This window comes from Microvirga sp. GN3 (genome assembly GCF_055792825.1).
Window position 1 is genome coordinate 1 of record NZ_JBVVAK010000072.1, and the last position, 42,552, is coordinate 42,552.

At 59.4% G+C, this 42,552-nt stretch carries 55 protein-coding genes, 1 tRNA gene and 3 pseudogenes; 25 read left to right on the top strand and 34 right to left on the bottom strand.

Annotated features, from left to right (window positions below; translation table 11 throughout):
* Positions 1-125: 125 nt before the first annotated feature.
* The 12 genes and pseudogenes from ACS5Q1_RS27810 to ACS5Q1_RS27865 form a co-directional block, all read right to left on the bottom strand.
* A complete protein-coding gene (locus tag ACS5Q1_RS27810; RefSeq protein WP_473101217.1) occupies positions 126-686 on the bottom strand; it encodes a hypothetical protein in 561 nt (186 codons plus the stop codon).
* Positions 687-757: 71 nt separating this feature from the next.
* Entirely contained in the window at positions 758-1,309 is a 552-nt protein-coding gene (locus ACS5Q1_RS27815; protein WP_473101218.1) for a hypothetical protein, read from the bottom strand.
* Positions 1,310-1,385: 76 nt separating this feature from the next.
* The gene (locus tag ACS5Q1_RS27820; RefSeq protein ID WP_473101219.1) at positions 1,386-1,724 is read right to left on the bottom strand and encodes a hypothetical protein; all 339 of its coding nucleotides are present in this window, start codon (positions 1,722-1,724) and stop codon (positions 1,386-1,388) included.
* Positions 1,725-2,000: 276 nt separating this feature from the next.
* On the bottom strand, positions 2,001-3,017 hold the full coding sequence (locus tag ACS5Q1_RS27825; protein WP_473101220.1) for a phosphatase PAP2 family protein: 1,017 nt from the start codon (positions 3,015-3,017) through the stop codon (positions 2,001-2,003).
* 103 nt (positions 3,018-3,120) lie between these two features.
* Entirely contained in the window at positions 3,121-3,378 is a 258-nt protein-coding gene (locus ACS5Q1_RS27830) for a DUF2312 domain-containing protein (protein ID WP_473101221.1), read from the bottom strand.
* 106 nt (positions 3,379-3,484) lie between these two features.
* Positions 3,485-3,757, bottom strand: coding sequence for a hypothetical protein (locus ACS5Q1_RS27835; RefSeq protein ID WP_473101223.1), 273 nt, complete (start codon positions 3,755-3,757; stop codon positions 3,485-3,487).
* Between the two features lie 246 nt (positions 3,758-4,003).
* Positions 4,004-4,225: pseudogene (locus ACS5Q1_RS27840) on the bottom strand (helix-turn-helix transcriptional regulator); the annotation flags it as partial.
* An 85-nt stretch (positions 4,226-4,310) separates the two neighbouring features.
* Positions 4,311-5,465 (bottom strand): plasmid replication protein RepC, encoded by a 1,155-nt coding sequence (gene repC, locus ACS5Q1_RS27845; protein ID WP_473101224.1) that lies wholly within the window; start codon positions 5,463-5,465, stop codon positions 4,311-4,313.
* A gap of 175 nt (positions 5,466-5,640) precedes the next feature.
* The gene (locus ACS5Q1_RS27850; RefSeq protein WP_473101225.1) at positions 5,641-5,853 is read right to left on the bottom strand and encodes a hypothetical protein; all 213 of its coding nucleotides are present in this window, start codon (positions 5,851-5,853) and stop codon (positions 5,641-5,643) included.
* A gap of 331 nt (positions 5,854-6,184) precedes the next feature.
* Positions 6,185-7,057, bottom strand: coding sequence for a Mom family adenine methylcarbamoylation protein (locus tag ACS5Q1_RS27855; protein ID WP_473101226.1), 873 nt, complete (start codon positions 7,055-7,057; stop codon positions 6,185-6,187).
* 185 nt (positions 7,058-7,242) lie between these two features.
* The gene (locus ACS5Q1_RS27860) at positions 7,243-7,728 is read right to left on the bottom strand and encodes a hypothetical protein (protein WP_473101227.1); all 486 of its coding nucleotides are present in this window, start codon (positions 7,726-7,728) and stop codon (positions 7,243-7,245) included.
* Positions 7,729-7,737: 9 nt separating this feature from the next.
* Complete coding sequence (locus ACS5Q1_RS27865) at positions 7,738-8,925, bottom strand: DNA methyltransferase (protein ID WP_473101228.1); 1,188 nt, start codon at positions 8,923-8,925, stop codon at positions 7,738-7,740.
* 258 nt (positions 8,926-9,183) lie between these two features.
* Between ACS5Q1_RS27865 and ACS5Q1_RS27870 the strand changes: the two genes are divergently transcribed.
* Both ACS5Q1_RS27870 and ACS5Q1_RS27875 read left to right on the top strand, forming a co-directional pair.
* Positions 9,184-9,759, top strand: a complete 576-nt coding sequence (locus tag ACS5Q1_RS27870) for a hypothetical protein (RefSeq protein WP_473101229.1) — start codon at positions 9,184-9,186, stop codon at positions 9,757-9,759.
* Between the two features lie 64 nt (positions 9,760-9,823).
* On the top strand, positions 9,824-10,363 hold the full coding sequence (locus ACS5Q1_RS27875) for an ATP-binding protein (protein ID WP_473101230.1): 540 nt from the start codon (positions 9,824-9,826) through the stop codon (positions 10,361-10,363).
* Positions 10,364-10,398: 35 nt separating this feature from the next.
* On the opposite strand, the gene ACS5Q1_RS27880 is transcribed toward ACS5Q1_RS27875, so the two are convergent.
* Positions 10,399-10,665, bottom strand: coding sequence for a DUF7696 family protein (locus ACS5Q1_RS27880; RefSeq protein ID WP_473101231.1), 267 nt, complete (start codon positions 10,663-10,665; stop codon positions 10,399-10,401).
* A gap of 51 nt (positions 10,666-10,716) precedes the next feature.
* Positions 10,717-11,058, bottom strand: coding sequence for a hypothetical protein (locus tag ACS5Q1_RS27885; RefSeq protein WP_473101232.1), 342 nt, complete (start codon positions 11,056-11,058; stop codon positions 10,717-10,719).
* Between the two features lie 115 nt (positions 11,059-11,173).
* On the opposite strand from ACS5Q1_RS27885, the gene ACS5Q1_RS27890 reads away from it, so the two are divergent.
* Together ACS5Q1_RS27890 and ACS5Q1_RS27895 are read left to right on the top strand one after the other, a co-directional pair.
* The gene (locus ACS5Q1_RS27890) at positions 11,174-11,443 is read left to right on the top strand and encodes a hypothetical protein (RefSeq protein ID WP_473101233.1); all 270 of its coding nucleotides are present in this window, start codon (positions 11,174-11,176) and stop codon (positions 11,441-11,443) included.
* Positions 11,444-11,587: 144 nt separating this feature from the next.
* The gene (locus tag ACS5Q1_RS27895; protein WP_473101234.1) at positions 11,588-11,860 is read left to right on the top strand and encodes an SWIB/MDM2 domain-containing protein; all 273 of its coding nucleotides are present in this window, start codon (positions 11,588-11,590) and stop codon (positions 11,858-11,860) included.
* Positions 11,861-12,057: 197 nt separating this feature from the next.
* On the opposite strand, the gene ACS5Q1_RS27900 is transcribed toward ACS5Q1_RS27895, so the two are convergent.
* The 3 genes from ACS5Q1_RS27900 to ACS5Q1_RS27910 all read right to left on the bottom strand — a co-directional run bounded on the left by ACS5Q1_RS27900 (position 12,058) and on the right by ACS5Q1_RS27910 (position 16,085).
* Positions 12,058-12,447: a cupin domain-containing protein gene (locus ACS5Q1_RS27900; RefSeq protein ID WP_473101235.1), complete on the bottom strand. Its 390-nt coding sequence runs from the start codon at positions 12,445-12,447 to the stop codon at positions 12,058-12,060.
* 177 nt (positions 12,448-12,624) lie between these two features.
* On the bottom strand, positions 12,625-13,167 hold the full coding sequence (locus tag ACS5Q1_RS27905; protein WP_473101236.1) for a hypothetical protein: 543 nt from the start codon (positions 13,165-13,167) through the stop codon (positions 12,625-12,627).
* A 35-nt stretch (positions 13,168-13,202) separates the two neighbouring features.
* Positions 13,203-16,085 carry a DEAD/DEAH box helicase gene (locus tag ACS5Q1_RS27910; RefSeq protein WP_473101237.1) on the bottom strand — a complete coding sequence of 961 codons (2,883 nt, stop codon included), beginning with the start codon at positions 16,083-16,085 and terminating at the stop codon, positions 13,203-13,205.
* A gap of 207 nt (positions 16,086-16,292) precedes the next feature.
* Here ACS5Q1_RS27910 and ACS5Q1_RS27915 point away from each other — a divergent pair.
* The 6 genes and pseudogenes from ACS5Q1_RS27915 to ACS5Q1_RS27940 all read left to right on the top strand — a co-directional run bounded on the left by ACS5Q1_RS27915 (position 16,293) and on the right by ACS5Q1_RS27940 (position 23,350).
* Positions 16,293-16,946 (top strand): annotated as a pseudogene (locus tag ACS5Q1_RS27915) (SOS response-associated peptidase).
* 544 nt (positions 16,947-17,490) lie between these two features.
* Entirely contained in the window at positions 17,491-19,443 is a 1,953-nt protein-coding gene (gene qatA, locus ACS5Q1_RS27920) for a Qat anti-phage system ATPase QatA (RefSeq protein ID WP_473101238.1), read from the top strand.
* 193 nt (positions 19,444-19,636) lie between these two features.
* Positions 19,637-20,341, top strand: a complete 705-nt coding sequence (qatB, locus tag ACS5Q1_RS27925; protein WP_473101239.1) for a Qat anti-phage system associated protein QatB — start codon at positions 19,637-19,639, stop codon at positions 20,339-20,341.
* On the top strand, positions 20,338-21,711 hold the full coding sequence (qatC, locus tag ACS5Q1_RS27930) for a Qat anti-phage system QueC-like protein QatC (protein WP_473101240.1): 1,374 nt from the start codon (positions 20,338-20,340) through the stop codon (positions 21,709-21,711). Before qatB ends, qatC begins: the two co-directional genes overlap by 4 nt.
* Positions 21,708-22,475: a Qat anti-phage system TatD family nuclease QatD gene (gene qatD / locus ACS5Q1_RS27935; protein ID WP_473101241.1), complete on the top strand. Its 768-nt coding sequence runs from the start codon at positions 21,708-21,710 to the stop codon at positions 22,473-22,475. The genes qatC and qatD overlap by 4 nt, the downstream gene beginning before the upstream one ends.
* 53 nt (positions 22,476-22,528) lie before the next feature.
* On the top strand, positions 22,529-23,350 hold the full coding sequence (locus tag ACS5Q1_RS27940) for a HEPN domain-containing protein (protein WP_473101242.1): 822 nt from the start codon (positions 22,529-22,531) through the stop codon (positions 23,348-23,350).
* A 479-nt stretch (positions 23,351-23,829) separates the two neighbouring features.
* Here the strand turns inward: ACS5Q1_RS27940 and ACS5Q1_RS27945 are convergent, their stop codons facing one another.
* Positions 23,830-24,132, bottom strand: coding sequence for a hypothetical protein (locus ACS5Q1_RS27945; RefSeq protein WP_473101243.1), 303 nt, complete (start codon positions 24,130-24,132; stop codon positions 23,830-23,832).
* 102 nt (positions 24,133-24,234) lie between these two features.
* On the opposite strand from ACS5Q1_RS27945, the gene ACS5Q1_RS27950 reads away from it, so the two are divergent.
* The 3 genes from ACS5Q1_RS27950 to ACS5Q1_RS27960 all read left to right on the top strand — a co-directional run bounded on the left by ACS5Q1_RS27950 (position 24,235) and on the right by ACS5Q1_RS27960 (position 25,618).
* A complete protein-coding gene (locus ACS5Q1_RS27950) occupies positions 24,235-24,540 on the top strand; it encodes a hypothetical protein (protein WP_473101244.1) in 306 nt (101 codons plus the stop codon).
* Between the two features lie 261 nt (positions 24,541-24,801).
* Positions 24,802-25,296, top strand: coding sequence for a c-type cytochrome (locus ACS5Q1_RS27955; protein WP_473101245.1), 495 nt, complete (start codon positions 24,802-24,804; stop codon positions 25,294-25,296).
* Positions 25,297-25,363: 67 nt separating this feature from the next.
* Positions 25,364-25,618, top strand: a complete 255-nt coding sequence (locus ACS5Q1_RS27960) for a hypothetical protein (protein ID WP_473101246.1) — start codon at positions 25,364-25,366, stop codon at positions 25,616-25,618.
* Positions 25,619-25,677: 59 nt separating this feature from the next.
* On the opposite strand, the gene ACS5Q1_RS27965 is transcribed toward ACS5Q1_RS27960, so the two are convergent.
* The 4 genes from ACS5Q1_RS27965 to ACS5Q1_RS27980 form a co-directional block, all read right to left on the bottom strand.
* Positions 25,678-25,896 (bottom strand): dodecin, encoded by a 219-nt coding sequence (locus ACS5Q1_RS27965; protein ID WP_473101247.1) that lies wholly within the window; start codon positions 25,894-25,896, stop codon positions 25,678-25,680.
* Positions 25,897-25,990: 94 nt separating this feature from the next.
* Positions 25,991-26,776 carry a Crp/Fnr family transcriptional regulator gene (locus tag ACS5Q1_RS27970; protein ID WP_473101248.1) on the bottom strand — a complete coding sequence of 262 codons (786 nt, stop codon included), beginning with the start codon at positions 26,774-26,776 and terminating at the stop codon, positions 25,991-25,993.
* A 248-nt stretch (positions 26,777-27,024) separates the two neighbouring features.
* Positions 27,025-27,279, bottom strand: coding sequence for a WGR domain-containing protein (locus tag ACS5Q1_RS27975; protein WP_473101249.1), 255 nt, complete (start codon positions 27,277-27,279; stop codon positions 27,025-27,027).
* 14 nt (positions 27,280-27,293) lie between these two features.
* On the bottom strand, positions 27,294-27,983 hold the full coding sequence (locus ACS5Q1_RS27980) for a hypothetical protein (RefSeq protein ID WP_473101250.1): 690 nt from the start codon (positions 27,981-27,983) through the stop codon (positions 27,294-27,296).
* Positions 27,984-28,709: 726 nt separating this feature from the next.
* Between ACS5Q1_RS27980 and ACS5Q1_RS27985 the strand changes: the two genes are divergently transcribed.
* Positions 28,710-28,886 carry a hypothetical protein gene (locus ACS5Q1_RS27985; RefSeq protein WP_473101251.1) on the top strand — a complete coding sequence of 59 codons (177 nt, stop codon included), beginning with the start codon at positions 28,710-28,712 and terminating at the stop codon, positions 28,884-28,886.
* A gap of 101 nt (positions 28,887-28,987) precedes the next feature.
* On the opposite strand, the gene ACS5Q1_RS27990 is transcribed toward ACS5Q1_RS27985, so the two are convergent.
* Positions 28,988-29,125, bottom strand: coding sequence for a DUF7696 family protein (locus ACS5Q1_RS27990; RefSeq protein WP_473101252.1), 138 nt, complete (start codon positions 29,123-29,125; stop codon positions 28,988-28,990).
* 505 nt (positions 29,126-29,630) lie between these two features.
* On the opposite strand from ACS5Q1_RS27990, the gene ACS5Q1_RS27995 reads away from it, so the two are divergent.
* Together ACS5Q1_RS27995 and ACS5Q1_RS28000 are read left to right on the top strand one after the other, a co-directional pair.
* Positions 29,631-29,900 carry a hypothetical protein gene (locus ACS5Q1_RS27995; protein ID WP_473101253.1) on the top strand — a complete coding sequence of 90 codons (270 nt, stop codon included), beginning with the start codon at positions 29,631-29,633 and terminating at the stop codon, positions 29,898-29,900.
* Between the two features lie 145 nt (positions 29,901-30,045).
* Entirely contained in the window at positions 30,046-30,318 is a 273-nt protein-coding gene (locus ACS5Q1_RS28000) for an SWIB/MDM2 domain-containing protein (RefSeq protein WP_473101254.1), read from the top strand.
* 83 nt (positions 30,319-30,401) lie between these two features.
* On the opposite strand, the gene ACS5Q1_RS28005 is transcribed toward ACS5Q1_RS28000, so the two are convergent.
* Entirely contained in the window at positions 30,402-30,872 is a 471-nt protein-coding gene (locus ACS5Q1_RS28005; RefSeq protein ID WP_473101256.1) for an HU family DNA-binding protein, read from the bottom strand.
* A gap of 535 nt (positions 30,873-31,407) precedes the next feature.
* Here ACS5Q1_RS28005 and ACS5Q1_RS28010 point away from each other — a divergent pair.
* Complete coding sequence (locus ACS5Q1_RS28010; RefSeq protein WP_473101257.1) at positions 31,408-31,749, top strand: hypothetical protein; 342 nt, start codon at positions 31,408-31,410, stop codon at positions 31,747-31,749.
* Between the two features lie 68 nt (positions 31,750-31,817).
* On the opposite strand, the gene ACS5Q1_RS28015 is transcribed toward ACS5Q1_RS28010, so the two are convergent.
* The 3 genes and pseudogenes from ACS5Q1_RS28015 to ACS5Q1_RS28025 all read right to left on the bottom strand — a co-directional run.
* Positions 31,818-32,030: a hypothetical protein gene (locus ACS5Q1_RS28015; RefSeq protein WP_473101258.1), complete on the bottom strand. Its 213-nt coding sequence runs from the start codon at positions 32,028-32,030 to the stop codon at positions 31,818-31,820.
* 255 nt (positions 32,031-32,285) lie between these two features.
* Positions 32,286-32,453, bottom strand: a complete 168-nt coding sequence (locus tag ACS5Q1_RS28020; RefSeq protein ID WP_473101272.1) for a PilZ domain-containing protein — start codon at positions 32,451-32,453, stop codon at positions 32,286-32,288.
* A gap of 228 nt (positions 32,454-32,681) precedes the next feature.
* Positions 32,682-32,795: pseudogene (locus ACS5Q1_RS28025) on the bottom strand (hypothetical protein); the annotation flags it as partial.
* An 809-nt stretch (positions 32,796-33,604) separates the two neighbouring features.
* On the opposite strand from ACS5Q1_RS28025, the gene ACS5Q1_RS28030 reads away from it, so the two are divergent.
* The 3 genes from ACS5Q1_RS28030 (at position 33,605) to ACS5Q1_RS28040 (ending at position 34,492) form a co-directional block, all read left to right on the top strand.
* Positions 33,605-33,883, top strand: coding sequence for a DUF6894 family protein (locus ACS5Q1_RS28030; RefSeq protein ID WP_473101259.1), 279 nt, complete (start codon positions 33,605-33,607; stop codon positions 33,881-33,883).
* Positions 33,883-34,158, top strand: coding sequence for a PilZ domain-containing protein (locus ACS5Q1_RS28035; RefSeq protein WP_473101273.1), 276 nt, complete (start codon positions 33,883-33,885; stop codon positions 34,156-34,158). Before ACS5Q1_RS28030 ends, ACS5Q1_RS28035 begins: the two co-directional genes overlap by 1 nt.
* Before the next feature lie 151 nt (positions 34,159-34,309).
* Complete coding sequence (locus ACS5Q1_RS28040) at positions 34,310-34,492, top strand: hypothetical protein (protein ID WP_473101260.1); 183 nt, start codon at positions 34,310-34,312, stop codon at positions 34,490-34,492.
* A 120-nt stretch (positions 34,493-34,612) separates the two neighbouring features.
* Here the strand turns inward: ACS5Q1_RS28040 and ACS5Q1_RS28045 are convergent, their stop codons facing one another.
* The 5 genes from ACS5Q1_RS28045 to ACS5Q1_RS28065 form a co-directional block, all read right to left on the bottom strand.
* Positions 34,613-34,795 (bottom strand): hypothetical protein, encoded by a 183-nt coding sequence (locus ACS5Q1_RS28045; protein ID WP_473101261.1) that lies wholly within the window; start codon positions 34,793-34,795, stop codon positions 34,613-34,615.
* Between the two features lie 489 nt (positions 34,796-35,284).
* Positions 35,285-35,509 carry a hypothetical protein gene (locus ACS5Q1_RS28050; protein WP_473101262.1) on the bottom strand — a complete coding sequence of 75 codons (225 nt, stop codon included), beginning with the start codon at positions 35,507-35,509 and terminating at the stop codon, positions 35,285-35,287.
* Positions 35,510-35,535: 26 nt separating this feature from the next.
* Positions 35,536-35,742, bottom strand: coding sequence for a hypothetical protein (locus ACS5Q1_RS28055; RefSeq protein ID WP_473101263.1), 207 nt, complete (start codon positions 35,740-35,742; stop codon positions 35,536-35,538).
* A 335-nt stretch (positions 35,743-36,077) separates the two neighbouring features.
* Positions 36,078-36,200, bottom strand: coding sequence for a hypothetical protein (locus ACS5Q1_RS28060; protein WP_473101264.1), 123 nt, complete (start codon positions 36,198-36,200; stop codon positions 36,078-36,080).
* 32 nt (positions 36,201-36,232) lie between these two features.
* Entirely contained in the window at positions 36,233-36,697 is a 465-nt protein-coding gene (locus ACS5Q1_RS28065) for an Lrp/AsnC family transcriptional regulator (RefSeq protein ID WP_473101265.1), read from the bottom strand.
* Between the two features lie 126 nt (positions 36,698-36,823).
* On the opposite strand from ACS5Q1_RS28065, the gene alr reads away from it, so the two are divergent.
* The 5 genes from alr to ACS5Q1_RS28090 all read left to right on the top strand — a co-directional run bounded on the left by alr (position 36,824) and on the right by ACS5Q1_RS28090 (position 41,466).
* Entirely contained in the window at positions 36,824-37,957 is a 1,134-nt protein-coding gene (alr, locus tag ACS5Q1_RS28070; protein WP_473101266.1) for an alanine racemase, read from the top strand.
* Positions 37,958-37,981: 24 nt separating this feature from the next.
* Entirely contained in the window at positions 37,982-39,232 is a 1,251-nt protein-coding gene (locus ACS5Q1_RS28075; protein ID WP_473101267.1) for a D-amino acid dehydrogenase, read from the top strand.
* Positions 39,233-39,270: 38 nt separating this feature from the next.
* Positions 39,271-39,651, top strand: coding sequence for a RidA family protein (locus ACS5Q1_RS28080; protein ID WP_473101268.1), 381 nt, complete (start codon positions 39,271-39,273; stop codon positions 39,649-39,651).
* Between the two features lie 189 nt (positions 39,652-39,840).
* Entirely contained in the window at positions 39,841-41,259 is a 1,419-nt protein-coding gene (locus ACS5Q1_RS28085; protein ID WP_473101274.1) for an NAD-dependent succinate-semialdehyde dehydrogenase, read from the top strand.
* Positions 41,260-41,268: 9 nt separating this feature from the next.
* Positions 41,269-41,466: a hypothetical protein gene (locus tag ACS5Q1_RS28090; protein ID WP_473101269.1), complete on the top strand. Its 198-nt coding sequence runs from the start codon at positions 41,269-41,271 to the stop codon at positions 41,464-41,466.
* Between the two features lie 117 nt (positions 41,467-41,583).
* On the opposite strand, the gene ACS5Q1_RS28095 is transcribed toward ACS5Q1_RS28090, so the two are convergent.
* Both ACS5Q1_RS28095 and ACS5Q1_RS28100 read right to left on the bottom strand, forming a co-directional pair.
* Complete coding sequence (locus ACS5Q1_RS28095; protein WP_473101270.1) at positions 41,584-41,730, bottom strand: hypothetical protein; 147 nt, start codon at positions 41,728-41,730, stop codon at positions 41,584-41,586.
* 245 nt (positions 41,731-41,975) lie between these two features.
* Positions 41,976-42,051 (bottom strand) — tRNA-Ile (locus ACS5Q1_RS28100).
* Positions 42,052-42,552 lie beyond the last annotated feature (501 nt).

Consider the following 42,552-nt stretch of genomic DNA (forward strand, 5'->3'; position numbering starts at 1 on the left):
GGATGGACAGCATCAGGTCCTCCTGCGGTGAGGAGCTCGGCGTCGCAGACCGTCAAAGCGCCAAGCATACTCCTCAATCGCGCAACGCACCTGATCCCAACAACGTTCCGCTACCAAACAACTACCTATTGGCCCGACCTTACCTCCTGACGGATGCTATCGGCGAGCCTTTCGGTCGGCTGAATGACTTCCGACATCCCTGAAACAATATTGATCACGACGATCTGCCCGCAGCGCAGGGCGTACGTGTGGACAGAACCCTCTCGTTTCAGTAGGCGCGGGAAGGCCCTCTCGAACCGGGTACCTATCGCGCTGGTCAGATGCGCGCCCTCAGGCAGGTCAGGTCCCTGTATGATCAGCGCAGGTTCGTGGGCCCAGCGCTCGAGCGTCCGGTAATCCTTGATCAAGGGCAGATACTCCCGCTCGGCATCGTATGTTGCAACGCATTCGAGTTCTTCGGCCGGGAAGGCAGCCATGGCGGTTGTCGGGTACTTCGTCACCAAGCGACCGGCTGCCCGCCGCAAACGCTCATAGAAGCTCTCAAGGTCTTTCGAGCCGATGGCGTTTCCCTCGTAGTAACAGAGGATCCGGCCATCCTGCTCCGCTTCTCCGACGATGGCGCTCCCCGCAAGGACGAGGCTGGCGGCGTAGGATCCGGGCTTCGGGATATAGACGTTCAGAATCATGGGGCAGCCTTTGTGATGGATGTCATGACAAAGGGCGGCCTGATTGCTCAGACCGCCCTTGGGCTGTTCGGCTATTGCCACTGGTGTTTGCGCTGGCTTTTCCGGCTGCGCTCGTTGCGCCGCGGAATATCCGACCAGTAGGTTGGAAGCTCGCGCTGTCTCCCAATGCGTCCGGGCGGGAACCCAGCCACGAGAAGGTCCTCCTGGTCGGCGTCGTGCCAGGTCATCGCCTGCTTTGTCCGTACAATCCGGATGGAGGAGCCGCGATGGCCGCGGGGCCGCCGGATGCCTGACCAAGCGCCGTTGCGGTAGGTGCCCTCCGGTGGGGCGGGCCGCGCCCTCAGCTTATGGGCGAGGTCGAGGACCTGATCCCGCGTGACGATATCGCCGAGAGCGGTTCGGACGATCAAGTGCCCGGTGGGGGTGTCGTGGCGGATGCCGTCAAGATCGACGCGGGTTTCGTACGAGAAGCGGTCGGCTAGGACGTCGGAGAGGAAGAAGCCTTGTTGAAGCGCCGCTTTGCTGAGGGCCAGAACAGCGTCTTCAAGGGTGTCGTAGGTCCAGACCTCCTGAGTACGATTGATGATGCGGTACTGAGGCTGGAACTGAGGAATGCTGTGCACGGGAATGCTCCGTTAGGGGTGAACCTAACGGAAGCCCGGCATGTGCTCGTGGCGGATGAAGCCCATGTTGCTCTCCTTATGCGGCAAGGGCGATCGGCGGGTCGATAAGATCGGCCTCGGCGAGAGCCTCGGCCGACCTGAACTCGGCAAGGACTGCTGACGCCTTGGCGCGGGGCACCTCAAAGGAGTTGGCGATCCGGAGGGCAAGGAGCGAAAGCACCTTCGGCGGCTCCTGTCCGTGAGCCGACAGAACGAAGCGTGCGTCCACGATGCCGAAGCAGATCAGCTCCTTTTCCTGATCCGTAATGAGAATGGTGTCGGCATCGGAGGCAGCGCGAGCAAGCGCGCTCTCAAGAGCGTCGATGGCTCCCAAGATATTGATGCCTGCAGTGACGAAGTCTCTGATGCTGAACATGGCTCGCTTAAAATCTTTCGGGGATTGCCTAGAATTGACCTTCGTAAAAAATGCACTCTTTGGTGATCGGAATGTTTAAATTGGATGACCGGATTTCAGGGATTTGTCTGATCTCCTGAGTCATGAAGCTTGTAGGAATCTGACGAAATTCTTCGTTCCTCCATGAGAGGCGGTTTTGTCGCGGACCTCATTTGTCGTGAGATGCAATGAGAGCGAATGCCCTCACCGGCACACAACGTAGAAACACCGGAGAAGTGCCACGCGTATGACTGATATTTATATCTCCGCCGGTCTGTGGATTCGGGGGACGGGTCCTGATTGCTGCCACAATCGCTGCAGGCTCGTCAGCAGAATCGATCCGGTGGCGATAGCAAAGGCCGCGTTCAGGGCTCCGGCCAAAACATCCACGAGGAAGTGGCTCCCGTGCAGGGGCGTGGCCAGAAGCATCAGGCCGTTCAGGATGAGACCTAGGTACCGGAGATAGGGGACATGCCAGAGCGCCCAGGCGAGCAGCACCGCGTTGGCGGCATGGAAGCTGGGAAAGGTGATCAGTCCTGTCGGGGCAAGGCGGGAGATGTTCAGAATTGAGCCATCCCGCATGCCCATAATCTCCGGCACATGGAGGCTTGCCACTCGGACCGCGATATTCGGATGCTGGGTGGGGTCGATCCCGTAGAACTCGTAAGTGCCGAGAGCCGGCAGGAGCCATGCGATTCCGTAGGTGAGGATGAGGGTCAGCAGGAGAGAAATCGTTGATACCTGCAGAGCTCGATACCGTCCGAGACCGGCAAGCAGGATTGGAGCCATGACGGATTGGAAGCCGGCCGACATATAGATCCCGTAGGCCAAAGCGGTCACGACGGGATGATCATTGGCCCATTGAAGCATTCCGACCCAGTCGAACCCGAGGGTTTCATCTCCCTTGGCGAGGAGATCGTCCCAGAAGGGCTGTGACCTGGAGAGATAGCTGACCACGTGGCCGAGATCGCCGAACGCCAAGGCCGAGAAGGGAGCTAGGGCGACCGTGAAGTACAATGAGGCCATACGGGGCCGGTGGTGGGTCGGGCGGCTGGGGATCATGGCGCCGACTGCGGGGATGAGACCAAGCCCCAGGAGCGCGACCTGGGATCCGGCGTGGAGTTCCAGGGCAGTTGCGGCCACGACAGCCAGTTTGAAGGCAACCACTGAGAGGCATAGGAACGCGCAGAGCAGCATTCCCGGAATGATTTCGTGGGGCTGTCCGCCCTCCCCTGCCCTGGAGGCAAGCTGCGTGGGCGCTCTCGTAAAGGACATGATGATCGGTCTCGATGGTGGCAGATGACGGATTGGCCGAAATAAAAAGGACGAGGCGGGATGCGCCTCGCCCAGGCCGAGCCGAATTGGTGACCGTCTTCGGCTAACTGAGGCCAAGAGCCTGCATGTAAAGCTCAAGAATAGCCTCTTGCTCCTGGCGCTCAGAGTGGTCCTGCTTGCGGATCTTCAAAAGTGCTTTTACGGCCTTTACATCAAAGCCTTGACCCTTGAGTTCGGCAAATACGTCCTTGATGTCACCCTGGATCCCGGTCTTCTCTTCCTCAAGCCGCTCTAGGCGTTCTATAAACGCTTTAAGCTGGTCGGCTGCTACAGATTCTGTGTTGAAAGCTGCATCGTCCATTTCACGAATCGTCCTGGTTTGTCGTGCCCGATGGACGAATTATAATGCAGAACTATAGCGAATTAAATCGAATGCCTTGGCCGCGCCGGAAATGTGAGCAGCGTCTTTAATAAGGGATCGGCCTGGTCGTCTTGGCAGAGGGAGGATACGGCATCGGCTTTACCGAACTGGTTCCAAACTGCTGGGAGACCAGGATATGGCTCCAGCGTGTCATCATCTGCACCTGATCGCGGTTCATCAGATCCGCAAGGGCAAGCCCCTCCGCGATGCCTTTCAGATAAGCCTCGTTGATCGGGTCGCCTCTCCCGGCAGCGCCCTTCCCGAGATCACCCACAAGACGAATGATTTTTCCGATCTGGTCGCTGTTCTTGTCGTTCACGCAGGCACTCTTGGGGAAGACTTCAAGACTCGACAGCTTGGGGCAGATCGAGCCTTACTCATCGGCGAAATTCCTTACCGTTCCGTTCTTCCGGCCCTTGCGCCCTGGAATGTCGAACGAAGGGATCGAATAAAGGTGAACGAAGGCTTGAAGCTGAAGTGCCTAAGCGGCCGCTCGGCTTTGTTCCATTTCGTCGAACTGCTCCTGATCTCCGATTGGCGCTTCGATCTGTTCAGGCAAAGAGTTCAAGAGCTTGGCGAAGGTCAGCAGATCCATCTCGGCGGCAGCGAGCAGCTTGGAGAGCGTTTCCGTCGATGGCCAACGCTCTCGCCCATCGGGACTTACCCGCTTGGACGGGTTGAGCGAAGTGGCATCCAACCCAGCTTTTCGAGCGAGGCCAGACGCCGAAAGCTCGCATCGCTCGGCCAGCAAATCGATGGCCTGCCATAGATCTTCATGAGCAAACATTGGTTCTATCCGTACGCAATTATCACCGAATCAACGATGGCTTGCGCCTATAGGGCCCGAAACTGGCCTGAAGGTTGCGCATCGGTCAGGACATGCGTCGCCTCCTCATCGCCAAGAGCTCGACGCCAAGGTCGATTTTCCCGGCTTTGATCATTCGGACGAGTGCGCGGAAGTAGCCTCCAGGGTTCTTGATCCGGCTCTCGCCTCCATTTTTGGCGAGGTCATCCTCGTAGATCTGCAGGACGTAGAGCACGGCAATCGCGGCCTTGACGGTGCCAACTCCCTCCACCGCTTCGCCCCAGGCGCTCTCATTGGCCCCAAGAGATGCCCGGAGGTATCGGCCGGCGGAGACGATGTCGGCCAGATCCCGCACGGGCTGTCCGTAGTCGCTGATGGTGGGGCACGCCTCAAGGATCAATTCCGGTGATAGGTGCTCCGGAGCCTGTTCGGTTGAACGAACCGCCTCAGCTTTCTTCGGAAAGCCTTTGTTACAAGCTTCGGTAGGAGATCCGTTGTTGTTATTAGTGTGACGGCAATCTTTGCCCCCATTGCCAGCATCAAAGAATGCTTTCTCGCAGAGTGTCCTTAGGTCTCTCCACTCGTCGAGAGCGCCCAGCGGCATGGTCTTCGTGCTGCGTACCGGCGTCCGGGCTTTCAGAGCTTTGAGGCGGTCTTCGAGAGCAGAGCGATCCAGATCCGGATAGTGCTCGGCCAATGCACTCACGGCTTCTTCGGCGGCTCGTCTTGCGATCGTGATATCGTCGAAGGCTCGTTTGCGGGCTTCCCGAACCTGCTTTTGCTCGATGAGACGCTCGGCCCACTCCCCTCGCCTGGCATAGACAGGGGTCAGATCGAAACCGAATGCATCGACGATCTCGCCTGCCAAGTCTTTGACGGCAAAGCGCTTCCCGTTGGGAGATTCCTTCGGGACGATCAGCTGAAGATCGATCAGAACCCTGAAGGCATATCGGACCGATCGCTCGGACAGGCCGGTGCGGCTCATCAGGTAGTCGTTCGACGGCCAGACAAGCAGCCGCTCCCACTCCTGCTCGCCCCAGCAGGCGACAAGCTCGGAGAGGACAGACCGGGGTCCGTTCCGCAATTCCAAGGCTTTGGCAGCGTCCCTGGCTGCCCGGGATAATTCTTTTCGCGTTACTGTGCGCCCGGTTTCGAGCGCAAGTTCTCTCGCGGCCAAAGCAGCATGTCTCAGCCGCCGGCCTCCTGACGATGCAAGCTGCATCGTACCCTCCTATGTGAGGGCAAAGCGGGAGCGTTCACCGTAACCGATGCTCTTGACATTCAGCTTGTCGGGATGGCATAAGGAGGTTGCAACACACTCTTTTACGCCGCCCCTTGCGGGTAGCTCCAAAGGCCCTCGAAGTTTCCAGCTTCGTGGGCCTTTTGCTTTGCCTGGTTTACGTCACTGTGTTTGGCTCCTTACCAACGAAGGCTGTCTCAAGCGCATGATTGATGGCGTCCTGACGGGTCTTAAAGCGGCCGCTCTCGACGGCACGGTCGATCGCTGCCCCGATAATCTGAGGGACCCAGACGTTCATCTCCCGATCACCCCGTTCGCGGCGTGACTTGCGGAAGCGTTGAACCCGCTCGATACCCTTTACGTCAGGCATGGCTCCCCATCCCATCGCACTCGTGACGTAACGAGAAATGACCGATTCCAGCGGGGCTGTGGAGTCGGCTAGCAAGAATCCATTCACAATAGATCGATTCAGCGGTGGGAAACTTCTTTGGGCTGAATCATTTAGCCCGAAAGGCGGAGTCAATTCGCATGTAAAAGCCCGGTTCCGGGTGATTCCAAGTTACACACTTGATTCAATGCTGCGTAGTATTCGGCCCGAGGTTGGACTCGCGATCCGGCATTATGATTCGGGCGTGGGGCTGGAACCATGGTTAAAGACTGTTAACGGAACCGTTCTGGCGCATGGATATTTGAACTAGATTCTAGGCCGTCATCGGCAGGTCCGTTTTGGTCGGACGCGGCAGTCCTTTATCCATCCGCCGGCGGATCTCCTGGCGAGTGGAATGCGTCCCGCAGGGGAACACGTAGGCATGGTTTCCATTATGGCGCATCTTGCGGAATGGACCTGTCTGTAGGGCCCGGCGGATGTAGTCGGCCTCCTTCTCGCCAGGCGCGATGGCTGGCGCTCCATGGGCTCTGAGAAAGTCATAGGCGTAGGCAGCGCCTCGCTCGCCGTTTCGGAGCTTCGACAGAGCCCGGGGAGAGACGATTGACCCGTCGCGAGTAAGCCAGTGAACCCTAGCCGTCCCGCGCCCCAAATATATCGAGTTGCCAAAGGCTTGATAGATTCTTCCGACGTGGCCGACATGGAGGAGATTGCCGTCCGCTGTCGTTCTAGGGACAGGGTCGCTGTACGAAAGGCAGAGGTCGTAATGGGGTCTGCGATCGGGCCGCTGCTTGTCCTGGGCGAGCAGGCGCAGGGCTCTCGACAAAAGCCACGTCTCTCCATTGCCGCCGACGTGATCCTTCAGGACGAACCGCCCGAGCTCGCAGAATTTAGCGTCTGGGGCGGCGCCATACGCGGCAGCTGCTTTCGGCTGCATCGGAACTGAGAATACCGCCACACCAACCAGATCCTGCTGGAACGGGGCGATCCTTTCAAACAGTCCATAGGCGGCGATCGCGGCTGGGTAGGATCCCGAATAGTGGTGTTTGATGACGAATTCCCGAGCGACTGCATCTCCGATGGGCTCGACGGAGAACTGGCTGGGATCGATTGGCTCCTGGGAGGGCCGATATGACGCGCGGCGGCTGTTCCACCGCATCGACAGGTCGAAGAGCGATAGCTGTGTCATTTCCGGAGATTTTAGAGGGAGGAAGCTTCGAGAGTTGGTCAGAGGCGGCGGCATACCGCGACGGCCGAAGCCGAAAACAGAAAACCCTGCGCAGCGGGGGCAACAGCTACGCAGGGTTCCCGGAGGAAAGGATCGGTTGGGTTGATCCTTGAGGTCAGAGGTAGGTGCCGCCCCTTAACAAAAGATTATCGTGCCACGGGATTCACAGGCAGGAGCCTGAAGGGCGTGATGGCAGTGTGTGGGATCGCTGCACTATACCGGACCTGGCCTGTGATCTTGAATACCGCAAACCAAGGGATCACACCGGTATCCCATTCGGCTAGCGTGTGCGCCTGAGCCAGGATGTCGTCGGCCATGGTTTGAGCTTCTTGATCCATATCAGGAAGAAGGAGCTCCTGGTCTATGACCGAGGTATCGATTGCAAGGATGATCCAATCAACGGGCCACTCTTCACCACGATTGCATTCCGCATAGTTGGTGGCGATCCCGATCTCGTCGGTCAGAAAGACAACCGGCACGTCCTTGCTTGAGTGCATACAAGGTGACAGACCGGAGCCCTTGATCTGGCCGTGTGTGGCAGGATCCCATACGCCGTGATTGTCCGTGGCTTGCGGGTCATACCGATAGAGTGGAGTAGCGTGGTAGAGGGTGCGGGGGAGATCAGCGGTCATTGGAAAATTCTATGCAGCGGCCGCGGACGGAAAGCGCATCTTACCTCCCTTGATGTATTCAAGCATGCACTCGGACGCGACCCAGCGGCGATCGAGTGCCTCAGCGACAGCCGCAGTGGTCAACGAGCCGCCAAAGGGCTCAAAGACGAGGTCCTTTGGACGCGTGAGAAAATTGATGAACATTTCCGGCAGGGCCGCTGGAAATCGAGCGGGATGGACCGGAAGACCGGCGGCTTTAACGTTCCTGATGTAGTCGGAATTGCTCTCAGTGTTCGCAGCGACAATGAGATTGCCGGGAATGGCTCCTCCATTGTCATTGCCGAACGCGCCGTCGGTCATCGTATAGCCTGCTGGCCGGCTGGCTGCTTCCTGCCCTCCCCTCTTCAAGACTGCCTTCATGCTGTCAGAATAGGGGACTAGGATCTGGCGATTGTGAGCGTATGGGTTCCCGGACGCCGAGAGCCAGAAGATGTTCTCGAGCGAGGGTTTTACCCGAACCCTACGCACAGTCACCCACTCTGCGGGAGCCGGCATCTTAGCAGGATTGTTCCACGCAAAGCGCTGGCAGAGTTTCGGCCCTAACTCGTCTTCTAGCTTGATCAGCAATCGTTCCTGATAGAGCGAAAGTGTCGGTTCGCCGCGGCGCCATGCATCGCCGAGGTTCAGGACAATAGAACCGTCTTTCGCCAGCTTCCTTGGCCATTGCTCGGCGATCCGCAGCATCCACTCAACGTACTGGCGTTCGTCCTCATTGCCGTATTCCTTTTTCCGGACCAAAGGGTACGGTGGGCTCGAAAAGATTAGCGCGCAGCTCTCGTCATCAATCAGCCCGACAGCATCCTCGCAGTGTCCCCAGAGGGCAGCGCCCTTGTCGGTCATGAAGATCGTGACAACGAGCCCAGGGGTTGCCTTGGTGAGAGCTGAATGCCCTTTGCCGGTGAGTGCCCATAGGCCCGCATCCGCAGGTCGCAAGAGCCCCTGGAGTTTTGCTCGCTGCTGGGCCCAACGCACCTCGCGCTCGAACGCATTATAGGAGTGTCCGGAGATCGTAATTCGGGCGGTGCGCTCGTTAGACGGCAGGTCGACTTTCTCGGCCACCAAGTCGTAGACATCACGTGCCTTCGCGGCCCCTCCCCTTTCCTCGATCGCATCGAGCAGCGGAAGGATGAGCTGCGATTGGCTGATCTTCTTTTTCATGGGGTTTGACCTCGTCTGATCCACTCCAGACAGGTCACTTCGATAGATAACGCTGAGCTGATTAAACGCCGGGTTGGTTCAGGACAGGCTTGGACAAGCTTGGCGAGATAGGTCAGGACTTTGTTGTTTCCGTAAGAACGTTATTGTCGCCGACCAAACTTTGTTGCCGCACGGCATGAAGAACACATTAGGAACAGGTTCGCAGCGACAGGTATATATTGTCGCAATCCGCAACTTAACCACAAATAATCCTTGCCTATGAAGCTCAGTCGATTCATTTCGGAATCGTTAATTCGGCGTTTGATTCCGAAGGCAAAAACAATAATGAATAGATCATGGTTGGGGCGCGACGACTGTCCAGTCGTTGCAGATGATATCGCGCGGGCTCGCTCAACTCTGCTCTCACTGAGAGCGAAGATTGATTCGAAGGGTCACGACAAAGTTTATGCATACGGACAAGCGATGCGCCACGTGGCTCAACTGATCGCAAGCGTAGTCCGTGTCAGTGAAACCGAAGCACTTAAGGCGCGTGGCCTACGCTCGGATGATCTTGATCTTATCTATCGGGATCTGTCTAGCAGCGCTCGTCGGTGTCGGGGATTCCTTCAGGAGGGAACACAAGCGTTCGAAATGGCGGACAATCTTGCGACAGCTTGTTCGGTACTGAAGAACCTTTATCGAATGCGCTTTCACGAGGAGAGAGCGTCAGGCGCCCAGCAGGTTGCTGCGGGAGATCTGGCAGAGCGTTTCATGACCTTGTCACAGGCTTTGTGTGAACTTGGGGCAAAGACCTCGCCTGTCGAAATGGAAGTGGAACTGCGCTTGGCGGCTTGATCGCTGGTCGTAGGCCTACGTCGATGCGCTTCCGAAAATTATTTGATGTGCTATAGACGAGCGCATGACCAGTCTTCAAGGTGAAGTTCTCATCCTGACCGGACCACCAGGGTCAGGGAAGACAACGACGGCACAGGCCCTCGCCCGAGAGGCCGGCTGTCCTAAGGTGCACCTTCACGCCGACGACTTCTGGCGTTATATCAAGAATGGCGCGGTTGCACCCTATCTGCCTGACGCCCACGCGCAGAACACAGTGGTTGTCGACGTCCTCGCCAAGGCGGCGGAGGGATATGCCAAGGGCGGTTATTTCGTTGTGGTGGATGGGATCATCGGTCCTTGGTTCCTGGAACCGTTCAAGGCGCTGCCTGCGCCCCTCCACTACATTATTCTTCGCCCCCTGCTCGATGTTGCTATCCGGCGGTGCCGCGAACGTGGCGGCGACACGCTGACTGATCCTGTGCCCATTACGGCGCTCTATCAGCAGCTTTCTTCACTCGGAGAGCTTGATCGGCATGTTCTTCGAACAGAGGGACTCAGTCCGCAGGATACGTTGAGCGAGGTAATCAGGGCCGTGCACAGTGGAGCGTTCCGCCTAGGGGCATGACGCCATTGCCCGGGTGTCGCCCACTAGCCCCTTACCTAGCGCTTGGTCGCGCGGGTATCCAAGATCTGCTGCATGAGCGATCTCAGATCCTCTGCTGCTTTAGCTCCACGAAGTGCTACAATCCCACGCTCAAGGAGCTTCCCGTTCTCGTCCTTCCTGCCATTGAAGAATTCCTCGCGCTGGACTTTTGACATTTTCAGGATGGCGCGAGCCTCGCACTCGCGTTGCCATTCTTCGGACCAGGTGTTGACCGGCTGGCCAGCAAGTTCCGAAATGGCAGTGGTTTCGCGGGAATAGGTCATTCGATTGATATCATACAAATCAATGGAAAAGGACTGCCGTCAGAAGTTGGGTCAGACGTCAGCAGGGGCAGGTAGCTTTTCTGCTTTTGGCTTCTTTGGTGCCGCTGAAATTATCAGTTTGGTCATGACCTCGTAAACCGTTTTTGGCCCGCATTCATTTCTCCGACTGGCACATTGTTCGAAGAAGCTCACATACTCCTCACATTGTGCTGAACGTTCCTGCTTCGTGGCCTCGGCACATCGCGTGAATGCCTGCCGCAGGTTCTGTGGCGGATCAAACGATTCAAAGACCTCCTGGGCAGGTGTCACGGTGAGTTTCTCGTGGGCGAGAATGATAGTGGCGGGGCCCAGGAGAACAGCGATTGCTATGAAGCCATGATGGATCTTTCGCATCCACGTACCTCGGACCTTTATGGTTAAGACGAAGTTAACCGCGGACTTGGCGATCTGGAAGCTGGTGCCTAGTTAGGTTGGGGAGTGACAGCGATCAACTGAAGGACGCAGAATTATGCCCAAAGGCCCGGAGCACGAGGACGAGCAACCTGAAACTAAGGGTCGGCCCAGCACGCCCCAGCTCGATCGCTTGGAGAAGCTGGCCAACGCGGCTGCTACCGCCGCGCAGGCGAAGCAGTGGCGGGCTCGCACGAACGGCATTGACCAGGAAGAGGAGCCGTCGGAGGTCCGCAACCTCAGCAACAATGCTGAAGCCAGAGCGCGGGCAGAGGAAGCGATGCGGCAGATGATGGCAAAGCCACAAAGCAAACGGCGCGGACGGTAGCGACTTTGCGCTTTCATTTCTAATGATCGTCCCCACATACGCACGGTCAGAGCGGGATTAAGGAAGTGTTCAGCCCTTGCTGGTCATGGTCCCGCGGCCTTTGCCCCTGCAGATGGCAGTGAGGCGTAGGTAAGGAGTTTCATAATGACCGAAGCCAAAGCAGCCAAGAAGCCGAATCCCGCCTTGGCGAAGCCGCTGCAGCCTTCGAACGAGCTCGCGGCCGTCGTCGGGTCGGCCCCGCTCCCGCGCACTGAGGTGGTTAGCAAGGTTTGGGAGTACATCAAGGCCAACAATCTGCAGAACCCTGCGAACAAGCGCGAGATCTTGGCGGACGACAAGCTTTGGGCCGTGTTTTCAGGCAAGGACAAGGTCAGCATGTTCGAGATGAACAAGCACTTTGCTCAGCATCTTTCCTAACGGGATATATGACCGGTCCAAGCTTAGTTAATGTGCACGAATTGTTAAGCTTGACCGTATCAACATGCAGATACCGGGCGCGTTGCGTATCTGCCCGAACAATCTCCATAGCCCCCAACGCTTGGAGCTAGCCCTGGCTGAGAGCCCTTACCCTCTCAGCTGGGGCTTTTTGGGCGCCTACAGTGTGCCCGGACGGACTACGCCGGCGGCAATTTGAGGCCGTTCGGTAGTGAGATCCAGATGACGGTTTGCGCCTCTGGGGAATGGCGTGACAGATGGCCCTTGCCGTGTGTGTCCTCCACTAACACGAAGCTACCCGCCGGAACGTGGCGCACTTCTCCGTCGCTCGTCTCGTATTCCACCGAACCATCCAGCCGGACCGTCAGGACCGGCTCTGGAACTGTATGCCAAGCCACCTCGCGCATGCCCGCCGGGATGTGGGTGATGCGGACGCGAGACGCCTGATAGCTGGCCGAAACCTCAAACGGCACCGCATCAGGGTGCACCAACCTCTTCGTCGTCGGCAATTCGACTTCGTCGAAATGCGACTCGCCATCCGGGGTAGCATAGATGCGCAGGCACTTCATTGCGGCGGGCTCCTTCTGGTTCACGATTCTTTGCCGTTAGCGGAAGAGATCCGGACCCCAAACACATTGGCGATGATTAGGAACGCGGTAGCATGCGTAACGATGCTTGCCACCATCCAGGCGCCTATCGATCGAGATCTCAGTCTCAGCGGCAATCTTCTGGCAGGAGCCATTCTTTTAACTGCGTTCAAGGTAGTCGACCAGGGCCGCTTTGTCGTTCGCCAGACCCAAGTAGGTCTGCAAGTCCTTCAAATCCTTGCAGACGATGAAGCTGTATTGGCTGGGAAACGTGCGGTGCCCACCCGGAGGTTCAGGTTCGTCCGCCGCCACAAGGGCCCAGAGGCCCTTGCGTTTCTGTGGCCCATAGTCGTCCCAGGCCGCCGAGCATGCACTTGGTCGGGCAGCCGCCACAAACTTGGACATCTCCTGCATTGTGATCTCGGTCAGAAGCTTCTTCGACTCCGGGCTCACTACCTCCCAAAGCGACGAACCAGGGTAGATCGACTTGATCGGATTGTACCGGAGCTTGTAGCCGCAGCGCTCTACCGCGAGTCTCAAATAGATGCCAAGTCGAGCCGTTTCGAGCTCACCGGCAGAGAGGGTTCTGCTGGTTTGGGCGGATACAACCCCTGCCATCATCGAGAAGGACAGTAGCGTCAGTGCGATCCGCCTGCAGAAGCCGTCTCTGATCTTGCCATGCGTACATCTCGTTGCGGCCACTGGATTTTCCATCGCGATTTGAAGAGTGTTGGCTGTTACGACGCCAGGGAGGACAGTTTCTGAGACCGCAAGTACGCATCCCGGTTCTTCTTGAATGTTGCAGCCTTCTCCAGATCCTTCAGAACCTTCTTCTGCGCCGGCACCTGTCGCTGCGCGTATCGGGCACACAGTCGAGGCAGCGAGAACGGGACCGCAATCTCGTTCCGGTTTTTGCCGATAGCATCCTGAATGAGCTCGACCTGCTCCCCTGGCAGCGGCATTCCACCTTCCTCCCCAAGGAGCAGCAAGAGGTTCATCACGGCAGAAGGAATTGCTCGGACGAGTTCCTTCCCTGGTTTTGCAGCGGCGAGCTCGAGATACTCGGTCCTTGCGAGTGTGATCGTCAGCGTCTGGTCCTTGCTCACGGGACCATCGGCAAGGTCGATGAGGTATTCCCGGAAACTCTGCTCCCGTGCACGGGCTGCATCGTCATGGCGGCCGAACCCTGCTTTTTGCCGGATCCACTGCTCGCTTGGACCTTTAGGGCCCACTGCGACGATAGAGGACTTGATCAGGCCCTCGGCGAGGCTCGGGCGGAGTTGCTCTTCCTTCTCCGGGTTGTCGATGATGAAGAATCGCACGTTTGTATTCGCCACGATGGCCTTGATCTCGGGCAACACGCTCAGGTCGAAGGTCGTGACTGAGAACGCCGTCGGCTTTCCTCCAAACGCATAGGGGTAAAGGTCGGCAAACCGCTGACGCAGCCGGCAGTAGGCAGCGAGGAGATCGCGCCGCTGTGGGGTGAGTTGATTGGGCCGATCGAGAACCACCGAGCGGAGGTCGGGCCGCAGGCTGTGAGCTCCGGTGGCCCGCTCGACCAGTCGGACGGCAGCCACGTTGAGTAACCGGGTTAGGAGCCCTGCCTTATCCTTGAGAAGGTCGATAGCGGCTGACATCTGGGTGGCGTTGGCGGGAGCCGCAAATCCTGTGAGCCACGGGAGGGCGAGAGGCCGCGCCTGCTGAAGGCTTGTGAGGAATTTGCGCTGCTTGTCGGTAGGACTGGCACTCTCATAGTCGCCGTCGTGTCGGATGCCAACGAAAGCCACGTACTTGCGGGCGACATCCTGGGTCTTGCAGAGGAAGGCCTGTTGCGCCCCTGTCCGTTCGTCGTGGGTGGCGACCAGCCAGCGAGGGAGATCCGGGGCTGCTTCCTCGTCGTAGAGACCAAACTCTTTGAGGTCGCAGAACAGCGCCACGCGACTCGAGAATTTCTTGGTCTCGGAATCGTACCGCCGCATTCCGGTCGCCATAAGACCAACGGCAAAGGGCTTCGGAACCGGTAGGGTGTCCTCGTCGCCGACTTCCATGGTGGAGTCGAGCGGATCGTCGTACTGCTCGCTGTCCCCCTCGCCCATCCGCAGCCGGATCTGACGCTGGCGCTCTTCAATCTGCTCGCGGAGGCTGGGATCCTTGTCGAACCAAGCCTCGAACTGCTCTCGGATCGGGGCAGCCAGCCCGCGCACTTGGCGGCGGCAGCGCTCTGGATCGTTCCGGCGCATGGCGTCGATGTCGCTGAAAATGCGCAGGATGGAATTACCGACATCGACGAAGACCTGGTGGGTCTTGCCAGAGGCCTTGTGAGCCCGTTCCCCTCGCCCGCTGATCTGCTTCACTGGGCCGATGGAGCGCTCCTGACAGGCCAGGATGTTGAGGTCGGTCTGGGGAACGTCCGTTCCAACGCCCAGAGCATTCACGTTGACCAGAATGTCGAAGCCGCCGGCACGGGCCGCATCCAGGAGATCGTCGCGCTTGATCTTGCGGCCGACCGGCTCGCTCTCCTTCAGCCCCTCCGCGGCGCCGTTGCGCCAGACGCGAATTTCGCCGGCCACGACAAAGGCTACGCGGGGCTTCTCCCCTTCCCTATCGTGACCGGGAGGGAGGGATTCTTGGGCGAGATAGCCGGAGAGCTCCTTGGCGAACTCGACGCTGTCGCAATGGATCATTGCCAGGGTAGCGCTGCCCGCGCGCTTGGCCCATATCCGAGTAACGGCTGCCACGATGAGAGCGGCAATCGCCTTGTCGCCCTCGCTCGCTCCTTCCTTGAAGAAGCGGGAGAACGCCTGCTGGGAGGCCTCGTCGACCGACTTGTTCTCGGCCAGCAGCGCAAGGAACGCGCTCTCAATGAGCCGGACGGCATCGGTGCCCAAATGGGCCTCGAATTCACCGGTGGCGATGTCGAACCTGGTGGAAACGGTTCTGCCAGTCGCCAGCACCTCGTCATAGGTGGCAACGTCGATCAGATCGTGCTCGATGCTGGCACCGAAGGCGTCCAGCGGGTCTTTGCCGTCGGTCCGGAACGGTGTGGCGGTCAGGACGATGCCGGAGCCGCCGGCGTGGGCGATGCGAGAGAGAACCCGGGCGAGTTCCTCGGCCGCTGCCTTGTGGCCTTCGTCGATGAGGACCACCCCTCCCCTTTTGCCGAAGCGGTCGAGGGAGCGTAGGAATTCTTCGTCATCGAGCTTGTTGACGAGGGACATGTTCGTGGCGGGGATCACATCCGCGTTGAGTGAGTTCCGGACCATCGGCTGTTCGCCGATGATCTCGTTCTTGGCGACGTAGAAGGCGGTCTGGGCACCTTTCACCGCGGGAACGCTTTGGAACTGGGCGTAGTTCTGGCGCAGCAGGGAAACGTCGGGGTGGAGCACGAGGATCGGCTTACCCAAATCGATGGCGTCCTCGGCGGCTCCAGCCGCTAGAAGACTCTTGCCGCTGCCAGTTGGAGCAAGCACCGCGCCAGAGCGGCCACGTCGAATAGCCTCGCGAACGGATGCAGCGATCCTAGCCTGATAGGGCTCGGCCTGCTTGTCTCCGATCCGTCGGCTGAGCTCCGAAACGGAGGTTTGAGGCAAGAGATCAGTAGGATTGGAGATTGGCCGCATCGGTCAAAGATCTGAAAGTCAAAGGGAAAAACGTGGGAAGGGGCGGACCAATCATGCGCCATGATTCGCAAATCAAAACGCGGTCTGCCGATTGCAGTGATTATACCCTGAAGGGTTGCATGGGGCAGCGCTTATTGTCACGTTGGGCGCAGACAAATGCGTCTGAACGAAACGAACGCCCGGATGCCAAGACGGAGGGTTCCACCCGTGTGTAATCTCTATAGTTCCTATGCGACACAGGCCGCGATGCGGCAGGCCTTCGACGTTACACGCGACAGCTCAAACAACCTGCCTCCCCTGCCAGCGATCTTTCCAGACCAGATGGCGCCGGTCGTCAGAAATCATGACGGCGAGCGCGAGTTGATCCAGATGCGCTGGGGCTTCCCTCCTCCGCCGAAAGTTGGCAATCATCCAGTGACAAACGTGCGCAATGTTGGCTCCTCGTTTTGGCGTGCCTGGCTCAAGCCGCAATACCGCGCCCTCGTTCCCCTGACATCCTTCTCAGAATACAAAGATACTCGTCCAAGAAAGACACCCGTTTGGTTTGCCCTCAATGAAGAGCGCCCCCTTACCGCCTTTGCTGGCATTTGGCGACCTTGGACCGGCGTACGTGGAACGAAGGCTGATCCTGTTGAAGGTGAACACCTGCTCTATTCATTTCTGACATCCGAGCCGAACGGTGTGGTGGGACCAATCCATCCGAAAGCGATGCCGGTGATCCTGACCACGCCCGAAGAATATGACGTTTGGCTGAATGCTCCGACTAAAGAGGCTCTGTAACTTCAGAGACCGCTTCCCGATGACATGCTGCAAATTGTTGAAGAGGGGGAAAGATCAGACCAAGCCAAAGCGCCGGTTTGAACGATCGCCGCCACAGTAGGATTGTACTGCGCTATCCCAAACCTCGAAAACGAGTTCGACGAACATGCTTGCGAGAACGTCTCAGAAATCGCAATTTGGTCAAGAAAGAGGCATTCTGAACTATGCGATCAACCCCGTGCAGTTCTCCTGCAATCGTGCATTAAAGATAAGCCTCCCTTTGTTAGATCTCAAGTTTGCGCAGCGCCGATAAGTATTCTTCAACCAATAAGCCGTACAGTCTTACTCGCTATCTATCCATTTCCTGGTGTAGCAGCAAAACTTAACGGCCGCTGGTAGCAGCGGCCGTTTTTCATATGACGGCGCTTACCGGGAGGGCCCTTTCAATAGGAGAGCTTTCATCCGCTTTGCGAGCTAGCAACCCCGTGCTTAGCCTCATGTATAGTCGTCGTAGAATCCATGTCATTCAAAGGAGTGACCGCGGTCACTCCTTGTTCTAGGGGACCAGCTTCGCTATACGGCTGAAAGGCCGCCGGGAATGGCAGCTGGTAAGCCAAGTGGCAAGAGACAGCCGGTGGGGGCATCGATGTTCTTGAACGACCAGGAGACCGCGACTGATCTCCTCTACTACGAAGCCATCGCCAAAACGGTTGTCAACCTCATCCGCAAGACGCCCGATGCGCCGGTGACGATCGGTGTCCACGGCGATTGGGGGGCGGGCAAATCGAGCGTTCTCAAGATGCTGGAAGGCGCTTTCGCAAACGACAACCGAGTCCTCTGCCTCTGGTTCAACGGCTGGACCTTCGAGGGCTTCGAGGATGCGAAAACCGTCGTCATTGAAACGATCGTCGACGAGTTGCGTCGTGCCCGGCCGAATTCGACGAAGGTGGCAGATGCCGCCAAGAAGGTTTTGAAGCGCGTCGACTGGTTGAAGCTCGCCCGCAAAGCCGGCGGTTTTGCTTTCACAGCCACGACAGGCATCCCCACTTTCGACCAGGTGAAGGGACTTTATGACCTCGCCTCCTCCTTCCTCGCAAAGCCTCAGGAGCACCTGTCCATTGAGGACCTGAAGGGGGTTGCTGAGAAGGCCGGGGAATTCCTCAAGGAAGCGCCGGAGGAAAGCGACAATCTCCCTGAACATATCCATGCCTTCCGTACGGAGTTCAAGGAACTGCTTGATGCGGCCGATATCGACCAGCTCGTCGTCGTCGTTGACGATCTTGACCGGTGCCTGCCGAAGACAGCGATTTCGACGCTCGAGGCTATCCGCCTCTTCCTTTTTGTCGAGCGAACCGCTTTCGTGATCGGGGCGGACGAGCTGATGATCGAGTATGCGGTGCGCGAGCACTTCCCGGATCTGCCACCCAGCTCCGGCCCCGTCAGCTACGCCCGCAACTACCTTGAGAAGCTGATCCAGGTGCCCTTCCGTATCCCTGCGCTCGGTCTGGCCGAAACGCGGGTTTACGTAACGCTGCTCCTTGCCGAGAACGCTCTTACCTCGAGCGACGAGCGCTTCGCGCGCCTGCTCACTGCCGCCCGCGAGGATATGAAGCGGCCGTGGAAGAGCCGCGGGCTCGATCGCCGGACCGTCGAAACGGCCATGCAAGGGCCAGTACCGTCCGAAGTCGACCAGGCTCTCATCATCAGCGCCCATGTCACCAAGATCCTGAGCGAGGGGACGCGCGGCAATCCGCGCCAGATCAAGCGCTTCCTCAACTCGATGATGCTGCGCCACGCCATTGCAGAGGAGCGCGGCTTTGGCACGGATATCCAACGGCCGATGCTCGCAAAGATCATGCTCGCCGAGCGCTTCTACCCAGACTTTTACGAGCAGATCGCGCGGCTTGCCGCCAACCACCCGGACGGCAAGCCCGAGGCGCTCAGGCGGTTCGAAGAGCATGTGCGAACGCCAGCTGTGACTGACGACGAGGAGGAGAAGCCGACCAAGGGGACGCGCAAGGCTGTACGATCGGCGCCCCCTGCTCTTCCGCCTGAAGCCGCTGAATGGGACAGGAATGAATGGGCGAAGAGTTGGGCTGCCATCGATCCCGCACTCGCAGGCGTGGATCTGCGCCCTTACGTCTTCGTCACCCGCGACAAGCGCAGCTCGCTCGGCGGACTTGCCGCCGCCAGCCATCTCGAAGGTCTGGTTGAGAAGCTGATGGGCCCGCAACTCATGGTGCGGGGGGCCGCAGCGGAGATTGCCAAACTGACCGGGCCCGAGCCCGAGGAAGTGTTTGAGGCGATCCGCGGGCGCATCCTGCAGGACGACAAGTACACCTCAAAGCCAAAGGGGGTCGATGGCCTCGTGCGGCTCGTGGAGGCCCACCCTGCTCTCCAACGCCGCCTCCTGGATTTCATCCGCGAGTTGCCTGCCAACAAGCTCGGGACCTGGGCAGCCTCGAGCTGGGGCTCCTGCTTCAACGATACGGGAATAGCCTCCGAGTTCAAAACCGTTCTGGGCGGGTGGGCCGAGCAAACTGAGAATCCGATCCTGCAAAGCACCGCCCAGCAGATCGCCAAGATGCAGCGAGGCTGAGGCTATGGGGACATCAAAAGGATATGGTGGACCTGGCAGCGGTCTTGTGCCGTCCTGGGTCGACGCACCGGCTCCGGCCGCCCTCCCTCAGCAAGCCCCGGCCCTGCCAGCCGCGCCGGGGGTACCCGGGGACACAGGGATCGTTGCACCCCCGCCGGTGCAAGCTCCTGCGCCTGCCCCTCCCTCCCCTCGAATGCCGCCCCAGCCGGACACCAGCGGTGCTGGCGAATTCAGTGGCGCCCGCCGCAATTTTTCGCGCTTTGCCCGTACCGGCGGCCGCAACGCGCTTGGAAGCGCGCTGTCCAGCTATGTCCGCAATGGGACTGGGGGTACTCGACGCGCGGCACGCCGGATGGGATCGTCCCGTGCGACCGCGAGAGGGCTTCTCGGCGTCGTTCGCAGCTTCCAGCAGCTTGGCCCGGCGGAAACACTCCGCCAGCTTAATCTTCCCGGGCTGGCCGGTCAGCCGGCAACCGACGTCTTCTTGGCGATCATGGAGTTCGTCTGTCCGCCAGGCGGCGCGGTCGATGAAGCCATTGCACGGCAAGCGATGCTAGAGACGATCGGCGATATGGCGGAAGCAGGTGTCGGCAATTTCGATGCGCTCACGCTGGCGCAGATGCAGGATTTCTTTCTCGATTTCATTGCGCGATCGATTGAGGGGCGGGTGATGGCCGACCTCGGCGGTCGTGGCATCACGCTGTCCGACGACATCGCAGCCGTAGAGAGTGCCCAGACGCAACTTCATGACTTTATTACCGGCGCCACTCGCGGTCAGCTCTCCGGCCGTCTGGGCGGCGTCGAGCGCCTGTCAGACCGCGACACCGACGTCGTTGTAAATCAGATTTACGAGGCCGCGTTCGAGCTGATAGCCATTGCTGGGGAGGCCGCAGCATGAGACATCACAGCATCATCGGCCGGCTTGGGCCCGCTGACACCGTAGCGGTCACACCAACCCGTTCCGACACACATGCGACGGAAATCAGCTTCGTCGACGGCGACCAGCGGCTCGGCTTCGGACTCGGCCAAGCAATCGACCAGCTGCGCGAATTCGGCTTGCGCCCCTCCGAGACAGCCGTCGACCTTGCGGTGCTCGCCGCAGCGGTTACGGCCGCTGACACCCGCATCTCCCGCGCGGCCGACGCCCAGGACGCGTGGACACGCGAAATTGAGCTCCATCTGCCGGTCCAGGCCCCCGCGCTCTGGACGGGCCTTGCCCCCCTTCTTGTGACCATCCTGAATTTTCTGACCGGTGACCGCTGGGGCATGCATTTCCGTCCGCGAGGCGCCGGGATGCCCGAGCTTGCAGTAGCGCCGACGAGACTGCGCACGGCGAATCCCACCACGGTCTGCTTGTTCTCGGGCGGTCTCGACAGCTTCATCGGCGCCATTGACCTCCTCGCCGCCGGAGAGGAGCCCATGCTGGTCAGCCACTACTGGGATGGCATCACCAGCACGCATCAGACCTTTTGTGCCGAAGCCTTGAAGCGTCGCTTCCAAGGCTCCCCCATTCGTCACATCCGGGCTCGGGTGGGCTTCCCGACTGACACCATCGACACGAGTGCCGTCGAGGACACGCTGCGCGGCCGTTCATTTCTCTTCTTCGCCCTTGCTGCGATGGCGGCTGATGCAATCGGCGGCGACATGGTCGTGCACGTACCAGAAAACGGGCTTATCTCACTCAACGTGCCGCTTGACCCTCTGCGGCTCGGCGCGCTGAGCACGCGCACGACCCATCCCTACTACATGGCCCGCTTCGGCGACCTGCTCCGCGGGCTCGGGCTTAGGGTCCGTCTTGAGAATCCGTACGCTTTCCAGACGAAGGGTCAGATGGCAAAGGCATGCTCCGACCTCACGTTCCTCCGTGACAGGGCGCGACATACCATGTCCTGCTCGTCGCCAGGCAGTCGGCGCTATGATCCGGACCCGAGTCAGCGCGACCCCAAGCATTGTGGCCGTTGCGTACCCTGTCTCATCCGGCGCGCCGCAATCCTGGAGGCTTGGGGTGTGGATGACACGCCATACCGCATTGCCGACCTCCGCGCGCAAGTTCTCGACACCAATAAGGCTGAGGGTGAGCATGTGCGCTCCTTCCAGCTCGCGCTCTCCCGGCTTTCCGGGAAGCCCGGCCGCGCTCGGTTCGACATCCACCGGCCTGGGCCGCTGATCGATCACTCCGACCGACTATCCGACTATGAGGCGGTCTTTGTGGCCGGTCTGCAGGAGGTTGGCCGACTGCTAGAGGGTGTTCAGGCGCGGCCGCTATGACAGAACAACCCCAACAGCCTCCGCGCTGGGTCGACTTCCACTGCCACCTTGATCTGTACAAGGATCATGCAGGGCTGATCGCGGAATGCGATCGCGAGCGTGTGGCAACACTTGCGGTCACCACCACGCCGAAGGCTTGGCCTCGAAACCGTGACTTGGCGGCTCGTTCGGCTCATGTTCGTGTTGCCCTCGGTCTTCACCCACAGCTGATTGCCGAACGCGAGGACGAGCTCCCGCTCTTCGAGTGTCATCTCGCCGAGGCGCGCTATGTTGGCGAAATCGGCCTCGACGCGGGGCCGCGATTCTATCGCAGCTTCCCCGCCCAGGAACGCGTCTTCGAGCGGATCCTGCGCGCCTGTGCTGAGCAGGGTGATAAGATCCTGACCGTGCATAGCGTTCGCGCCGCGGGTAAGGTGCTTAGCCACATTGAGCAGGCGCTGCCGCCGGATCGCGGTCGGATCGTTCTGCACTGGTTCACCGGTACGCCTGCTGAGGCTCGGCGCGCGGTCGCACTCGGCTGCTATTTCTCTATCAACGGTGAAATGTTGAAATCACCAAAACATCGGCAGCTCGTGATTGGTCTGCCGTTAGACCGTTTGCTAACTGAGACCGACGGCCCATTCGTTGAGACGGAAGGTCGGCCAGTGCGACCATCCGACGTCATCCAGACAGTCGAGCAACTCGCGGCACTCCGCTCTATATCGACTGACGCCTTGGGGCGCACTGTTCTCGCGAACCTCAAGGCACTGCTGACTCCTGCTTAACAGATACCATGAGCATAACCGCTTCTAAGAACGATCTCGCGCGTGAGCTCTTTGTGCGAACTGCTGATGAGAACTATGTAGCCGCGCGCTGGTGTGCGATGAACGGGCTGAGTAGCGATTTCCTCTGGCTTTCGGTACACGCGCTCGAAAAGTATCTGAAGGCCGTACTTCTGGTGAATGGTCAGACGACGAAGGGATACGGCCATGACATTGTCCGCCTCTACGCCCAGGTTAAGGCGCTCGCAGGATCGCTCCTGCTCGACTGCCTTCGGAAGCCAGCAAATCTTGATATCCATCATTGGCGCGATCGGACGGCCGAGGCGTTCATGGAACATCTGCTGAACAATGGGAACGCCGACAACCGCTACGCCATCTATGGATACGTCACGAGCAGTGAGGATTTGCACATGCTCGACACAATGGTGTTCGCAATCCGACGGCTTGTCTGCCAGCTCGATGAGCGGATGTTTCCCGGCTGTGAAGGACAGTTCCCTCCCTTGACGTGGCGCGAGGTCCTGACCCGCCAGCCGGACTATTATGCCCGGATGGACCTGCCGCTTGATAAACTCGTCGCGTCATCGGAGGATACGCCGCTCCGGCAAGCAGCGCTGAACCTCAACCTTCCATTCGCGCCGACGGATTTCCTGCACACGCCGATCCGTTCAAGCAGTTCTGCCAGCAACCCGGTGATCATCCGCCGCATCCTCGATCCCGTCGCGAGTGACGATCCACATTGGGCGGCGGAAGGTGTGGAGATAGCGCGCTGGTTCCTCTCAAACGTTCAGGTGCCGATGGGCAGGGCTGAGAATCCTGGCGTCACGGAGCAGATCAAGCAAGCCATCGAATCTGCATGCATCAAGCATGGATTGCCATAGCATTAGGGTTCACTACGTCACGGGTATGGGTTAGGGGATCATCATCAAATCACGCGAACAATTTTCCGCACATTTCTACGGATCCCAATTAGTTACACCAGAGTCCAATATTTTACCGCAACGGTTTGTTGTGATGAAGGCATCATATGCCTAATTATCAGGTGACTTATAATAATAGCTAACATGCCAACCCCGCTTTAGAATGCCAATATGTCCATAACTAACTTTTACACAAGTTGAGCAGTCAACTATTTCATCAAGCTCTTCCTGTGACTTAATATGTCCATCGGCATAATAACGCGAGACTAGAGCGAAAATCTTCCACCTTACATTCTCTATGGCCGTTACGCTGTCAGTGATTGGCGGATCCACCTTGCAGGTGTTTTGAACCACAGCGGAGTACGAAGCATAAGCGATAACTGCCCCAACGATCACAGCCATTACTCTCATGTTGCCCGTTCCATAGCTGTCCTCCGAAATTACGCTTCCGGTTCAAGGGTGAGCAGCCTGTAGGTCACGAGCGTGATGGCACCAGACACAGCAATGGCGACTACCCCAACGAATCCCGCAAAGAAAGCTGGTGCATTATTCCCTTCGATGCCTTCGAACAGCGCGACATAGATCAGCGCAAGGACAGGCAAAGCCAGGATGAGCCCATAGATCCACCGGAAGCCCCATCGCCAGACCCGGTGAACAAGCTTCTTTCCCCCTAGACGCCAAGCCAGGATCAGAAGGATCGATGGACCTGCCAGAAATCCGAGGATGATGGCTATCGCTCGCATCCAAACTCGCGCTCTCCTCCAGGCTGCCGGAATTTGGACTGTTAGAGGCTCCAGTGCATTTCATAAATGGCGTATCGGAAATTCGCGGCTATTGTCTCAAGAATGCGTACGCACCCTGACATTAAGCAGCCCCGGACCGCTAGGCGAACTCTGAGCCAGATCAGCGTCATCGTCCTGAAGGTCGTGGCCGTGCTCATGGGAATGGGGGTATCTCTGTTCCTCAGCACCTTCCTGACCTGGGCGAACACCTATTTCTTCATTGATGGCTCAGAACCTGAGAACCCCGGCACTGATCTGGGCGCTGGTCTCGCCTTTGTGGTGCTTGCCTTCGTCCTTGCTTTCATCTCAGTGCCACTGGGCGGGGTCCTGACCTCCAGCCGCGTTTTTCGCCGGAAAAGCATTCCGTAAAGAGCATTACGCGCAATTCATCAAATCACGCGAATTTCGTTGAACATTTTTTATAGAACCTAAAGCCGCCAGCGGCTCCGGCCAAATCGCGTCACAATTCTATCAGGAAATCAATCCTGCATTGCCTCAGTAAATGCTCCGATGAGAGTCTTGACAGGAAGTTCACGGCTCCCGAAGTTGCCGATCTACGCCTTCTGCGCACTTCACTCCAGTGTGGCCTCTGGCATCTTGGCTGGGCTCAACCTCAGACAGAGAAGCTCCATGAGATCAGTCATCTGCGCCGCTTTGGCAGCCGGTAGCCTCCTCATGTCCGTCCCGTCGGCCTTCGCCCAGAGCCAAACGCAGCGCGGCGAGTACCTCGTGACCATCATGGATTGCACCGGCTGTCACACCCCCGGTACCTTTCTCGGCAAGCCCGACATGCAGCGGCCCCTGGCTGGATCGGAGGTCGGCTTCCAAATCCCGGGGCTCGGGATCTTCTATCCGCCCAACCTTACACCCGATCCTGAGACGGGGCTCGGTCGGTGGAGCGAGGCCGATATCATCAAGGCAGTGCGAACTGGTGTGAGACCCGACGGCCGTCAGCTTGTGCCGATCATGCCGTATCATTCCTACAGCAAGCTCACGGATGCTGATGCCAAGGCTCTTGCCAGCTATCTCAAGGGCTTGAAGCCGGTCAGGAACAAGGTGCCTGGTCCGGTCGGCTCGAACGAGAAGCCCTCAGCTCCCTACCTGACGGTTGTCATCCCCCAATAGCCTCTGGGAGCCGAGTGCCCAGTATCAGGGGCTGACGGTCCCGGGAAGCGCGCAGGAGACATCAGACATGTTGGATGCGGAATTGCAGCGGCTGCGCGACTACAACACGGCCATCGCGGATCTGCTGCATGAGCTGGAGAATGACCTTGCACTACCACTCCCGCTGGAGCCGCCTTTTCCAGTCATGTCGGATCTGACGGTCCTCCAGGATCGGGTGTATGACATGGCCCGCATGGTGGGAAGTATGAAGCGGGTGATCCGTGACAGGATCCTGCAACAGACGCTCGCGGCCGACCTCTCTCCACAAGAAGAAAAGACTTGAGAGCCCAAGGTTAGCTCCATAGCGCCTAAGGGCGGAATGGGTTCGCTGGCATCGCTTCGCTATGGGTATTCGCCCTCCAGCATGAAGCCCGCCTTGAGAACGACCTGATAGTGATGCACCTCACCGTTCTCCACGTGCCCGCGGGTTTGCACCACCTCAAACCAGCGCAGGTTTCGCAAGGTCTGGTCCGCACGCTTGATCGCCGTTTGGATCGCATCCTCGATGCTGCTCGTCGACGAGCCCACCAGTTCAACGACTTTGTAGACGTGATCGGACATCTTACGCTCCCTACTTCTGCCCAAGGTCACAGGTAGGGCAGACAACGTCGCCTGCGAGGCCTTCCAGATCTTAACAGGCAGTGCAACACGACGATCAAGAACATCGACGCTGCCGGCGGAGATCCGCCGTCGTGGTGTTCGCGTAGGTGTGAGGGAGCAGCCGCTCGAAGCTGCGGCGCACCATGCCATAGCACTCACAGGAGGTCTGCTCGAGGCCAGCTCGATTCGTCACGGTGATCACGCCGCGCCCTTGCCGGATGAAGCCGGCCTCCTGAAGCGCTCGCGTGATGCTGCTGACGGTAGAACGCTGCACGCCGAGCATATCCGCCAGGAACTCGTGCGTGAGCGGCATAGTGGCCCCATCCAGCCGGTCGTGCAGGCTGAGGATCCAGCGGCAGCACCGCTCCTCGACGCTGTGAACCGCGTTGCAGGCGACGTTCTGCAGCACCCGGGCCATCATGGCCTCAGAGAAGTTCAGCACCAGCTGGCGCACCTTCGGGCGGGTGCTGATCACCTCGTGGAGGCGCTCCAATTCGATCAGGGACGCAGTGCCGGTGGCTTGCACGACGTAACGCCCGAAGGACTGGCCGGCCATCAGGGCACTGACGAGGCCCAAGGCTCCCTCGCGGCCATAGACTGCCATCTCGGCTGAGCGGCCATCCTTCAGCACGGCGACCAGCGACACCACCGTGTCATGGGGAAAGGTGGCATGGCGTAGGGGATCGCCAGCCTCGTAGAGCACCTGATCCTGCCGCAGGTCGACCCCGTGCAGGTGCGGCTCCAGCGCTGCAAAGTCGTCGGATTCCAGCGCCGCCAGGAGCCGGTTCATCCGATGGTTGACACTTGAGAGCGGGGCGACGGCGTAGATGTGAGGTTTCATACCCCAACCTAAGCTCAGGACGACCTCCAACGGAAGGCAGAAAACAGGCGCAGCCGGTACAGACAGGCTCAGACGCTCGGGCTGATGATCCCAATGGGGTCCAAGCCTGTGCGATCTCAAGGTCTCGACGTTGCCATCAGAATGCCACTCGATGATCTCCCCTGCCCAAGGGCTTGCTCCAGAGTACGCAGCCTTCAATCGCTTTTGCGGAACGGGAATTCTGAAATCACAGGACCGCCTGAGTTGCTTCAGAGATCCGCGTAGCCCTTGTGCCGCTGGGATGTGGCCCACGTCTCTAGTGCCTGAGCGGCTTCGGCCTCATCGGAAAAGATCTCGACCTGCTCCTGGCCCTTGGAGCCAACGAAGCCCCAGTTGCGGACCAGCCGGATCGTTCCGAACAGGCCACGCTCGATCATCAGGCTGAAAAACCGCGCCCTGCCCTGCTCCGGGGCGCGCCGATAGAGCACCAAGTGGTGCCGTATGGGCAAACGGGCGTCAGGCATCCTGGGAGCGGCTCCTACTCGGGTTTGCCCTTCCGGAGCGTTCTCTCCATCTCGCGCATCATTGCCGCCTCGATCTCGGCGAGGTTGACCTTGACGGTTTCACCGCTGGTCTGCGCCTTGGCCCTGGTCACCGGCACCTGCTTGGCTTTGGGCCGGGTGATGCCCTTATGCGCCTGCGTGGGGAAGCGGCCTTCCAGAGTATCGATCAGGCTGTTGAGCGCCGCATCGGACAGCGGGATCTCCGGAGCCTCATCGAGCCCCCTCAGGGCGATGGACTGATTGGTGTAGCGGTCATCCGCTGTCACTTCAGGCCCAAACCATTCTAATGGACGGAACCCCCTCGCCTCCGCTTCAGAGGCGAATTCCACGGTGACGAGATGCAGGACACGGGGCCGGATGACCTCGTCGACCAGGGCATGACCTTCACCGATCGGCAGGGCGACTCGGGTGTAGTCGACCTCGCCGGCGCAGACATCGAGCAGCGCATCGGCATGGGCCATCGGGATTTCGGCCTGGTCCTCGACTTCACCGTGAGGGCCGACGGTCTTAAGGATCAGCAGGCCCCGCTCCTCTTCGAGGCGAACCCAGGAGGAGCGATCCCGCTGTTCGGGAAAGAAGCCTTCGACGTGGCGCTGCCCGCCCCTCTCGCGCCGGATCAGGCGGGCGAAAGATGGGGTGAGGAGAAAGCGGCGGCGAACAGTCATGAAACCCAGGAGTGCAAGGGATCGAGAAGCTTTTTATTCGTATATGGCAGAGGAAGAGGCAAGCAACCCTGAACCCCAGAATATGGTTTCTGCTCAGCCGCCCACCTTAAGCCTAAGACCTCTCCTCGCTGGCCTGCCGCTGGGATCAGGTAATCTCGATTTCGGAGAAACAGCCGATCAGCGCAGGCTCCCGAGTTCCACATTCAACGGCTGACCACGGTGCGAGATGTGCTCGACCCGCCATAGCCTGGGCCGAAGATACAAAGACGCCTTGGCAGAGATGCTGTCTTGAAATCCCGGCCAAGGCGTTGGTGGTTCAAGGGAGAGAAACTACACGACGAAAATAGGCTTCCCGCCGATGACAGCAAGGCGCTCACAAATGACAACGCCCTGACAGAGTTAGCCGTGCGGAGCTCACTGTCAGGGCGCTTTTGTGATGCCGGTTGCAACACCACGCCACCACAATGCGTCACGAACGCCGGAAGTGCAACCGAACGCTGTGCACAAGTATGAAACGCCCTGGCGAGAGGCTGAGCACCAGACCTCTCACCAGGGCGCGTGCGATGTGTTTCGGCATCGCACGATCCATGTAGATGCGCCCACGACTAACCGATGTGTGGCTACGCACACCATTAGTTCCGAACGAGAGCATCCGACCGCATCGCAGCCGGAATGTTAGTCGCTACAGCGGCAATCAACACCGATGTTGCCTTGAAGGCACGCGGAATGACGATCGATGAACTCGATCTTGTCTACAACGTACAGGACGGGACAGCGGCGTACGAGATGGCCGACAATTTTGCGATGGCCTGTTCCACCCAGAAGAACCTCTATTGGATGCGCTTTCATGAAGCGAAAGCTTCGAGTGCCCAGCAGAGGGAGGCCGGCGATCTGGCGGAGTGATTCATGATACTTTCTCAAGCACTCTGCCAGTTTGGAACTGAGGTATCGAGAGAAGGGTCCTCGATTGAGGAGCGGCTTGCTGCCTGAGTGCATGAGCCACCCTAGAACATATCTCGCACGGCCTTGGACATCTTTAGGATGGCCCGAGCTCGGCATTCGTGCTGCCATTCCTCCGACCAGGTGCTAACGGGTTCGTCAGTGATTTCCGATATTGGGCTGGCTTCCCGGGAGTAGGCCATTCTAACGGTATCGGACGCGTCAGTGGAAAGGGATTGCCACTGGATACACGGTTAGACGTCGGTTGGAATGGCAACTTGATCGTCTTTCGGCCTTTTTGGCGCTGCTGAGAGAATGAGCTTGGTGAGAACCTCGTAAACGGATTGCGGGCCGCACTCATTCTTCCGAGCAGCACATTGCTCGAAGAAGGTGACGTACTCGCCACACTGGTGTGAGCGTTGTGTCTTTGGGGTCTCGGCGCACCGTGTGTAGGCCTGCCGCACAATTGGTGGAGGATCGAACGACTCGAAGACCTCCTGGGCTGGCGATCGGGTGATTGTCTCATGGGCAAGGATAAGAGTGGCGGGGCCCAGGAGGACGGCGAGAGTGATAAAGCCGGGGTGTATCTTCCGCATCGGCGTACCTCGGACCTTTATGGTTAAGACGAAGTTAACCGATACCTCCCGAAATGGAAGCGCGTAACAGCCTATCGCAATTCGCGATTTCTGATCCTAAGGACGTAAAGAGATGGCAAAGCGCCCCGAGCAAGAGGACGAACAACCTACAACCCATGAGAAACCCAGCACGCCCCAGTTGGATCGACTGGAGAGGCTGGCCAATGCGGCTACCACCGCCGCGCAGGCGAAGCAGTGGCGGGCCCGCAAGAATGGCATGGATCAGCAAGAGGAGCCGTCCGAAGTCCGCAACCTCAGCAACGATGCAGAAGCCAGAGCTCGGGCTGAGGACGCGATGCGGCAGATGATGGCAAAGCCACAGACTAAACGGCGTGGATGGTGAGGATCGCGAGCACTTTCATTTGAAAGCACCATCCTGATATTGGCATGGTCAGAGCGGGATTAAGGAACTGTTCAGTCCTTGCTGGCCATGGTCCCGCCCCTTTGCCCCTGCAGATGGCAGTGAGGCGTAGTTTAGGAGTTTTACAATGACCGAAGCCAAAGCCGCCAAGAAGCCGAATCCAGCCCTGATGAAGCCGCTGCAGCCCTCGAACGAGCTCGCGGCTGTGGTCGGGTCGTCACCCTTGCCCCGCACTGAGGTGGTGAGCAAGGTGTGGGAGTACATCAAGGCTAACAATTTGCAGAACCCCGAGAACAAGCGCGAGATCCTGGCGGATGCAAAACTCCAGGCCGTCTTTGGTGGCAAGAGCAAGGTCAGCATGTTTGAGATGAACAAGCATTTCGCGCAGCATCTCTCCTGAGGCAAGCGCAGAACAACAGGCCCGCCCCGCCAGAGTGCTGGCGAGGTGGGCGTTCCTTCAGCCATCCGGTCTACGGCTCCCGGTCAGACCGCCTCCTTGAGCTCCTTGGCGGGTCGGAAGGCGATCTTCTTGGAGGCTTTGATCTTGATCGACTCGCCGGTCTGAGGATTACGTCCGGTGCGAGCAGCCCGCTTGCGCACCTGCAGGATGCCGAGGCCGCTCAGGCGGATCTTGTCGCCCTTCTTCAGGCTCTTGGCGATCATCTCGATCACCTGCGTCAGCATCTCGTTGGCCTGGCGCTTGGGAAGCTCGTGTGCTTCAGACAATTGCTCCGCGATGTGGCGCAGGGTGAGGATCGGGCCGGCCGATGGGCCGCCGGCCTTCTTCGCGACCTTGGAGGCTGCTTTGGCGGCCGCCTTTGGGGCCGCGGCCTTCGTGGACCTCTTGGCTGCTGCGCCGGAAGCTCCTGCCGCTTTAGCCGACACTGACTTCGATGCGGCCACTTTGCGGGCCGGTGCTTTCTTGGTTGTCGTCTTGGGTGCAGTTTTCGCCACGGGTGAGACCCTCCTGATGAGCCGTCAATCTAGCCGTTACTCGATCGGCAAAGTGGTTGCCGACCAAGATTGAAATCACCAGAACGCCGCCTCCTCAATATCACTGCCGGACTGAGTTCACAGGATCTTGGGAGAGCACGCAATCCATGACCGATTATTCGCTGTAGTAAACCAGATCGGCAGCTGTTTTGGTGAGATGGGCGGGTTGGGTTCCGCCGCACAGCATTCGCTGATGCGAAACCCAGGCTCGGATCAGGCTGCAAAGAACAGTTCGTTCTGTCTCCAAGCCGCACAGGCTCTTCTTCCGTTCGGGCGTGCTGTCGAAATGCGCTCGTGGAAGCGTGCTTGGGCCTCCTTGAGCAGACGGCGCTTCCTGGCCAGGGGCTGAGAGGCCATTGTGGCGGTGGTCCGGCCATTGGGCACCCGTAGTGCCTCGCCTGAAGCGCCGCTGTCATCAAACCGTCATAAAAGCTTCACTGTTGTTGGTGCGATAGGGCTGCTACCGAGGCTCCATCGATATTGTGAAGGGTGCCCTATGGCGAAGAAGTCCAAAATGATGGGCGATGAGTTAGTGCTGACCGCGAAGGCTATCCGGCGCGGTGAGAAGCTGGAACGGACGCTCACAAAACTCGCGGTGGTTCAGGAGACGGGGTCTGCTGCCGAGGCCTTCTTGAGGGCCGTCCAAAAAGGTTTGGAACGGCTTCGGAAAGACGAGAGCTCCACGCCAAGCGATGGCAAGTACGGGAAGAAAAAGGCGGCGGACGGTGCTGAGGGCCAAGGCATAAGCCAATCGGAAGAAGGCCCGGCTTTGAAGCCTTCCCGCAGGCCTAAGAAGTCTGTGAACGCTGCACCACCGGGCGAGGCTCAAGCGGACTGATCGATTATTGCGGCCCATGGAGCGAGGATATCGTCGGCCCCGACCGTTCAAGCCACACGTCAAAAACCTCACTCGCTGCCTGCTAGCTTCCTCAAGGTGTTAGCAAAGCCCAGTCCTGGCACCTTGGCATTGTGAGGCAGGCCGTTCCTGGCCCAGAACCGCTGCGCATCACCGGAGCCGCCTGTCTTGTGCGGATAGACGAGCCAGAAGGAATGGGGGCTGAGGCCTCCCTCGAAACTCCCGTCTCCGCGCCACTCGCAGGGTCTCCACTTCAGGGGCATGGTCACTCCGCATCAAGAACGAAGAGGGAGCATGCCTTGAGGTTGGGGAAGAGGCGAGCCTGGGCAAAAAAGAAGCGCCACCGTCTCAAGGGAGCGCTTCAAGGTCCGGCCCGTAGGGGCAGAAAGAGCCGGTTACGCCCTTGTAGGCGATCCTGCATCTGCCGTCTGTCGGGAAAGCAACAGTTCTGGGGAAAACTTACCCTCCAGTCCTTGACCAGGTGCTGACGGGTTCGCCGGTGAGCAGGCTTTCAGCGATCAGGTGAACCGCGCCCCATAGTGGCTTCCGCTGGTCCAAACCAAGCGGACCATAGCGATAGCGCCCTCGTTCGGGATCTTCAGCTCGAACTCGAGAGAAACATCGGCGGGGGCGGGGATCACAAGTCGCACCCCGGTTTCAGACAGATCCCAGACCGTGCATGCAATCGGTCGCCAGTCATCTCGCTTTCAAACCATCCGTCCAGGTCAGTGGGGAACCGCTCACTTGATCGACGCTCAGGCAGTGCAGGGTTCATGCAGGAGATCCAATCCTGGGGATCGGTCTCATAGGAAGCAAAGCTGGCGTGGGGCTTGCTCAAAATCGCTGGCCTCGGAGATGGCGGTGGCGTCGCGGGGGAGAAGCTCTTACCGACGTTAGAAGATGCCGCTCCGCGATTATCCAGCTTGCGCTTTGTGGGTCTTAGCCTTCCGCAGGATCGCTTTGATATGCTCTTTCACCCAAGTCTCATCGACACCCAGCTCGTCAGCAATTCTGGCGCTGGGCTTTCCCGCGAGAAGGAGAGAAGAACCTGTGCTTCTGGCGGCAGTAGTACGGGCGCTGTGCTGGTTGGCCTGCCGTGCGAGGAGGCATCGCCCATCCGCGGCTTAGACCCCTGATGTCGATTTCGCTCGGTCGCGCATGACCGTTCCGCATCATCGGGTATCCCGTCACTGCCTTTACCGTCGCCATTGCCCACCTTCGAAGCCTGTCAAGCTAGGACAAATACCTGGATGCAGGCATCCTCTCCTAGAAGAGGCTTCAAATGCTATAGCGATTCAGAATATCAGTCGGCTCGTATGCGCTGAGCTCACGTGCTTCCGAGGTATTGCATGACGGTTAGGTGAAAGATGAGGGGCAGCACTGATTCCTCCAGGTGATCCACGGTCGTTTTGAGCTCTTCGGCTGCTCTCAGAGGTTCCAATGTCGGGTAGAGAACACTTTTATACGTATTAAACAATTGGTTACTGTGACTTTACTAACACAGAGACACAATTCTGTTAAAAATAAAATTACGTAAACGATTACATCTGCGACAGAGTATTTCCTGCTCAGGGCCGTAATGGTAATCGCCTTGCGCGGTCTGCACCTATCCGCAGCACCGTACACTCTGAGGAGTGTCGTTCCTCCCACAACTTGGGCTGCCGACAACGGCAGTCCCCTTTTGAGCCGCCTTAGGGTGCGTTGACTAGGCGTAACAGCGTAATCCCGGCACTTTTGGCCGAGGCTGCCTCCCAGCCGAGAGCACAAATGGGCGTCTGCATGCCGTCCTAATAAGGCCTGAAACTCAACAAAAACCTTACTGTGGAGCTCTCGTGATATGCGGTGCTACTTTCACTTGGCGAGCAGGCACGAGAGCATCCCGGATGATACAGGGATTGAGGTTGCTGGTCTTGTGGAAATGCAGCGTCAAGTGGTGCAGGCCATCGAGGAGTTTCGCCAAGAGGCAGGGCTTGACGAGGAAGATTGGCGCGACTGGCAGCTCAACGTTGTAGACGAGGCCGGCAACCTTCTCATGGCGGTCCAGCTCGACATGCTGTCCGCCGAGGCCAATCTACACGACGGTGGATCGGGGCTGGTCATTGCGAAGATGCTATGATGAACAGGAGTGATCGCCGTCGGTATTGCCGACGAGAGTCGGCTCTTCGTGCAACGGCTACCAGCTGCGACGGGGCGACAACCTTTCAGTGCCGCGTGCAGAACATCACTGCTGGCGGGGCAAAGCTGACGTTTGCGACCGCTGTCGATCTGCCGCATGAATTTGAGCTAGCGATCCCGCAATTGGCTCTGAATGTTGAAGCCCGCATGGTATGGCACCAAGGCGGGGAGTGCGGTGTCACTTTTATTTGGCCGCAGCAGGCTGGATATCGCTGAGCCGCGAAATCCACGGTCGATCCACTATTTCTCAGACCAGGTGCTGATGGGCTCGCCGGTGAGCTCGGCGGCGGTTCGTGCCCAACTGGTTTAGGCTGGTAGGGCTCATTATGATCTCAGACATGACCCAGCGAAGACGATGGGAGAGCGCATGTCCAAGCTCGATATCGTTGATCGGCTCAAGGCAGCGTCAGAGCACGAGGGCGATCTCCCTCTCGACGAGGGGCAGGCCCTCCTGATCGAGTCTGCCGAGACAATCGAGTTCCTGCGGTCGCTTCTGGAGCCACTGGAGGAAGTCGGGCCAGAGGGCTTGGCGCCCAAGCGCAATGCGTAGGCAGCAAGAGGATCGGCTCCTTCGATCTGAAGGCAGTACCGGGCGTTCTCGTATCGAGCTCATGGATGTTGATCATCATCTTGATCTGCCGGGCGCCGCACTTCGAGCCGGGCAATCTTGCTACCAGCGAATGATGCCGGCATTGAGGAAGAGGTAGGTGACGATGACTGCGCCAAAGATGACGAGAAAGGCAGTGACAGCCACTGTGAGCCAGCCAATTCGGGTTTCCCGAGCCAAGCGCTCGTCCACCTCGTGTCGCTTCTGATCCAGTGCCGCATCCGTCTCATTGTGTTCGTAGATCATTGCTGCCCCGTGAGAGATGGCGCATCACCGGCAAGGGCTGCCAGGTGCACTCTTGTTTCCAAGTTTAAGACCGCCTCGGACGGCGGCCAATGCGGCTCACGAGCGCCGGTAAGTAATCGCGGCCGGCTTATTGCGAGCGATGCTGGTCGCTACAGGCGGCTGAGGTGACGAAGATGTCGTGCCGAAGATCATCGGCGCACAGAGTGCCGCGCCAGCGATCACGACAGCTAAAAAGACGTACGGGTACCAGTCGGGAAAAGGGCGATCATGCCCGCTGTACTCGCTCATCATGAGCCCCTGTGCGGTTCGTTGTGCTGCGCTCCGCCGCTCATCATGAGCGCGCACGGCACAGCTTGTAGGCTGGTTTTTAAGACAAAAGTCGCAAACTGCCAATTCAAAGCCGCGTCAGGGTTAAGGCAGGCGGCTTCAGCTCCTGCACTCTGAGAGCAGGCCATGCCCGGGGCATCGCCTGAAGGGGTGAAGAGCCCGTTAGGGAGCGTGCGGCAGCCACGGCACGCCTGCGATGTGGATGATGAGCAGCCCGAGGGCTAAGATAGCAGCAAACGTGAGGCCTCCCAGAATGATGTTGGTCAGGCGCTCGTGACAGCCGAGCCTGGCATTGGCTTGTGCCCATCTCCGGAACGCCTTGTCCTGGTCCTGATCGGTCTCGTCTATGTCATTCGCTTGAGGTCCTGCCGGGCAGAAAATGGACAATACTCCAGCAGGCTCCGCCTTCGATCCTAGGCAATCTCGCGCGAGTAGGACACGGCACTTGCCTTGGGGGCTGACCGACGACACTGAGCGATCTGACGGTTGAGAGTGACAATCGCCGTGCGAGCCAAGTCTCTGAAATGCTCTTGGATGGCTCCGCGGGCATCATCCCAGGGGCCTGGAAATTCCGCCTCGTAGAAGGCTCGCGCCACGTGCTCGACTTGCTCTTGGGTCATTGCAAGTCTCCTATCGTTACGAGGTAGAATATCCTATTTAGGAATACTCCTCCTTAGCTCCGACGAGGTACTCCGTCCGAGGAGATGACTAGGGATAGATCATGCCGGCGATTGGCATGAAGAGGTGAAGCGAGGGGTGCGGAGATTAGGTGTTCTGGGCGCCGTCTCAGTTTTGCGTTGGTTCATGGCCGTCGTCTCGGCTCCGGAAAGCGGAAAATAAGCAGAGAGTGGGGGAGCACTATCGAGCACGATCAGGCTGTGCGTCTTGCGAATGGCCCTAGCGACCTTTCCAAGTTCATCATCCGTCATCCTTGGTCCTTTTCTGTGGGACGGCCTCAGGCCTCCCAGAGCATGACCGGCCACCAAGCCACGGCGAGGGCCCCGCCATAGAGGCAAATCGCCAGCGGTCCGCGGTTATAGAGCCAGCTGAGGAGCCGCACAATGCCACACGAGATCATCTCCTCCCCTCCCTGGATCTGATCGGAATCGGCTACGGCCTGGTCTCTCGCCGCACCGCCAGGACATTGCGGATCGAAAAGCTGGAATGGATCCGCGAGACGCCGGGAAGGGTCGACAGAACCTCCTTGTGAATCCGCTCGAATTCGCCAGCGTTGCCCACTTCCACACGGAGCAGGTAATCGGAGCCGCCGGTCATCAGATAGCATTCCCGAATCTCAGGATGCTTGCGGACGGCCGCTTCAAAGCGATCCAGGTAATCCTCGGTCTGCCGCTCAAGGGCGATGTTGATGATGACAGCGATCGTCGCGTCGCCATGCGAGGTGTCGACCAGGGCGGTGTAGCCGCGGATCACGCCGGCCTGTTCCATGATCTTGATGCGCCGGAGACAGGCGGATGGCGAAAGGCCCACCTCAGCGGCCAGCTTGGCGTTGCTCATGCGGGCATCGAGACGCAGCAGCCGCAGGATGTTGCGGTCGATCGTATCGAGGCTCGTCATGATTGAAAATTCCAAAATTTAGAAGAACATGCGGCATTGACGTCGCATTCTGCAACAATCAACCGCAAATAGGCGGATAATTTCGCTCATTATTTCATACATTGCCGCTCACGCAAGAGGGCGACAATGGTCAGCACGATGGTAGGTTCCGACGCGAGCACGGGCGCCGATGTCCAGGGCGCAACGGGCTGTTTGACGATTGATCTTTCAGCCCTCGGGCGCAATTACGACAGGCTTGCGTCGACCGTCGCGCCGACCCGTGCGGCCGCCGTCGTCAAGGCCAACGCCTACGGATTGGGCATCGAGCGGGTCGCCAAGATCCTCGACCGCAAAGGCTGCCGGCATTTCTTCGTCGCCCAGTTCGTCGAGGCCCTGGAGCTGCGGCCCGTGGTCTCCTGCGACGCGCAGGTCTTTGTGCTCAACGGGCTGCAACCCGGCTATGAGATCGCTTGCACTGAGGGCGGCATCATCCCAGTTCTCAACTCGATGGAGCAGTGGCGGCGATGGTCGACGACGGCCCGCTCCCTGAACCGCACTCTGCCGGCTGTGCTGCAGTTCGATACGGGGATGTCGCGCCTCGGCTTTCCGCCGGACGAACGCCCTGCCCTGGCACAAGCCCTCAGGACGGACGGGCATGTCGAGATCCTGTTCATCATGAGTCACCTGGCTTCGGCGGACGAACCGGACAGTGACCAGAACGGCGAGCAGCTTGCCGAGATGAGACGCATTGCCGTCGACTTCGCCGGCTTCGATATGTCCTTCGCCAATTCGGGCGGCGTGTTTCTCGGCGATGGCTATCACGGCGCCTTGGCCCGTCCCGGCATTGCGCTCTACGGCGGCGCGCCGACCGCTGGCGCGCCGAACCCGATGGAGCCGGTCGTCAGCCTCGATGTTGCTGTCGTGCAGGTCCGTACCGTGCCGGCCGGCACGAAGGTCGGCTATGGCGGTGTTCATGTCACACAGCGAGACACGCATCTTGCGACGATTGCCGCAGGCTACGCCGACGGTCTTCCCCGCAGCCTGAGCGATCGCGGCGCTGTCTACTATGAGGGCGTGCGCCTGCCGATCGTCGGCCGCGTGTCGATGGACAGCATCACTGTCGATGTTTCCGCACTGCCGGAAGGCACGCTGAGATTGGGCAGCTTTGTCGAAGTCCTGGGCCCGAACCAGACCCTGGAGGACCTCGCCCGCGACGCCGGAACCATCGCCTACGAAATCCTGACCAGTCTCGGGCCTCGTTATCAGCGGCGCTATCGCTGACCCTTTCTTTCCAGTGAGGACATCATGAAAGTAAGCGTTCTCGGCGCCGGCGTCGTCGGCGTCACGTCGGCCTATCAGCTGGCCAAGGCTGGACACGAGGTGACGGTCATCGACCGCCAGCCCGGCCCAGCCCTGGAAACGAGCTTCGCCAATGCCGGCGAAGTCTCCTTCGGCTATTGCTCGCCCTGGGCTGCGCCCGGCATCCCGATGAAGGCCATGAAGTGGCTGTTCATGCAGCACGCGCCGCTGATCCTGCGCCCCAAGGTCGATGCCGCCATGCTGTCCTGGCTGGTGAAGATGCTCGCCAACTGCACCTCCCGGCGCTATGCCATCAACAAGAGCCGCATGCTGCGGCTGGCCGACTACAGCCGCCTCTCGCTCGCCGCCCTGCGCGCGGAAACCGGCATTGCCTATGACGAGCGCATGCAGGGCACCCTGCAGTTGTTCCGCACGCAGGCGCAGCTCGACGCCTCGGCCAAGGACGTCAAGGCGCTCGCCGCCGACGGCATTCCTTATGAGGTTCTCGACCGCGACGGCTGCATTCGCGTCGAGCCGGCCCTGAAGCATGTGCGCGAGAAAATCGTTGGCGGCCTTCTGACGCCGAAGGACGAGACCGGTGACTGCTTCAAGTTCACCCATGCGCTGGCGACGAAGGCGGAAGCGCTGGGCGTGCGCTTCTCCTGGGGCACCGAGATCAAGGGGCTGGGGGTCGAAGGCGGCCGCGTGCGCGGCGTCGTCACACGCCGCGAAAACCTCTCCGCCGATGCCGTCGTCGTCGCGCTCGGCAGCTATTCGCCGCTGCTCCTCAAATGGTACGGCGTCAGGCTGCCGGTCTATCCGGTCAAGGGCTATTCGCTGACGCTTCCGATTACCGATGCCGCCCGCGCGCCGGAATCGACTGTGATGGACGAGACCTACAAGATCGCCATCACCCGGCTCGGCGACCGCATCCGTGTCGGCGGCATGGCGGAGATTTCCGGTTATACCAACGATCTCGGCCAGGCGCGCCGCCGCACGCTGGAACATTCCGTCATGGATCTCTTCCCCGGCGGCGATGCCAGCAACGCTTCGTTCTGGTCCGGCCTCAGGCCGATGACGCCGGACGGCACGCCGGTGATCGGCCCGACGAAGATCGCCGGCCTGTTCCTCAACACCGGCCATGGTACGCTCGGTTGGACGATGAGCTCCGGCTCGGCCCGCGTGATCGCCGATCTCGTTTCGGGCCGCAAGCCGGAGATCGATGCGGCCGACCTGGCGATTGTCCGTTACGCCTGACCCCACCTCACCCAAGTCCCATTCCTGGAGGATTGTCCATGATCGCTGAAGTTTCCACCGCCGACGCCCCCGGCGCCGTCGGCCCTTACTCGCAGGCCATCAAGGTCGGCAATCTGTTGTTCGTGTCCGGACAGCTGCCGATTGATCCCGCCACAGGCGAGTTCAACTCGGTCAACGCTGTGGAGCAGGCCGAGCAATGCCTGAAGAACCTCGCGGCGATCGCCAGGGCGGCTGGCACCGAGCTGTCCAAAACCGTCAAGACGACGGTGCTCGTGACCGACCTTGCCGATTTCGCTGACGTCAATCGCGTCTATGCCGGGTTCTTCACGGCTCCCTATCCCGCCCGGGCCTGCTATGAGGTGAAGGCCTTGCCGAAGGGTGCGCAAGTCGAAATCGAGGCTGTCATCACGCTCGACTGATCGATCGGATGCCATCGACGGCAAACCAAACGCTGGAGCGGTCGGTCTTGCGCCGCTCCGGCACTGCCGTTAGATGCGCTGATCCGTTTTCACGGCAGCGGTTGCGGAGCTTTGACATCAGAGGAGGTCGGTTTGAGCCTGACGCAGTCGTTGACCCAGCACCTCAAACATCCCGAACGGTTTGCCGATCTGGCCTCCGTGCCTGATGTGACCGGGGCGGCGCCAGCGAAGCGGTTTTCGGTGTTCAACCCCTCCACCGGTGAACGGCTGGCCGAACTCCCGGACATGGATGTCGCGGATGTCGCAAAGGCCGTCAGCAACGCCGACGCAGCGCAGAGACACTGGGCCGGACGTACGGCACGCGAGCGCTCTGACATTCTGTGGCGATGGCACCGGCTGATCCTTCAGTACAGCGAAGATCTGGCGGCCATCCTGACGGCCGAAATGGGCAAACCGCTTGCTGAGGCGAAATCGGAAATAGCCCATGCGGCGGCCTATATCCAATGGTATGCCGAGGAGGCCAATCGCATCTATGGCGAGACGATTGCGGCACCGTCCCACGACAGGCGGATGCTGGTGATCAAACAGCCGGTCGGTGTCGTTGGGGCGATCACCCCGTGGAATTTTCCCGCCTCGATGGTCGCGCGCAAGATTTCACCGGCACTCGCCGCCGGCTGCACCATCGTGCTGAAGCCCGCGGAGCAAACGCCTCTTGTGGCGGGCGCCATGTTCAGGCTCGCGAGCCTGGCAGGGTTTCCCGATGGCGTTCTCAATCTCATTTACGCGTCGCAAGGCGATGCGGCTGGCCGCGAGCTTTGCACCAACCCCAAGGTGCGCAAGATCAGCTTTACCGGGTCGACTGAGGTGGGGCGATTGCTCATGCGACAGTGTTCGGATCAGATCAAGCGGATCAGTTTCGAGCTCGGCGGCAACGCTCCTTTCATCGTCTTCGATGATGCGGATGTCGACGCTGCCGTGGATGGCGCAATTCAGGCGAAATTCCGCAACGCCGGCCAGACCTGCGTGTCAGCCAACCGGATTTACGTGCAGTCCAGCGTGCATGATGAATTTGCCGAGAAATTCACGCGACGTGCGCGCACGCTCGTGGTCGGAGATGGTTTCCAGCCGGATGTCGCAGTAGGCCCGCTGATTGATGTCCGCGCGCTTGCGAAGATCGAAGGCCATATTGCCGACGCTTTGCAAAAAGGCGGGACGGTCCGTTGTGGGGGCCGTCGCATCGGCCCCTCGGGAACATTCTTTGAGCCCACCGTGATTACGGAGGTCGCCAGCACAATGCGGCTGGCCCAGGAAGAAACCTTCGGACCGCTTGCACCGATCATCCGCTTCGACGATCCCGGTCAGGTAGTCCGCGAGGCGAACGACACCATTTACGGTCTCGCCGCCTATTTCTATGCGTCCGATCTCAAGCGGGTCTGGCACGTCGCTGAAGCGCTCGAATATGGCATGGTCGGCATCAACACCGGGCGCATGTCGTCCGAGGCTGCACCGTTCGGCGGCATCAAGCAGTCAGGGATCGGTCGCGAGGGATCGCGCCACGGTCTGGAGGATTATCTCGAGATGAAGTACCTCTGCATGGGTGGGCTGTAGCCCTGGAGAGTGGCCGGGCCGCGATTGCAATGGGCCCCTGCCCTCACCGCGCCGCATAACCGCGAGCAGGCTTGCCGGCGCTGCGCCAGCGGCCGTGACGTTGGAGACGCGGCCAATCTCCACGCCGTATGGGAGCAGCGCAAGCATCTGCCCCTCGAATGGCTCGATCGCATTGGCAAGCGGAACGCCGAGACAACAGGCGTCTGAATGCGCTTTTGCAGTCGCAACTTCAAAGTCCCACTTCATGTTAACGCACGAGGCTTGGTTCAGCTGTGGCATGACCTTTATTGATCTGGTCAGGTATGGCTGCCTTAGCTGCTTCCCCTACACAATGCGCCAAGCCCGATAGCGCCTCCGGCCCGTCAATTCGCGCGGCAAGGCCCTGCCGAGTTGCACCAGCATGACCATGACCTCGCCGTTCAGAAGGAGATCATAGACGCCAGATGCGAGCTGGATGAGGCTATAGGTCATGACGCGCTCTTAGCAGACTTGAGTCGCATCTCAATCCACTCATGGGCTTTAGCGATGGCGGTATCACGATCCGGAGCCATGATCAGGGGTGGACGCTGCTCGGCCTGTGCCACGAAGGCCATCCATTCAAAGCTGCTCCGGCTGAGACAAATCCGATAGCCGTTGTGCTCCACGAGGTCGGCTTTCTGAGGGTGATGAGGATCAATCATCATCGGGAGGGGCAGGTTCTGTTTTGCGAGGGAGGCTGGTGGGCCTGGAGGGACTCGAACCTGCAACCAGACCGTTATGAGCGGCCGGCTCTACCCATTGAGCTGCAGGCCCTGATACGAGGATCTATGCCTGATTTGCGGGGCTGTGGCTAGATCAGGAAAGCACACAAGAGATCAGAAGAATGGAGCCTTTTTACTGGGCAGAGCCTCCCCTATTTTCTCCTCCGGAAACGGGGTGCGTTGATGCGAGTTCTCCAGGCGATGGTCCAATCCCGCAATCACATTTCTTGATCAACCCGGTTGTGCGGGGGCGTCGATGCTATGGTTATGGCGGGCATTGAAGCGAAAGCGTCTTCCACGATTGGGAGCACAGTCGCTCCTCTTTGCTAGACCACACCTCATGGCATCCGCTGGCAGCGACAAGACTAAAGTTGAGATGCTCGTGGTCCAGGTCTTTGCTAAGGAAGATCAACGACGGTATCGGCACCCAATCGGGATAGGGGGGAACCTCGCGGTTCCGCCCCTCCCACACCACCGTACATACGGGTCCGTATACGGCGGTTCGTCTGATTACTCGACTGGCTGGACGTGGACAGAGGCAAGACCGAGGCCT

Bases quoted from the DNA above. Each gene is read 5' to 3' on its own strand.
- ACS5Q1_RS27990 (WP_473101252.1), bottom strand. From the start codon at position 29,125: ATGGCCTACTCCCGGGAAGCCAGCCCAATATCGGAAATCACTGACGAA.
- ACS5Q1_RS27830 (WP_473101221.1), bottom strand. From the start codon at position 3,378: ATGGACGATGCAGCTTTCAACACAGAATCTGTAGCAGCCGACCAGCTT.
- ACS5Q1_RS28065 (WP_473101265.1), bottom strand. From the start codon at position 36,697: ATGACGAGCCTCGATACGATCGACCGCAACATCCTGCGGCTGCTGCGT.
- ACS5Q1_RS28015 (WP_473101258.1), bottom strand. From the start codon at position 32,030: ATGCCCCTGAAGTGGAGACCCTGCGAGTGGCGCGGAGACGGGAGTTTC.
- ACS5Q1_RS27965 (WP_473101247.1), bottom strand. From the start codon at position 25,896: ATGTCCGATCACGTCTACAAAGTCGTTGAACTGGTGGGCTCGTCGACG.
- qatA (WP_473101238.1), top strand. From the start codon at position 17,491: ATGTTCTTGAACGACCAGGAGACCGCGACTGATCTCCTCTACTACGAA.
- ACS5Q1_RS28045 (WP_473101261.1), bottom strand. From the start codon at position 34,795: ATGATCTACGAACACAATGAGACGGATGCGGCACTGGATCAGAAGCGA.
- ACS5Q1_RS27960 (WP_473101246.1), top strand. From the start codon at position 25,364: ATGTTGGATGCGGAATTGCAGCGGCTGCGCGACTACAACACGGCCATC.
- ACS5Q1_RS27955 (WP_473101245.1), top strand. From the start codon at position 24,802: ATGAGATCAGTCATCTGCGCCGCTTTGGCAGCCGGTAGCCTCCTCATG.
- ACS5Q1_RS27975 (WP_473101249.1), bottom strand. From the start codon at position 27,279: ATGCCTGACGCCCGTTTGCCCATACGGCACCACTTGGTGCTCTATCGG.
- ACS5Q1_RS27890 (WP_473101233.1), top strand. From the start codon at position 11,174: ATGCCCAAAGGCCCGGAGCACGAGGACGAGCAACCTGAAACTAAGGGT.
- repC (WP_473101224.1), bottom strand. From the start codon at position 5,465: ATGCAGCTTGCATCGTCAGGAGGCCGGCGGCTGAGACATGCTGCTTTG.
- ACS5Q1_RS27895 (WP_473101234.1), top strand. From the start codon at position 11,588: ATGACCGAAGCCAAAGCAGCCAAGAAGCCGAATCCCGCCTTGGCGAAG.
- ACS5Q1_RS28000 (WP_473101254.1), top strand. From the start codon at position 30,046: ATGACCGAAGCCAAAGCCGCCAAGAAGCCGAATCCAGCCCTGATGAAG.
- ACS5Q1_RS28095 (WP_473101270.1), bottom strand. From the start codon at position 41,730: ATGACCTATAGCCTCATCCAGCTCGCATCTGGCGTCTATGATCTCCTT.
- qatB (WP_473101239.1), top strand. From the start codon at position 19,637: ATGCCGCCCCAGCCGGACACCAGCGGTGCTGGCGAATTCAGTGGCGCC.
- ACS5Q1_RS27980 (WP_473101250.1), bottom strand. From the start codon at position 27,983: ATGACTGTTCGCCGCCGCTTTCTCCTCACCCCATCTTTCGCCCGCCTG.
- ACS5Q1_RS27985 (WP_473101251.1), top strand. From the start codon at position 28,710: ATGACGATCGATGAACTCGATCTTGTCTACAACGTACAGGACGGGACA.
- qatC (WP_473101240.1), top strand. From the start codon at position 20,338: ATGAGACATCACAGCATCATCGGCCGGCTTGGGCCCGCTGACACCGTA.
- ACS5Q1_RS27850 (WP_473101225.1), bottom strand. From the start codon at position 5,853: ATGCCTGACGTAAAGGGTATCGAGCGGGTTCAACGCTTCCGCAAGTCA.
- ACS5Q1_RS27880 (WP_473101231.1), bottom strand. From the start codon at position 10,665: ATGACCTATTCCCGCGAAACCACTGCCATTTCGGAACTTGCTGGCCAG.
- alr (WP_473101266.1), top strand. From the start codon at position 36,824: ATGGTCAGCACGATGGTAGGTTCCGACGCGAGCACGGGCGCCGATGTC.
- ACS5Q1_RS27820 (WP_473101219.1), bottom strand. From the start codon at position 1,724: ATGTTCAGCATCAGAGACTTCGTCACTGCAGGCATCAATATCTTGGGA.
- ACS5Q1_RS27870 (WP_473101229.1), top strand. From the start codon at position 9,184: ATGAAGCTCAGTCGATTCATTTCGGAATCGTTAATTCGGCGTTTGATT.
- ACS5Q1_RS28075 (WP_473101267.1), top strand. From the start codon at position 37,982: ATGAAAGTAAGCGTTCTCGGCGCCGGCGTCGTCGGCGTCACGTCGGCC.
- ACS5Q1_RS27865 (WP_473101228.1), bottom strand. From the start codon at position 8,925: ATGAAAAAGAAGATCAGCCAATCGCAGCTCATCCTTCCGCTGCTCGAT.
- ACS5Q1_RS28040 (WP_473101260.1), top strand. From the start codon at position 34,310: ATGTCCAAGCTCGATATCGTTGATCGGCTCAAGGCAGCGTCAGAGCAC.
- ACS5Q1_RS28035 (WP_473101273.1), top strand. From the start codon at position 33,883: ATGAACAGGAGTGATCGCCGTCGGTATTGCCGACGAGAGTCGGCTCTT.
- ACS5Q1_RS27970 (WP_473101248.1), bottom strand. From the start codon at position 26,776: ATGAAACCTCACATCTACGCCGTCGCCCCGCTCTCAAGTGTCAACCAT.
- ACS5Q1_RS27910 (WP_473101237.1), bottom strand. From the start codon at position 16,085: ATGCGGCCAATCTCCAATCCTACTGATCTCTTGCCTCAAACCTCCGTT.
- ACS5Q1_RS28030 (WP_473101259.1), top strand. From the start codon at position 33,605: ATGCGGTGCTACTTTCACTTGGCGAGCAGGCACGAGAGCATCCCGGAT.
- ACS5Q1_RS27855 (WP_473101226.1), bottom strand. From the start codon at position 7,057: ATGACACAGCTATCGCTCTTCGACCTGTCGATGCGGTGGAACAGCCGC.
- ACS5Q1_RS27860 (WP_473101227.1), bottom strand. From the start codon at position 7,728: ATGACCGCTGATCTCCCCCGCACCCTCTACCACGCTACTCCACTCTAT.
- ACS5Q1_RS28010 (WP_473101257.1), top strand. From the start codon at position 31,408: ATGGCGAAGAAGTCCAAAATGATGGGCGATGAGTTAGTGCTGACCGCG.
- ACS5Q1_RS27885 (WP_473101232.1), bottom strand. From the start codon at position 11,058: ATGCGAAAGATCCATCATGGCTTCATAGCAATCGCTGTTCTCCTGGGC.
- ACS5Q1_RS27950 (WP_473101244.1), top strand. From the start codon at position 24,235: ATGCGTACGCACCCTGACATTAAGCAGCCCCGGACCGCTAGGCGAACT.
- ACS5Q1_RS27945 (WP_473101243.1), bottom strand. From the start codon at position 24,132: ATGCGAGCGATAGCCATCATCCTCGGATTTCTGGCAGGTCCATCGATC.
- ACS5Q1_RS28080 (WP_473101268.1), top strand. From the start codon at position 39,271: ATGATCGCTGAAGTTTCCACCGCCGACGCCCCCGGCGCCGTCGGCCCT.
- ACS5Q1_RS27900 (WP_473101235.1), bottom strand. From the start codon at position 12,447: ATGAAGTGCCTGCGCATCTATGCTACCCCGGATGGCGAGTCGCATTTC.
- ACS5Q1_RS28055 (WP_473101263.1), bottom strand. From the start codon at position 35,742: ATGACCCAAGAGCAAGTCGAGCACGTGGCGCGAGCCTTCTACGAGGCG.
- ACS5Q1_RS27995 (WP_473101253.1), top strand. From the start codon at position 29,631: ATGGCAAAGCGCCCCGAGCAAGAGGACGAACAACCTACAACCCATGAG.
- ACS5Q1_RS27875 (WP_473101230.1), top strand. From the start codon at position 9,824: ATGACCAGTCTTCAAGGTGAAGTTCTCATCCTGACCGGACCACCAGGG.
- ACS5Q1_RS28060 (WP_473101264.1), bottom strand. From the start codon at position 36,200: ATGATCTCGTGTGGCATTGTGCGGCTCCTCAGCTGGCTCTATAACCGC.
- ACS5Q1_RS27825 (WP_473101220.1), bottom strand. From the start codon at position 3,017: ATGTCCTTTACGAGAGCGCCCACGCAGCTTGCCTCCAGGGCAGGGGAG.
- ACS5Q1_RS27810 (WP_473101217.1), bottom strand. From the start codon at position 686: ATGATTCTGAACGTCTATATCCCGAAGCCCGGATCCTACGCCGCCAGC.
- qatD (WP_473101241.1), top strand. From the start codon at position 21,708: ATGACAGAACAACCCCAACAGCCTCCGCGCTGGGTCGACTTCCACTGC.